General features: G+C 70.6%; 54 protein-coding genes and 5 pseudogenes (1 of these 59 cut by a window edge). 28 read left to right on the forward strand and 31 right to left on the reverse strand.

Translation table 11 applies throughout. The features are described 5' to 3' along the window. Positions 1–419: 419 nt before the first annotated feature. From F8279_RS05135 to F8279_RS05150, 4 genes and pseudogenes are all read left to right on the forward strand, one after another. Positions 420–1988 carry an ISL3 family transposase gene (locus F8279_RS05135; protein ID WP_151499244.1) on the forward strand — a complete coding sequence of 523 codons (1569 nt, stop codon included), beginning with the start codon at positions 420–422 and terminating at the stop codon, positions 1986–1988. A gap of 243 nt (positions 1989–2231) precedes the next feature. After that, positions 2232–2844: pseudogene (locus tag F8279_RS05140) on the forward strand (IS5 family transposase); the annotation flags it as partial. Between the two features lie 206 nt (positions 2845–3050). After that, complete coding sequence (locus tag F8279_RS05145) at positions 3051–4136, forward strand: IS110 family transposase (protein ID WP_151499297.1); 1086 nt, start codon at positions 3051–3053, stop codon at positions 4134–4136. 138 nt (positions 4137–4274) lie between these two features. Continuing rightward, positions 4275–4586, forward strand: coding sequence for a hypothetical protein (locus F8279_RS05150; RefSeq protein WP_151499245.1), 312 nt, complete (start codon positions 4275–4277; stop codon positions 4584–4586). Between the two features lie 714 nt (positions 4587–5300). On the opposite strand, the gene F8279_RS05155 is transcribed toward F8279_RS05150, so the two are convergent. Together F8279_RS05155 and F8279_RS30490 are read right to left on the reverse strand one after the other, a co-directional pair. Further along, complete coding sequence (locus F8279_RS05155; RefSeq protein WP_225853151.1) at positions 5301–6389, reverse strand: hypothetical protein; 1089 nt, start codon at positions 6387–6389, stop codon at positions 5301–5303. Between the two features lie 50 nt (positions 6390–6439). Continuing rightward, positions 6440–6529: pseudogene (locus F8279_RS30490) on the reverse strand (DNA methyltransferase); the annotation flags it as partial. 419 nt (positions 6530–6948) lie between these two features. Here F8279_RS30490 and F8279_RS30495 point away from each other — a divergent pair. Further along, positions 6949–7092, forward strand: a pseudogene (locus tag F8279_RS30495) (XRE family transcriptional regulator); the annotation flags it as partial. A gap of 101 nt (positions 7093–7193) precedes the next feature. On the opposite strand, the gene F8279_RS05170 reads toward F8279_RS30495, so the two are convergent. Both F8279_RS05170 and F8279_RS05175 read right to left on the reverse strand, forming a co-directional pair. Beyond that, the gene (locus F8279_RS05170; protein ID WP_151499247.1) at positions 7194–7862 is read right to left on the reverse strand and encodes a 2'-5' RNA ligase family protein; all 669 of its coding nucleotides are present in this window, start codon (positions 7860–7862) and stop codon (positions 7194–7196) included. Further along, complete coding sequence (locus tag F8279_RS05175; RefSeq protein WP_225853138.1) at positions 7859–8998, reverse strand: XRE family transcriptional regulator; 1140 nt, start codon at positions 8996–8998, stop codon at positions 7859–7861. The genes F8279_RS05170 and F8279_RS05175 overlap by 4 nt, the downstream gene beginning before the upstream one ends. A 25-nt stretch (positions 8999–9023) precedes the next feature. Here F8279_RS05175 and F8279_RS05180 point away from each other — a divergent pair. From F8279_RS05180 to F8279_RS05195, 4 genes and pseudogenes are all read left to right on the forward strand, one after another. Continuing rightward, positions 9024–9734, forward strand: a pseudogene (locus tag F8279_RS05180) (IS5 family transposase); the annotation flags it as partial. Between the two features lie 717 nt (positions 9735–10451). Further along, positions 10452–10613, forward strand: coding sequence for a CGNR zinc finger domain-containing protein (locus F8279_RS05185; RefSeq protein WP_225853148.1), 162 nt, complete (start codon positions 10452–10454; stop codon positions 10611–10613). Positions 10614–10795: 182 nt separating this feature from the next. Then, positions 10796–12424, forward strand: a complete 1629-nt coding sequence (locus F8279_RS05190; RefSeq protein ID WP_151499248.1) for a serine/threonine-protein kinase — start codon at positions 10796–10798, stop codon at positions 12422–12424. Continuing rightward, entirely contained in the window at positions 12421–13011 is a 591-nt protein-coding gene (locus F8279_RS05195; RefSeq protein ID WP_151499249.1) for a hypothetical protein, read from the forward strand. The genes F8279_RS05190 and F8279_RS05195 overlap by 4 nt, the downstream gene beginning before the upstream one ends. Here the strand turns inward: F8279_RS05195 and F8279_RS05200 are convergent. Next, positions 12980–13291: a hypothetical protein gene (locus tag F8279_RS05200; RefSeq protein ID WP_255474071.1), complete on the reverse strand. Its 312-nt coding sequence runs from the start codon at positions 13289–13291 to the stop codon at positions 12980–12982. The two genes, F8279_RS05195 and F8279_RS05200, sit on opposite strands and share 32 nt — an antisense overlap. A 220-nt stretch (positions 13292–13511) precedes the next feature. After that, positions 13512–14357: an SDR family oxidoreductase gene (locus tag F8279_RS05205; RefSeq protein WP_151499298.1), complete on the reverse strand. Its 846-nt coding sequence runs from the start codon at positions 14355–14357 to the stop codon at positions 13512–13514. 114 nt (positions 14358–14471) lie between these two features. On the opposite strand from F8279_RS05205, the gene soxR reads away from it, so the two are divergent. From soxR to F8279_RS05230, 4 genes are all read left to right on the forward strand, one after another. Beyond that, entirely contained in the window at positions 14472–14957 is a 486-nt protein-coding gene (soxR, locus tag F8279_RS05210; RefSeq protein ID WP_225853139.1) for a redox-sensitive transcriptional activator SoxR, read from the forward strand. A gap of 66 nt (positions 14958–15023) precedes the next feature. Beyond that, positions 15024–16235 carry a helix-turn-helix transcriptional regulator gene (locus F8279_RS05215; protein WP_151499251.1) on the forward strand — a complete coding sequence of 404 codons (1212 nt, stop codon included), beginning with the start codon at positions 15024–15026 and terminating at the stop codon, positions 16233–16235. A 336-nt stretch (positions 16236–16571) separates the two neighbouring features. Further along, a complete protein-coding gene (locus F8279_RS30500; RefSeq protein WP_151499252.1) occupies positions 16572–16751 on the forward strand; it encodes a hypothetical protein in 180 nt (59 codons plus the stop codon). Next, entirely contained in the window at positions 16748–17056 is a 309-nt protein-coding gene (locus F8279_RS05230) for a hypothetical protein (protein WP_151499253.1), read from the forward strand. The genes F8279_RS30500 and F8279_RS05230 overlap by 4 nt, the downstream gene beginning before the upstream one ends. A gap of 121 nt (positions 17057–17177) precedes the next feature. Here F8279_RS05230 and F8279_RS05235 read toward each other — a convergent pair whose 3' ends face one another. Further along, positions 17178–17771, reverse strand: a complete 594-nt coding sequence (locus tag F8279_RS05235) for a TetR/AcrR family transcriptional regulator (protein ID WP_151499254.1) — start codon at positions 17769–17771, stop codon at positions 17178–17180. Positions 17772–17865: 94 nt separating this feature from the next. On the opposite strand from F8279_RS05235, the gene F8279_RS05240 reads away from it, so the two are divergent. Beyond that, a complete protein-coding gene (locus F8279_RS05240) occupies positions 17866–18795 on the forward strand; it encodes an NmrA family NAD(P)-binding protein (protein WP_151499255.1) in 930 nt (309 codons plus the stop codon). 117 nt (positions 18796–18912) lie between these two features. Here F8279_RS05240 and F8279_RS05245 read toward each other — a convergent pair whose 3' ends face one another. The 3 genes from F8279_RS05245 to F8279_RS30205 form a co-directional block, all read right to left on the reverse strand. Next, positions 18913–20652 (reverse strand): PQQ-dependent sugar dehydrogenase, encoded by a 1740-nt coding sequence (locus F8279_RS05245; protein WP_151499256.1) that lies wholly within the window; start codon positions 20650–20652, stop codon positions 18913–18915. A 27-nt stretch (positions 20653–20679) separates the two neighbouring features. Beyond that, the gene (locus F8279_RS05250; protein WP_151499257.1) at positions 20680–21747 is read right to left on the reverse strand and encodes an SMP-30/gluconolactonase/LRE family protein; all 1068 of its coding nucleotides are present in this window, start codon (positions 21745–21747) and stop codon (positions 20680–20682) included. A 230-nt stretch (positions 21748–21977) separates the two neighbouring features. Then, positions 21978–22166 (reverse strand): hypothetical protein, encoded by a 189-nt coding sequence (locus F8279_RS30205; RefSeq protein ID WP_192580633.1) that lies wholly within the window; start codon positions 22164–22166, stop codon positions 21978–21980. 86 nt (positions 22167–22252) lie between these two features. Here F8279_RS30205 and F8279_RS30505 point away from each other — a divergent pair. Both F8279_RS30505 and F8279_RS05265 read left to right on the forward strand, forming a co-directional pair. Then, positions 22253–22506, forward strand: a pseudogene (locus F8279_RS30505) (IS5/IS1182 family transposase); the annotation flags it as partial. Between the two features lie 124 nt (positions 22507–22630). Then, on the forward strand, positions 22631–23170 hold the full coding sequence (locus F8279_RS05265) for a DinB family protein (protein ID WP_225853140.1): 540 nt from the start codon (positions 22631–22633) through the stop codon (positions 23168–23170). 128 nt (positions 23171–23298) lie between these two features. Here the strand turns inward: F8279_RS05265 and F8279_RS05270 are convergent, their stop codons facing one another. Further along, positions 23299–24387: an epoxide hydrolase family protein gene (locus F8279_RS05270; protein ID WP_151499259.1), complete on the reverse strand. Its 1089-nt coding sequence runs from the start codon at positions 24385–24387 to the stop codon at positions 23299–23301. A 261-nt stretch (positions 24388–24648) separates the two neighbouring features. On the opposite strand from F8279_RS05270, the gene ygiD reads away from it, so the two are divergent. Genes ygiD through F8279_RS05290 form a run of 4 tightly spaced genes read left to right on the forward strand, consistent with a single transcriptional unit; the run spans position 24649 to position 27513 of the window. Next, positions 24649–25494 carry a 4,5-DOPA dioxygenase extradiol gene (gene ygiD, locus F8279_RS05275; RefSeq protein WP_151499260.1) on the forward strand — a complete coding sequence of 282 codons (846 nt, stop codon included), beginning with the start codon at positions 24649–24651 and terminating at the stop codon, positions 25492–25494. 27 nt (positions 25495–25521) lie between these two features. Then, positions 25522–26328: an ABC transporter permease gene (locus F8279_RS05280; protein ID WP_192580634.1), complete on the forward strand. Its 807-nt coding sequence runs from the start codon at positions 25522–25524 to the stop codon at positions 26326–26328. Between the two features lie 11 nt (positions 26329–26339). Continuing rightward, the gene (locus tag F8279_RS05285) at positions 26340–27110 is read left to right on the forward strand and encodes an ArsR family transcriptional regulator (protein ID WP_151499261.1); all 771 of its coding nucleotides are present in this window, start codon (positions 26340–26342) and stop codon (positions 27108–27110) included. A 13-nt stretch (positions 27111–27123) separates the two neighbouring features. After that, on the forward strand, positions 27124–27513 hold the full coding sequence (locus F8279_RS05290) for a VOC family protein (RefSeq protein ID WP_151499262.1): 390 nt from the start codon (positions 27124–27126) through the stop codon (positions 27511–27513). Positions 27514–27520: 7 nt separating this feature from the next. On the opposite strand, the gene F8279_RS05295 is transcribed toward F8279_RS05290, so the two are convergent. The 5 genes from F8279_RS05295 to F8279_RS05315 all read right to left on the reverse strand — a co-directional run bounded on the left by F8279_RS05295 (position 27521) and on the right by F8279_RS05315 (position 35657). Beyond that, on the reverse strand, positions 27521–30325 hold the full coding sequence (locus F8279_RS05295; protein WP_151499263.1) for a hypothetical protein: 2805 nt from the start codon (positions 30323–30325) through the stop codon (positions 27521–27523). A 32-nt stretch (positions 30326–30357) separates the two neighbouring features. Further along, positions 30358–31929, reverse strand: coding sequence for a hypothetical protein (locus tag F8279_RS05300; protein WP_151499264.1), 1572 nt, complete (start codon positions 31927–31929; stop codon positions 30358–30360). Next, on the reverse strand, positions 31926–33596 hold the full coding sequence (locus tag F8279_RS05305; protein WP_151499265.1) for a hypothetical protein: 1671 nt from the start codon (positions 33594–33596) through the stop codon (positions 31926–31928). Before F8279_RS05305 ends, F8279_RS05300 begins: the two co-directional genes overlap by 4 nt. A 205-nt stretch (positions 33597–33801) precedes the next feature. Then, positions 33802–34440 carry a response regulator transcription factor gene (locus F8279_RS05310; RefSeq protein ID WP_151499266.1) on the reverse strand — a complete coding sequence of 213 codons (639 nt, stop codon included), beginning with the start codon at positions 34438–34440 and terminating at the stop codon, positions 33802–33804. Beyond that, on the reverse strand, positions 34437–35657 hold the full coding sequence (locus F8279_RS05315) for a sensor histidine kinase (RefSeq protein ID WP_151499267.1): 1221 nt from the start codon (positions 35655–35657) through the stop codon (positions 34437–34439). The genes F8279_RS05310 and F8279_RS05315 overlap by 4 nt, the downstream gene beginning before the upstream one ends. Before the next feature lie 124 nt (positions 35658–35781). Here F8279_RS05315 and F8279_RS05320 point away from each other — a divergent pair, with 124 nt between their 5' ends. Together F8279_RS05320 and F8279_RS05325 are read left to right on the forward strand one after the other, a co-directional pair. Then, a complete protein-coding gene (locus F8279_RS05320; protein WP_225853141.1) occupies positions 35782–36921 on the forward strand; it encodes an ABC transporter permease in 1140 nt (379 codons plus the stop codon). Then, positions 36918–37607: an ABC transporter ATP-binding protein gene (locus F8279_RS05325; RefSeq protein WP_151499268.1), complete on the forward strand. Its 690-nt coding sequence runs from the start codon at positions 36918–36920 to the stop codon at positions 37605–37607. The genes F8279_RS05320 and F8279_RS05325 overlap by 4 nt, the downstream gene beginning before the upstream one ends. A gap of 59 nt (positions 37608–37666) precedes the next feature. Here F8279_RS05325 and F8279_RS05330 read toward each other — a convergent pair whose 3' ends face one another. From F8279_RS05330 to F8279_RS05340, 3 genes are all read right to left on the reverse strand, one after another. Beyond that, positions 37667–38428, reverse strand: coding sequence for an aminoglycoside adenylyltransferase domain-containing protein (locus F8279_RS05330; RefSeq protein ID WP_151499269.1), 762 nt, complete (start codon positions 38426–38428; stop codon positions 37667–37669). 88 nt (positions 38429–38516) lie between these two features. After that, positions 38517–39212, reverse strand: coding sequence for a TIGR04222 domain-containing membrane protein (locus tag F8279_RS05335; RefSeq protein ID WP_091427839.1), 696 nt, complete (start codon positions 39210–39212; stop codon positions 38517–38519). 45 nt (positions 39213–39257) lie between these two features. After that, entirely contained in the window at positions 39258–39467 is a 210-nt protein-coding gene (locus F8279_RS05340) for a hypothetical protein (RefSeq protein ID WP_091427840.1), read from the reverse strand. A 158-nt stretch (positions 39468–39625) separates the two neighbouring features. On the opposite strand from F8279_RS05340, the gene mraY reads away from it, so the two are divergent. After that, positions 39626–40729 (forward strand): phospho-N-acetylmuramoyl-pentapeptide-transferase, encoded by a 1104-nt coding sequence (mraY, locus tag F8279_RS05345; protein ID WP_151499270.1) that lies wholly within the window; start codon positions 39626–39628, stop codon positions 40727–40729. A 25-nt stretch (positions 40730–40754) separates the two neighbouring features. On the opposite strand, the gene F8279_RS05350 is transcribed toward mraY, so the two are convergent. Beyond that, positions 40755–41243 (reverse strand): MarR family transcriptional regulator, encoded by a 489-nt coding sequence (locus F8279_RS05350; protein ID WP_225853142.1) that lies wholly within the window; start codon positions 41241–41243, stop codon positions 40755–40757. An 8-nt stretch (positions 41244–41251) separates the two neighbouring features. Beyond that, the gene (locus F8279_RS05355; RefSeq protein ID WP_151499272.1) at positions 41252–42499 is read right to left on the reverse strand and encodes an NAD(P)/FAD-dependent oxidoreductase; all 1248 of its coding nucleotides are present in this window, start codon (positions 42497–42499) and stop codon (positions 41252–41254) included. A 99-nt stretch (positions 42500–42598) separates the two neighbouring features. Between F8279_RS05355 and F8279_RS05360 the strand changes: the two genes are divergently transcribed. From F8279_RS05360 to F8279_RS05375, 4 genes are all read left to right on the forward strand, one after another. Beyond that, on the forward strand, positions 42599–42982 hold the full coding sequence (locus tag F8279_RS05360; RefSeq protein ID WP_151499273.1) for a PadR family transcriptional regulator: 384 nt from the start codon (positions 42599–42601) through the stop codon (positions 42980–42982). After that, the gene (locus F8279_RS05365) at positions 42979–43875 is read left to right on the forward strand and encodes a hypothetical protein (protein ID WP_151499274.1); all 897 of its coding nucleotides are present in this window, start codon (positions 42979–42981) and stop codon (positions 43873–43875) included. Before F8279_RS05360 ends, F8279_RS05365 begins: the two co-directional genes overlap by 4 nt. 286 nt (positions 43876–44161) lie before the next feature. Next, positions 44162–45016, forward strand: a complete 855-nt coding sequence (locus F8279_RS05370) for an aldo/keto reductase (RefSeq protein WP_151499301.1) — start codon at positions 44162–44164, stop codon at positions 45014–45016. A 101-nt stretch (positions 45017–45117) separates the two neighbouring features. Further along, a complete protein-coding gene (locus F8279_RS05375; RefSeq protein ID WP_225853143.1) occupies positions 45118–46332 on the forward strand; it encodes an MFS transporter in 1215 nt (404 codons plus the stop codon). A gap of 83 nt (positions 46333–46415) precedes the next feature. Here the strand turns inward: F8279_RS05375 and F8279_RS05380 are convergent, their stop codons facing one another. The 8 genes from F8279_RS05380 to F8279_RS05415 form a co-directional block, all read right to left on the reverse strand. Then, positions 46416–46745 carry a cupin domain-containing protein gene (locus F8279_RS05380; RefSeq protein ID WP_091427849.1) on the reverse strand — a complete coding sequence of 110 codons (330 nt, stop codon included), beginning with the start codon at positions 46743–46745 and terminating at the stop codon, positions 46416–46418. Between the two features lie 142 nt (positions 46746–46887). After that, on the reverse strand, positions 46888–47598 hold the full coding sequence (locus F8279_RS05385) for a class I SAM-dependent methyltransferase (protein WP_208577760.1): 711 nt from the start codon (positions 47596–47598) through the stop codon (positions 46888–46890). A gap of 141 nt (positions 47599–47739) precedes the next feature. Continuing rightward, a complete protein-coding gene (locus F8279_RS05390; protein WP_151499276.1) occupies positions 47740–48729 on the reverse strand; it encodes an HIRAN domain-containing protein in 990 nt (329 codons plus the stop codon). A 196-nt stretch (positions 48730–48925) separates the two neighbouring features. Continuing rightward, the gene (locus tag F8279_RS05395) at positions 48926–49702 is read right to left on the reverse strand and encodes an ABC transporter ATP-binding protein (RefSeq protein ID WP_091427854.1); all 777 of its coding nucleotides are present in this window, start codon (positions 49700–49702) and stop codon (positions 48926–48928) included. After that, positions 49699–50718, reverse strand: a complete 1020-nt coding sequence (locus tag F8279_RS05400; protein ID WP_175438910.1) for an iron chelate uptake ABC transporter family permease subunit — start codon at positions 50716–50718, stop codon at positions 49699–49701. Before F8279_RS05400 ends, F8279_RS05395 begins: the two co-directional genes overlap by 4 nt. Then, positions 50715–51704, reverse strand: a complete 990-nt coding sequence (locus tag F8279_RS30510; protein ID WP_151499278.1) for an iron ABC transporter permease — start codon at positions 51702–51704, stop codon at positions 50715–50717. The genes F8279_RS05400 and F8279_RS30510 overlap by 4 nt, the downstream gene beginning before the upstream one ends. Further along, complete coding sequence (locus F8279_RS05410; RefSeq protein ID WP_151499279.1) at positions 51694–52506, reverse strand: siderophore-interacting protein; 813 nt, start codon at positions 52504–52506, stop codon at positions 51694–51696. The genes F8279_RS30510 and F8279_RS05410 overlap by 11 nt, the downstream gene beginning before the upstream one ends. Then, the gene (locus F8279_RS05415) at positions 52503–53504 is read right to left on the reverse strand and encodes an ABC transporter substrate-binding protein (protein WP_151499280.1); all 1002 of its coding nucleotides are present in this window, start codon (positions 53502–53504) and stop codon (positions 52503–52505) included. Before F8279_RS05415 ends, F8279_RS05410 begins: the two co-directional genes overlap by 4 nt. Positions 53505–53633: 129 nt before the next feature. Between F8279_RS05415 and F8279_RS05420 the strand changes: the two genes are divergently transcribed. Further along, the gene (locus F8279_RS05420) at positions 53634–54464 is read left to right on the forward strand and encodes an AraC family transcriptional regulator (protein ID WP_225853150.1); all 831 of its coding nucleotides are present in this window, start codon (positions 53634–53636) and stop codon (positions 54462–54464) included. 33 nt (positions 54465–54497) lie between these two features. On the opposite strand, the gene fmdA is transcribed toward F8279_RS05420, so the two are convergent. Both fmdA and F8279_RS05430 read right to left on the reverse strand, forming a co-directional pair. After that, positions 54498–55751, reverse strand: coding sequence for a formamidase (fmdA, locus tag F8279_RS05425; protein ID WP_151499282.1), 1254 nt, complete (start codon positions 55749–55751; stop codon positions 54498–54500). A gap of 21 nt (positions 55752–55772) precedes the next feature. Then, positions 55773–55807: the end of a zinc ribbon domain-containing protein gene (locus tag F8279_RS05430; protein WP_151499283.1), read on the reverse strand. 244 nt of this gene lie beyond the right edge of the window; only the last 35 of its 279 coding nucleotides appear in the window; its start codon lies off the right edge, out of view — the gene reads right to left on this strand; its stop codon occupies positions 55773–55775.

Genomic DNA, 55807 nt, shown 5'->3' on the forward strand with positions numbered 1-55807 from the left:
GCGCCCCACCAGGTTCCGGTAGCAACGGCGCGATCACCGCCCACGCCTCATCGGTCAACTCACCACGACGCACCACCGGCACATCGTCAACGATCAACCACTACATGATCGGCAGGACACGCCCTAGTTGCTGAAGCCTGTAAATGAGGTCGTCGTCGAGCCCTACCTGCACAATGCGGCCTCCGCAGCGAGTCAAGGGTCGCTACGTACGCCGCGCTTCCGGGGCGCTTCGTAGTGGTCATCTGATGGTCGCGGCCGCCATAGGCGCTCCGGCGATCAGGTGCGGGCCGAGGCGATGCTATGCGCACGCTGCAGCGCCAGGCGCGCCAGCGCTTCGGGGATGTCGGCTCCGCCTGAAAACTGGCTCTGGCACACATTTTGTGAGTCGCGCTCGTCGGTAGTTCGGGTTGGGTGCCGGGATGGAGATCATCCCGGCGTTGCTGCCGCACCTGACGGGCCTGCGGTTGGAAGCGGTGGTGGTCCGGGCCGTCGGGGTCAGGATCAACGCGGCGACCCAGACGGTGCGGGCACGTTGTAGCGCCTGCGGGACCTGGTCGACCACTGTGCATGGTCGCTATGTGCGGCGGCTGGCTGACGTCAGGTTGGGTGGGCGCGAGGTGCTGGTCGCGTTGACGGTCCGCCGATTCACCTGCGTGAACACCGAATGCGGGCGGCGGACGTTCGTCGAGCAGGTCCCCGGCCTGACTCGTCGCCATGCCCGTCACACGGTGGTGGCGGCCGGTGACCTGGAGGCCGTCGCGGTGGCGTTGGGCGGTCGACCGGGCAGCCGGCTGGCGCAGCGGTTGGCGGTGTCGGTGTCCCGCTCGACGTTGATCCGAGTGATCCGCCGGATGCCCGATCCGCCGCCGACGACGCCGACAGTGCTGGGCGTGGACGACTTCGCCTGCCGTCGGGGCCACCGCTACGCGACCGTGCTGCTCGACATGCACACGCGCCGGCCGATCGACGTTCTGCCCGACCGCACCGCCGACACTCTCGCCGCGTGGCTGCACGAGCATCCCGGTGTTCAGATCGTCTGTCGGGATCGAGGCGGCAGCTATGCCGACGGCGCCCGCAAGGGAGCACCCGACGCGATCCAGGTCGCCGACCGGTGGCACCTGCTGAAGAACCTCAGCGACACCGTCGAGAAAGTCATCCGCGGGCACCGCCGATGCCTACGCACCCACGCCGAACCAACATCTGCCCTGGTCACGCCGGCCGACGAGCCGGGCGAGGCGGGGCGTCGGGCGGCGAACACACGCCAACGCCACGCGGCCGTGCACGCCCTGCGAGCCGAAGGACTGTCGATCAAAGCAACCGCCCGCCGCCTCGATATGAACGTCAGAACCGCCCGCAAGTACGCCCACGCCTCCACCGCCGAGGCGTTGATAGGCCCGAACGCCAGCAGCCGCCCCAGCGTCCTCGCCCCGTTCCACTCCTACCTGCGGCAACGCCTCACCGACGGCGCCCACCAGACAGCCGTGCTACACGCCGAGATCATGGCCCGCGGCTATCAAGGCAGCCTGCGGGTGCTGCGGGACTGGCTCGCCATCAACCGCGCCCGGCCTGCCCCTGCGACCGCAGTCCGGGTGCCGTCGGCCCGGCGGATCACCGCCTGGATCATGCGACCCGGCCACAAACTCATCGACGACGACCACGCTGACCTAGCCGACGCCCGCCGCCGCTGTCCGGATCTCGACGCCGTCGCCGGCCTCGCCCGCAGGTTCGCCGCCCTGGTCCGCCACCACGGCACCGGGCAGCACCTCGACGCCTGGGTCGAACACGCCCGCCACGCCGGCTACCCCGAAATCCGCGGCTTCGCCGCCGGCCTCATCAGCGATCGCGACGCCGTCGTCGCCGGCCTCACCCAGCCCTGGAGCTCAGGCCCGGTCGAGGGCCAGGTCAACCGCATCAAGACGATCAAGCGACAGATGTATGGCCGGGCGAACCTCGACCTCCTCCGCAAACGCGTCCTCGCCACCCCGTAAACCACCGCCAAGATCAATCACAAAATGTGCGCCAGAGCCAAAGTTCAGCCGGCGTTGACAGGGGACGGCGAGCACGAAGGGCAGTAGGCCGCCGAGAAGTACCGACCAGATCGCCGTCTGCGCGCCACACGGACTCGATGACCTGGCTCGACGGCGAATGGCGGCGCATCCCGACCACGGCCAGCCCGGACACCTCCCGGCAAAGTCCCGTCCGCTACCGCCCCACCGAAGGTCCTCACCGCGTTGCAGGCCAGAGCGGACGCTGCTGGCTTGATCTGCTGGGAGGTCAACGTCGACTCGACGATCCGCCGGGCTCATCAGCATGCCGCCGGCGCCCGACACGACGGCGACGCGCAGCGGGAGCCGCCCGGTGGGGTGGCGCCTGAGCCGCCAGATCACGGACTCGGTCGTTCCCGGGGTGGCCTGACCACGAAGATCCACCTGGCGTGTGAGCAGGGCCAGAAGCCGCTGTCGATCCTGGTCACCGCCGGGCAGCGCGGGGACTCGCCGCAGTTCGTGCCGGTGCTGCAGGGCATCCGGGTGCCCCGGCTGGGACCAGGCCGACCACGGCAGCGACCGGATCGAGTGCGCGGGGACAAGGCATATCCGTCGCGGGCCAACCGGGCCTACCTGCGCCGCCGCAGCATCAAGGCCACCATCGCCGAGCCCGCCGACCAAGCCCAAAACCGCAAAGAAGCGCGGCCCACCCGGCGGCAGACCACCGCTGTTTGACGCCGAGGACTACCAGGCCCGTCACGCCGTGGAGTGCGGCATCAACCGGCTCAAACGCCACCGGGCGGTGGCCACCCGCTACGACTGTGAGGATGATCGGGTGCCGCCCGGTACTCGGGTCTGACCCGCGTTACGACCGGCCTTCGGTGCCTTGAGTTTGATCTGCCGGCTCGGGTCCCGGGTGGTGCTTGCTGCCGCCGGACCGGCGGGACGTGTCCCGATAGGGGCCTTGCCGCTAACAAGGCGCCGTCACAGTCCTGACCGCCCCTTGCCGGCCCGGCGACGGCCATCCGTTCCCGAGCCGTCAGGAGCCGAACAACCGTGTCCAGCATGTCCCACCCGCCATTGGCCGACCAGCATGACACCGCCGATGAGGTGATCCTTGGCGTCGACACGCACAAGGACGTCCACGTCGCGGCGGCCGTCAGCATCAACGGTGCTCTGCTCGACAGCCGTGGTTTCCCCACCACCGCCGAGGGCTACCAGGCGATGGTGAACTGGGCCCTTGCGCTCGGCCCGATTCGACGAGCCGGGGTGGAGGGCACGCATTCCTACGGCGCGGCGCTGACTCGCCACCTACTAGCCGCAGGAATCAGCGTCATCGAGGTCAACCAGCCGGACAAGGCCCACCGGCGCCGCCGCGGCAAGACCGACGCCATCGACGCCGAAGCAGCAGCTCGAGCAGTCCTGTCGGGCACAGCTACCGCCCTCGCCAAGGCAGGCGACGGCCATGTCGAGCGGATACGGCTGTTCAAGCTGGCCAAAGCCTCGGCCACCAAGTCGCGAGCGCAGGCGATCAACCAGCTCAAAGCCATCCTCGTCGGCGCCGACCCGGCGCTGCGCGACTCGATGACCGGGCTCAGTAACCCCAAGCTCATCCGCCGATGCGCCGACCTGGACCCGGGTCAGCCGGACACACCGGCGGCAGCCGCCGCCTACACCCTGCGCCTGCTGGCTCGGCGGATCATCGAACGCGCCGGCGAAGTCGAGGACCTAAACCAGCGGATCACCGAGGCCATCAACGCCCACACGCCCCAGCTGCTGCAGCGTTACGGCGTCGGCCCCGACACCGCAGCAGCTCTGCTCCTGGCCGCCGGCGACAACCCGCAACGGCTCACCAGCGAAGCGTCCTTCGCGGCCCTCTGCGGAGTCAGCCCCATCGAAATGTCCTCTGGCAAGACCCAACGACGCCGGCTCAACCGCGGCGGCGACCGCCAAGCCAACTCAGCCCTCTACATGATCGTCATCGCGCGACTCCGCTGGGACCTGCGCACCCGCGCCTACATCGACCGCCGCGTCAGCGAAGGCAAAACCAGACGCGAAGCGATCCGCTGCCTGAAACGCTACGTCGCACGCGAGCTCTACGAACTCATCGCCCGGACACCGCAGCAGACGAGCCTGCCATCGACCGCTTGACATCCATAGGGGCATCAAACTCGCCGTCCGCTTTGAAGCCGCCGTGCTCGTCGCCGCGATCAACGAGTGGCTCTGACCAGCTGGGCACCACCTCATGCGAAGCTGGGCCGGCTGACCAGCAGAGCAGGGAGAAACCGGATGGCCGCCGACTACTACTACGCCGACGCCGAGAACGGCGACCACGTCGACGACCCCTCCGAAGACGCCCTTTTGATGCTGATCGACGAGTTGAACCACGACGACAACACCTTCGTCACGATCAACCCCGCCGACGACGACCCGGCCTGGTACGCCTCGATCTCGCTGCTCGACGACGGCGCCTACGAAGTCGAACGCCGCGACGCCGACCAGCGCATCCACGACTTCACTACTGAGACCGACCGCGGCGACATCGCCAAGAACCTCACCATCTGGCTGGCCGGCCGCCACTACCCCAACCGACCGGGCTGAACCTCAGCCCCGCACTTCTGAAACAGGCTCTAAGCCGGATCTCGCGGCTCGCTGCGCAGGCCACCCTCGCTGGCGCCGCAATGGGCGCCCCGACGACCCGCACCGGGCCGGTCGAGGCGATCCGCGCCCTGAGGGTCGCTCGTTGAGGAGGAGTCAAGGCCCGAACCGCCCGCCTTGAAGGAGGTGCGCGGCCTGGTCGCCGCAGCCCCGGAACCCCTGCGAGCCCACCTACCAAGCTCAGCCGCCTTGCTGGTCAGCCAGTGCTCAGCGCTGACCTGCGTCTCGACCACACTCCACGAGCCGGAACACGCCGTGCCGGACTCGCCCGCCGGGTCACCGCCCTCACCGATGAGATCACCGCCCTCGGCTGGCAGGTGATACCCATCGTTCAAAAGCGGCGCCCCGCACCACGGCCTTGTTCGGCGTCGGCCCCGAGGTCGTTGCCCAGCTGCTCACCACCCCCCGGCGACAACCCCGAGCGGCTGCGCGCTCCGAAGCCGCACTCGCCCACCTCTGCGGCGCAGTAGCCATCCCGCTAGCTGCTCAGGACGGGTCCGCCGCCACCGCCTGCACCGAGGAGACGACGGCGCCAACCACGCCCTCCACGTCATCACCCTTTGCCGCATGCGCTATGACCAGCGCACCCGCGCCTACGTCCACCGTCGCATCAACGAAGGCCTCCGCCTTGACCTCCGTAGGAGCATCGGGATGGGATCAAGACATGAGGGCGGGGAACGGGTCGACCGTCAGCATCTCGCGGAGATTACTTAGCGTGAAGACACGGCCCTCACACGCTTGCACAACAGGACCGAGTCCGTCTGCCGTGCGCGTCCACCCGAGTCCGCCAAGCACGGCAATTACGGGAACCCCACCGTGCGACTTGGCAGCCTCGCGGAGGCTTGCAAATCGGGTCGCTTTGTCGCGCGCAGTTCCACCGTTATTGATAGTCTTGCATTCTAGTAGCGCACGTACTGTTTCGTTATTGTCGTATACGACGAAGTCTGGTGCTGGTTGAATGGTTAAATGGAAACGACCCGCAATCTCGGATTGATTGTATGAGCCGGTTCGGATGGCCTTTATCTTGGCATCTTGAAAGACTTCATCTACTGCGTCCTCCAGGATGTTCCCTCGCAGTTCGCTCGTTGCATTGAGGAGTTGTGAAAAATAGCCACCGTAGTGCCGCTGGTGAAGGAACATCTCGTACGGGACACCCTTTTTTGCGAGCAGTCGAACCGTTGCCCACCCGTCTTCGAGGTCTGGCCGCTCTTGCTTGCTGCGCAGGTCAGGTGCTGCAGGAGGAAAGAGATCGCCGTTCATGGCAAGATGGACAGTCTCGGCTAAGACGTGTAGGAAATCATCCTGCTGGCCCCTGCCCTGCTCGAGGCCCTTGATTCGATCCACTGACACAGCCTTGAGTTGCAGACGTGCAGCCACGGTCTTAGTCGAAGCTGCCATCTCTGGTGCCGTGAAACCAAGAATTAGCCGGAAGCATCGCATTGCCCTCGGGAACTCCCGCAAGGTGCGCGTCAGATCGCTTGCCGCGACCTGAGTAAAGCCGGCTGTGCCCTTTTTTGCCTCTGCCACTGCCCTGGCGACAGCTGGCAGCTCGTAGTCCTCGTCCGCATGGACGTACGCGAAATTTGGCGCCAAGTTGGGTACGTAGGCGCGCTGGGCGATGGCCGAATAGACCTCACGCCAGCGCGATCGGCCGTAGTCTTCGGGTACTCGACGGATGAGCGCAACGCGCGCGTTCCAGGAGTCGGCTTGTGCGATGGCGTCGGCGAGAGAGTCGGGGTGAGCCACGCTGGCATCCTACCGACCTTCCTGGGGCAATCCTCTAGCGCCGCTGTGTACTTGTCATCCCGCTCCGTCACCAGCCACTGTCGACCGAGCTGCTCTGCGGCTACGCCCGTCGTCCCTGTCCCACCGAATGGGTCGAGCACAACCTAACCCGGCTGCGTCATCGGCTGGATGAAGAAGCTGGGCAGGGCTATGGGGAAGCGTGCAGGGCGCTTCGTCGGGTTAGGTAGCAATTCGGGCTCGAAGCAGAGAAGGTTGGAACGCCGCACCATAGTGACCCTTATCGGTGCACCTCCCTGTAGACATAATTGTCATTCTGTGCGCCCACGCCTGCCTCACCGTCACCGCCGCCCAGGCCAAAAAAAGGGGGCACCGAATCCGATGACGGCCTTATTCCCCTCACCCTCGGCGAGGTCCGACGTCTCCTGGCACACTTGATCACCGCCGCTCGACCTTTCGACCACATCCACTAATGGTCACGATGGCGACGCCGACACTAGTACCGCGCCAGAGGACCCACTACCAGCGAAGACTCCGACTCCATCAGGTACGGCTGGAGTACTTAGCCCTGTCCGACCGGCCCTCGCTCGGCCGCGTCCGAGCCCTCATGGCTGGGCGCGCACGTCGCGGCGACCAAGCCGGCGCGATCGCGTTTGACACCGAAGCGCGGCAAGTCTTCGATCACGTCGCGTCGCCGGACGGCGAGGCTCAGAAGGGAGGCCGACCGGACACGGCCGGCAGGGGCTCGTCAGGGGTAGACCGGCGGATAGTAGGCCGAGGGCGATAGTCACGACGTGGTCAGTCAGGTCACTGTCCGGTGAGGGGCGCGGCAGCCACGGTTGCCCACTGGTAGGTGCGGTGTTCTCGGCGCAGCGCGATCAGCGTTGCCTGTCGGATGGTAACCCGGGCGGGTTGCTGGTGGCGGAGGTCGTTGAGGCGGTCGCGGATCGGTTCGGCCGGTGCTTGTGAGCCGCTGTAGGCGATCGTGACGTGGGGGCGGAAACTTTCGGCGACCTCCGGCACGGTCTGCCATACCGCGCCGATGGCCTCCCGGATGGTGGTGCGGAGTTGTTCGACGCGGTGCCAGGGACGCACGAGCAAGCCGACTCCTTCCGCGTCGGGGTCGACCGGGCCAAGTGACAGCTCCAGAGGCGGCAGTTTGGTGCAGCGTCGCTGGGTTTCGGCGACGATCGCCTCGATGTCGCTGTTGTTGACCTCGTCGGTGAAGCCGAGCCCTTGCATGGTCAGGTGCAGCCCGTCGAGCGGCACCAGGTCTAGTCCGGGCAAAGTGAGTTGGCGTTGCAGGTCGGTGACGAGGCGATGGAGTTCAGGCTGACGTTCGAAGGTGAGGTGCCATGTGTAGAACTGGCGGCCGGCTCGCCAGCCCGGGCGCCAGTACCAGTGGTTGGTGAGTTCGGGCAGGTTCTGGTAGGCGGTCCAACGCTCGTGCAGGTTGGCCAGCTCCCGGCTGTTCATGGCAGCGATGGTAGAGCGGGCCGGGCGGCGGTACCGACCTGTGTGCGGTCGACGAGCATGTCGGCGACGTGCCGTAACGCCGGGTGATGGGCGAACGGCTGGGCGGTTGTGAGGAACTGGCGGGTACGTTGATGGACCGACTCGAAGCGCTGGTCCGCGGTGAGGGCGAGCGCTTCCTCTGCCAGCACGGCGGCCTGCTCCGGATCGGGGTCGCTGGCGTGCAGGTGTGCAGTGGCCAGGTCTAGGCGGCTTAGTGCTTGCGGGCCGGCGAGCTCTGCGGTGTCGAATGCCGTGATGGCGATGGCGAGGTGACTGGTGACCCCTGCGGTGCGGCCGAGCGCCAGGTAGGCGGTCGCCGCATTGGCCGCAGTCCTTGCCTGGCAGTACGGCCCGAGGGCAAGACTAGCGCTGACCTCCGAGCTGGCCGGGCGGTCGGACAGCATGGTGAATGCGCGGTCCACGGCGCGGTCGACGCCGTACCGGTCACCGAGGCGGGCGAGTGCCCGGGCCTGCCCGTTGATCGTTAGTCGGATGCGGTGTTCGCCGGTGCCGCTGCGCTGCAGACCGTCCTGGGCGTAGGCCAGCGCATCGTGATAGTCGCCGGTGTAGAAAGCGATCAGGCTTTGCGTGGCCCGCGTCCAGGCTTGCACCTCGGGCTGCTGGGCGGCCTCCGCGAGGTCGAACGCTTCGGCGGCGTAGGCGTGCGCCAAGCCGAACACGCCGAGGTCCAAGGCGAGCGCGCCGAGAAGTCCGGACAGGTGGGCGGCGACAGTGTAGAGCCGAGCACGTTGCGGTGGATGTTGCCTGCCTGCCATGAGTTGGTCGACGTAGACGCGTAGCGGTCGCATGCGTGCCATGAGTGCTGTCGGGGTGAGGCGTTCGTTGTCGGCGATCGCCTGCCGAACCTCCGATTCGACGTACGCCAGGCGGGCGTCATCGTCCGTGGAGGACTTCAGCGCCAGTCGACGGGCGTCAACACTGTCCTCGTATTCCCACAGAACAACGTCGTCATCCGCCTCCAGGCCATCGCGACTGGAACTAAGGCGTGTTTCGTAAGTCGGGCTGGCGGTGTCGAGGTCACGGTGTGGCGGTGATCGATAACTGAAGAGGTCTCCGGTATCTGGTTCTGCGACCAAGCAAGAACTTCATACCGGAGACCTCGTGGCCAGCGTAGCGGTGACGAGGCGGCATGACCTGACCGACAGGCAGTGGGCTGTTCTGGCTCCGCTGTTGCCTGCACCGTCGGCTACGGGTCGTCCGCCGAAGTGGGAGAAACGGCAGCTCATCGACGGGATCCGGTGGCGGATCCGGATCGGTGCCCCGTGGCGGGACGTCCCGGCCGATAACGCGCCCTGGCCCACCGTCTACGGCCTGTTCCGCCGGTGGCAGCGCGACGGGACCTGGGACAAGATCCTGTCGGCGTTGCAAGCCGCCGGCGACGCCGACGGCCGGATCGGTTGGACGGTGAGCGTGGACTCGATGACCAGTCGTGCCCACCAGCACGCCGCCGGCGCCCGCACCGACGGGCACCTGCAGAAGGAACCACCCGGCGGCGTGCACGACGAGCCGGCCGATCACGCGCTGGGCCGATCACGCGGTGGGCTGACCACCAAGACTCACCTTGCCTGCGAGCAGGGAAAAAAGGTCCTGTCGATGACCGTGACCGCCGGGCACCGTGGGGACAGCCAGCAGTTCATCCCCGTCCTGCGCCGCATCCGGATCACCCGCCTCGGCGTCGGCCGACCCCGCACCTGCCCCGACCTGGTCCTGGCCGACAAGGCCTATACCAGCCGCGGCAACCGCACCTAACTGCGCGAGCGAGGGATCAAGGCGTGCATCCCGCGAAAGAAGGACCAGGACGCCCACCGCAAGGGGCGTCGGCGCCAGCCAGGTTGTTCGGGAAGTGGCCAGGATTTTCCTGCCGGACGTTCCGTCTCAACCTGGCCGCAGCGGCCCGGTCACGGGCCCGGGATCGGGGGAGCAGGTTGGGAGCAACCGGGTGCACTGAACGGCCCTCAACCGCACCGAACGGCACCCGACCGCACGCAACTGCACCCACCCCTACCTGCATCTTCTCGTTTCCGCAGGTTAGAGTCGGTGCGGCGTCCTGTTTCACACGGAGTGCTCCGCGGTTCTGTGCAGCGGTCGACAGCACTCGATGTCCCCTGGCAGGGGAGTGTGCGCAGGTCACGGCGGTAAGGAGCTGCTGAATCACCTGGCCTTGCAAGTGGGAGCAGATTGGGTGCAGGTCGGCGAATTGGTCACGGCGCCCGAAGCGCTCACCGACACCGGGCAGAGTCGAGGGCTCTGACCTGCTGTGACGTGGACGAGTGGTCCGGCGTGACCTCCCAGAGAACACCGAAGTGGTCAGCGCTGGCTGCTCCCTTCCTGCCCTACTGCCGGCTCGTCGCCCTGGGCCCGCTGACGCCAGTCGCCGGACCATCTTGCATCGACGTGCCGCTCTAGATCTGCCACGGAGGAGCTGGTAGTGATTCCAGCAACTGAGACTCGAATCTCACCGGCAGTTACCTGACCAGCGCTTCCTAGGCGGTAGCCACTTCGGCGTGCCCGAAGTGTCTGCGGCTCGGTATACGGGGGGCCGACGGGCGGGAACGGCTACGCGCCTGCCCGGCGCCGCGCTGCGTGCGGTACTTCCTCCAGGAACACGCCCGCCAGCAGTGGTGCAAGCCGTCCTGCGGCAACCGCGCCCGCGTCGCCCGCCACTACCAGCGGCACCAGGCCGAACGGTAGCGGCGAACGACCGGTCGCCCCTCACCGGCCCGGGTCCCGGAAGAGGCGCGCCGGCTGGCCGTGCAAGGGCTGGCCCGGTCACGCGAAATCAGTGGCTTTCGGCTACCGACGCAAGTTCCCTTGTGGAGTGTGGCCGCCCGGCGGGTGCGGGCGACCAGTGGTGTCGATGTAAGGTCCTGCGCGTGACTGATCCACTCCTGCCGGGTGATCCAGTGGACCTGGGGGGCTACCGGTTACTCGGACGGCTCGGCCAGGGCGGTATGGGCGCGGTCTATCTCGGGCAGGATGCCAACGGCCGGCTGGTCGCGGTCAAGATGATCCGGCCCGAGTACGCCGACGACACCGAGTTCCGCGGCCGGTTCCGCAGTGAGGTCAACCGGGCCCGGCAGGTTCCGCCGTTCTGCACGGCCGAGGTGCTCGACGCCGACCCCGACCATCCCACGCCCTACCTGGTGGTCGAGTACGTGGACGGCCCCAGCCTGGCCGAGGTGATCACCCGCAACGGCCCGCTCAGCGGGGGCAGCCTGCACAGCGTCGCGGTCGGGATGGCGACAGCGCTGGCCGCCATCCACGGCGCCGGGGTGATCCACCGGGACCTCAAGCCGGCCAACGTGCTGTTCGCGCTGGGCACCCCCAAGGTCATCGACTTCGGCATCGCCCGGGCCTTCGAGGTGACCAGTCAGCACACCCGTACCGATCAGATGGTCGGAACGGTCGCCTACATGGCGCCGGAGCGCTTCGACACTGAACACCGTGGCGGGGTCGGCCCGGCCGCGGACGTGTTCGCCTGGGGCGCGGTCGTCACGTACGCCGGCACCGGGCGTACCCCGTTCCGGGCCGATTCGCCCGCGGCGACCGCGGCCTGCATCCTGACCCAGCCGCCGGAGCTGTCCGGGTTGCCGGACCGGCTGCGCGAGGTGGTGGCCCGTACCCTGGCCAAGGAACCCACGGAGCGGCCCACCGCGCACGAACTGCTCGACCTGCTGCTGGACCTGGACACCGACGCGAAGACCAAACTGATCCGCCCGGAGCTGCTCCAAGCAGCCACGGCGGCCCGGCGTACCAGCCGGTTCGGCTTCGCCCGCCGGCGGCCGGGCCGGGTGCGGCGGATGGTCCTGGCCGGTGTGGCAGTGCTGGCGCTGGGCGTGACCGGGGCCCTCACCGCTCAGCTGCTGCCCCGGCTGGGGGTGGCCAGCGATGGGCAGAGCGGCGCTCCGACCGCGACGGGTGGCGCGGGCGCACCCGGGCCGACGTCGTCGTCGAGCCGGGTCGCCGGACGTCCGGCGATCATCGACCGGCTGGACCGGCCTGGTCAGTGGACGGACAGCCGCGACGAGGACGAGGGCCGGTGCGTCTTCGGCGACGGGCGGCTCGAGGCCCGGACCGGGATGTCGGCGGCGTACCGCTGCCGCGGTCCGCAGGACTCCTTCAAGGATCAGACGGTCAGGGTCGACGCGACGGTCCTCACCCCGGGAGCGTGTGCGGCGATCTGGTTCCGGGTGGCCGGTGCGAACGCCTACCTGGTGTCGCTCTGCGAGACCGAGGTCCGACTGGGCGTGGACACCGACGACCGCGTCACCCAGGAGACGCGGGCCGCAGTTGCCGGGGCCGTCCTGGGACGTGCACGCCGGGTGGGAGTCGTCGTGCAGGGCGACAAGGCGACTGTCGAGGTCGACGATGCGCCACTGATCACCACCACGCTCGGGCCGCCGTCCCTGACGTCCGGCCGGATGACACTCGGTGTCATCGATGACGTCATCAGCGGCGACGCCCGCGCCGCGTTCGCCCGTGTGGAGGTCACGAAGCTGTGAGACGCAAGCTGCTAGCCTCGCTGCTGTTGGTCGTGGTGGTCGGCGGATGCGGCACCGGCTCACCGGACGCCTCCTCCACACCCACCGCGTCAGCGTCGGCCGTCTCGGGTGTCGGGGGGCCCGCGAGCGACCCGCCGGGCACCCCCACAGGTACGCCGTCAAGCAGCGCGACCGTACAGCCCCGCTTCGCCGACCTCACCCAGGGCAGCACCACGTCGGTGGTGACGCTGCACTCGTACGACCCGGCGAACGCATCCGCCGTCGTGGAACCGATCATCTTCATGACCGCCGACGCGTACTGCCGGGCTTTCAAGATCGAACGATCGGACGGGCGGTGCACGCAGCGGGCGTACATGACGGAGGAGAGCCACACCAAGGTCACCGTTCCGCTCGCCGACGAGGTCGACTACTTCACATGGGAGAACGCCGAGGGGGACGTGTGCATGGACGCCCCGGAGAAGGGGGGCACGTGTCCCATGACGGGCAAGCAGTTCGCCGCGTGGTTCGCGCTCAACAAGCGGCCCATGGTCGCGGTCGCCACCGAGCTCGGCGTCATCACCCGCATGGCGATCGTCTACACGCCCTGACTGTTTCCCCGATTCCGGCCAGCTCTTCTGGCCCTGGGAAGGCCGCATGGCCCACGATCAGGCGACGTTGCTCGACCGCGGACGCCGCCGCGCAGATCGCCCCGCAAGATGCCGGCGGTACCGACGTGCCACAGTTGCAGGACGATCCGGCCCCGGCGGGATGCACCGCGTCGACAACGCGGGCCCAGTCGGCCAGTGGCGCGGCGCCGAAGATGCGAGGGGCCGCTCGACTGTTCGCCGAGGCAGGGTGATCCACGACGGTGCCTTCGGTGATGATCAATCCTGCCCCGTGTTCGGCGCGGCGGGCGTAGTACGCGGCGACGTCCGGTCCTGGTACGCCATCTAGGAGTGGGACCGGGTCATGGGCGCCATCGCGATCCGGTTCGGGACGGTGAGCCGGCCTACGGTGAACGGGCGAAATAGTGCCGCGACGGGCTCCGCGTTCGATGTCGGCATGCTGAATCCTCGAATCAGGTCGGTTGGCCGGAGGCTAGTGGGCCCTAGCGGAAGTCCGCTGCGTGGTCGAGGGCCCACTGCCGGAATGTGCGGGCAGGAACCCCGGTGACGTCCTCCACGGTCGTGGTGACCGGCTCCGGCGTGTCGCTCATGGCAGCCCACCCGTCAAGCGCCATGTCCACGAACGCCGGATCGCCCCACGCGGCCAGCAGAGACTCGCGCGCCTTGGCGCGAGGCTGCTCCTCCCACCGAAGGTCGCGGTCGATCGCCGTCCCGATGAGCCGTACCTGCTCCTGTTGGCTGACGGCCTCGGGCCCGGTGAGGGTGTACGCCGCCCCGACGTGGCGGTCTTCGGTCAGCGCCAGGGCGGCCACCGCGGCCAGGTCCTTCTCGTGTATCAGCGATCGACGGGCGTGCCCGTACGGCCACCGCACGACCCCTCGGGTGCGGATCTGTTCGGCCCAGCCCAGCGTGTTGGTCGCGAATCCGCTCGCCCGGAGGAAGGTCGACTCCAGCCCGGTCCGCTCGATCAGATCCTCCATTTCGCCCCAGAATCCGACCGGGCGTTCGCCATCTCGCCCGCCCATCGCGGACAGATAGACGACCCGGCGGGCGGGCTCGGCAAGCCTTTCCACGGTTGCCGGTGCGGCCGCGGTCGACAGGCCGGGCCACACGAGGAAGACCGAGTCGACCCCGGCCAGGGCGGCGTCGAGTGTGTCCGGTCTGGTCAGGTCACCGCCGGCGACGGCAACACCGGAGGGCAGCCTCGATGTGCTCGGTTCGCGGACCAGAGCTCGGACGTCTGCGCCCAGCTCCAGCAGCCTGGTCACCACGTGCCCACCGACGTTGCCGGTGGCACCGGTGACCAGGACCGTTCTGTGTGTACTCATTGGCCGCTCCCGGAGTTCGTGACGTGACGCGCGCCGATTCCGGCGGACCCGGCAACGGCGTCTGGCACAACTCTCGAACTTGAACAAATGTTTAGGTCAAGTACTGTGGCGGCTGTGGCATCGCTCGTGCCCGACGCCGACGAACTCACGATCGGTGAACTGGCCGACCGCAGCGGCGTGGCCGCCTCGGCGCTGCGTTTCTACGAACGCCAGGGCCTCATCCGCAGCCGGCGCACCGTCGGCAACCAGCGCCGCTACAGCCGTTCCACCCTTCGCCAGGTGGCGTTCATCCGGGCCTCGCAGAACCTCGGAATCCCGCTGGCGGCAATCGGCAGCGTCCTCGCCCTGCTGCCCGAGGGGCAGAGCCCGACGCGCGAGTTCTGGATCCGCGCGTCCGAATGCTGGAGCGCCGAAGTCAACGCGCGGATCCGGCAACTGGAACGCATGCGCGACCTGTTCACCGAATGCCGCGGCTGCGGCTGCCTGTCCCTCGACCAGTGCGAATTGATCAATCCGGACGACAAGTTGGGTGCCCTCGGGCCAGGCCCGCACCGACTGGTCAAACACCCGCAGCCGTCGGGTTATGCGGGCCGCAGGTAGGTCGGTAGCGTTGGCTTGCGGCCGCCTGAGGCCGGTGGCGCATCCCGCGCTATGAGGAGGTTCGGGATGGATCCCTTGCCGGAACTGACCTTCGGGCAGCGATTGAAGGTCTACCGGGAGCGGTCCGGGAAGACCCGCGCCGTGCTCGGTGGGTTGGTTGGTCGGAGCGCCGAGTGGGTCAAGGCGGTGGAGACCGATCGCATCCTGCCTCCGCGCATCCACATGCTGGACCGCATCGCGCGTGCACTGAAGGTCGACGTGTCTGCCCTGGCCGGCGAGCTGAGCGACCGGTCCGCTGTGGTGAACGGGCCTGAGCATCCGGCGCTGGCGTCGGTGCGGGACGCCGTGAACCGCGTCGTGCTCGCCGACGACGCGGAGCCGGAATCGTTAGCCGGTTTGCGTGAGCGGCTTGCGGTGGCGTGGCGGGCGCGTCATCAGGCGTCCGACCACCGGACGGTGCTGGGTGGGCTGCTGCCGAGACTTCTGCACGAAGTGCAGCGCGCCGCGCTGGTGTACGAGGGCGTCGAGCGTCGGCGGGCGCAGTCGCTGTTGGCGGAGACGTTCGGTTTGACGCAGATGTTCCTTGCGTACCAGCCGGCTGCCGAGTTGCTGTGGCGGGTCGCGGACCGGGCGATGGTGGCGGCGCAGGATTCGGGTGACCCGGAGGCGGTGGCCCTCGCGGCATGGTTCCTGTGTCAGGTGCATCGGGACGCCGGGGACTGGGACACCGCCATGGCGGTAACGCACGACGTCCTGTCGGCTCTGGAGCCGAGGGCGGCTGACGCGGGCACGAATCTGCTGGCGTTGTGGGGTGCGCTCAACTTCGAGGCCGCCTACACCGCCGCGCGTGCCGGCGAGGAAGGCCGGGCCTGGCGGTACTGGGATCGGGCGGACCGGGTGGCGCAGCGTCTGCCGGAGGGCTTCTATCAGCCGCAGACGTCGTTCTCCCGCGTCATCATGGGCGCCCACGCGGTGACGGTGGCGGTGGAGTTGCAGAAGTCCGGTGAGGCGGTACGGCAGGCGCGCCGCCACGACTCGGCGGCCATCCCGTCGAGGCCGCGCCGGGCACGCCATCTCATCGAGGTGGCGCGGGCGCACTACGGCAAGGACGACAAGGAAGCGGCCGTGACGACGCTGCGGAAGGCGTACGAGTCGGCCCCCGAGACGATCCGCTTCAACGGGTATGCCCGCCAGATCACCTTGGAGCTGCTCGACGGCCCGCGCTCCACCCGTGACGACGCCCGTGACCTCGCGGTCAAGGTCGGGCTGCTCTCCTGATCCAGGGGTAGGAACCTTACCCATTCCGCTGCGCGACCGACCGTAGCCTCCTGCTCACGGGATGCGGCGGGCGGTGCGGGTATCGCCTGGTCGCCGCGTCCCCCTCAGCTTCGGGGGTAGGAGGCCGCCCTCGTTCGTGCGCGAGGGAGGGTCCGTGCGGCGCGTCTCGTATGACGAATACCTTTCTGCCACCGCGCTGACTCTTGCTCGCAGGCACCGGCCGGTGTGGTCGTGGCGGCTCTGGCGGCGCATCTGCCGCTGTGGATCCGACCTGCCATGCCGCGCCCGGCACCGGATACCGATCAATCGTGGCCACTGGCCGTCGGAGGGTGAGCAGTGACCAGCGGGCAGGAACAGGCGATCGTCGCGGTTCATGTACGAGGGCTCGACGGCATGTGTGCCGGGTGCCGAGTGTGGTGGGCGCGGCTGACTCCGTACCCCTGTTGGCAGGTGGAATGGGCGACCAGCCGGCAGGCGCGGGCGATCACCGCGCGGTTCCTGGAGGGCGCGCGGTGACCACCCACGGCCCGGTCATGCCGGTCTGGAGCTGCGGCGGCTGCGACCTGCCCTGGCCCTGCCCCACGCGCAAGCGGGAGTTGCGCGCGGAGTTCATGGATGCGCCGGTATCACTGGCCCTCTACCTCGGCGCCTACCTCGTCCAGGCCACCGAGGACATGCCCTGGACGCCGGCCGGCGTGCTGCACCGCCGATTCCTCGGCTGGACCAGGGAAGCCGGACACCTCATGCCGGTGGTACAGCAGCGAGGTGCAGCATCCGTGCCGGCCGAACCCGGTCGAGACGAGTCCCACAAGGTCCTCTGACCTCGCATCGAGCCTGATCCGACCGCCTCGCCGAGATTCGCACCGAAGAGGCGGCGCAACCGGTCGACCACGAGAAGCGCGAGCTGGTCCGCGAGCCGCGCGGACGCGAGTTCTCCGGGAGTCAATGTCCAACCGGCCGTTCATGAAGGCGGGCGGGCGTCCGTTCAGGTTCCTGCGGTGTCACCGTGAACCCCGTCATGGCCAGCGAGAGCAGGCGGGTCGCGGTGGTGCCGGGGTCGGCGTCGTTCTCGGTTGCCAGGGCGATCCCGGTGACCAGCGTCGACAGGTCGGCGAAGGTGATGTCGGGCGCCAGCACTCCGGCCTCGGCGGCCCGGCGTACCAGTGGCTCACCCGCCTCGGACAGTTGGTCGGACGCGCAGTAGACGCTTTCGGTGCGGCCGCGGTTCAGCGCCTCGGCCAGGCCCCGGATCGTCGCGGCGGCGCGCGTGATCTCGATCAGGAACTCGACGAGCGCGGCCCGGGGATCCGCTTCGCCCGCTAGCTCGCCGGCGCGGGCGCAGAGGGCGTCGATGCGCTCCCGGAAGACGGCTTCGAGCAGCGCGTGCCGGGTCGGGAAGTGGCGGCGGACGGTGCCGGAGCCCACCCCGGCGGTCCGGGCAATCTGTTCCAGCGACGCGTCGGCCCCGTGCTCGGCCACCGCCTCTGCTGCCACCGCGAGCAGAAGTTCGTAGTTGCGGCGGGCGTCTGCTCGCATGTCTCACCTCGGCGTTGCTAAGCGGCGGGGTCCGCCGTATGTTAGCAACCGTAAACGGCGGACCCCGCCGCTTCTTGGGTCGAGGAGTGTGTCCATGTCAGATCGAGCACCAGTCCTGGTCACCGGCGCCACCGGCCGGCAGGGCGGGGCAACCGCCCGCGCCCTGCTCGCCGCCGGCGTCCCGGTGCGCGCCCTGGTCCGTAACCCTGCTGCCGCCAAGGCCGCCGCGGTCGCCGCCCTCGGTGCCGAGCTGGTCACAGGCGATCTCCGCGACCCCGCATCGCTGGTCCCGGCGGCCCGGGGCGCCCGCGCCGTCTTCTCCGTGCAGATGCCGGAGCTGCGCGGCGAGACCTGGGACTTCGAGAGCGAACTCACCCAGGGCGTCAACCTGATCGAGGCCGCACTGGCCGCGGAGGTCCCGCAGTTCGTGCACACCTCGGTCTCCGGTGCCGGGCAGCACGAGCACGCCCCCGGCTGGACCGAGGGGCGCTGGGCCGCGATGGAGCGTGTCTTCCTGCCCAAGGCCGGGATGCAGGAACGCGTCCGGGCCGCCGGCTTCGACCGGTGGACGCTGATCAAGCCGGGCTTCTTCATGGAGAACTTCCTGCCCGACCTGGCCTACCTGCTGCCGCGGGGCATCGCGGGCGGGCTCGCGACGGTCCTTCGGCCGCAGACCCACCTGTCGCTGATCGCCGTCGACGACATCGGCCGAGCGGCCGCAGCGGCCGTCGCCGACCCCGACCGCTTCCACCGCGTCGAACTCGAACTGGCCGGCGACCACCTGCCGATGACGGAAATCGCGAAGATCATCGGTGAGTCGCTCGGCATCGACGGCACCGCTCCCGACATGACCGAGGCGGAAGCGATTGCCGCCGGCATGCCGCCATGGGCCACCACCTCCCACGAGTTCCTGAACGTCGCCGGGCAGCCGGCCCGGCCGGAGTTCGCGCGCGCCCTCGGCATCCCCCTGACTTCGTTCGCCGAGTGGGCCGACCGCCACCTGCGCCCCCTCCGTCAGGGCTGACGCCAAGGCGCTACCGCTGCGCCGGTCTGCTGCGGTGCCAGCCCGGACCGCTCGGAGGGTGCCCGCGCGACGCGAGCACCCTCGAGGGGCTGGCGGTGCCGGATCCCCGGCTCGTCCTCACCTCGTGGGGCCGGACGCCGCCCCACCGAGTGTCACCTTGAGGATCTTCTCGTTGCTGTTGTTCGGGGTGCTGTCCTTGTCCCCGCCGGTGCTCGTGGTCAGCCACAGGTTGCCGTCGAGGGTCGGTTCGACGGTGCGCAGCCGGAAGTACGTCCCGACGAAGTACTGCTGGACGTTGGTGAGCGTGTTGCCGCTGATCTCCGCACGGTACATCCGGTTGCCGCGCAGGCAGGCGATGTAGAGCACGTCCCGGACGATCGCGATGCCGCTGCACGAGGCCTCGGCCACCGGGTACGTCCGGACCGGGGCCCTGAAGTTCGGGTTGGCGCAGTCGCCGGAGGTGCCCTCGCAGGCGGGCCAGCCGTAGTTGCCGCCCTTGACGATGATGTTGGTCTCGTCCACGACGTTGTTGCCGAACTCCTGCTCGAAGAGCCGGCCTTGAGAGTCGAAGGCGAGTCCCTGCGGGTTGCGGTGGCCGTAGCTCCACACGTAGTTGCCGAAGGGGTTGTCCGCCGGGACGGTGCCGTCGGGGTTGAGCCGCAGCACCTTGCCGCCCAGGTTGCCGGTGTCCTGGGCCACGTCCGGGTTCTGTCCGTCGCCGGCGGCGGCGTAGAGCTTGCCGTCGGGGCCGAAACGCAGCCGGCCGCCGTTGTGGTACTTGTTGCGCGGGATTCCCGTGACGAGCACCTGCTCGGTATTGGTCTGCAGCGTGCCGTCGTAGCGGATGCGCACGATCCGGTTGTCGGTCGTGGTGGTGTGGTAGATGTACAGCCAGCGGTCGGTGGTGAAGTCGGCCGAGACGGCCAGCCCGAGCACGCCGCCCTCGCCGCTGGTGCCGGCCACGTTCGGCACGGTGCCGATGCTGCGCTTGTCGGTGCCGTCCGGGTTCATGGCGACGATGTCGAACAGGTCGCGCCGGCCGTAGAGGACCGTACCGTCCGGCAGTTGCACCAGGCCCCAGGGCAGGTCCTTCTCGGTGGTGATCGCCGTGGCCCCGCAGACCGGGCTCGTGCAGCCCGAGCCGGTGTGCGCGGTGACCGCGGCGCTCGCACCCGAGACATTGCCCTGGGCGTCCCGGGCGGTCACCGTGTACCGGTAGTCGGTGTCGGGCGTCAGCCCGGTGTCGGTGAACGTGGTCGCCGGCGGATTGCCGGCGGTGCCGGTGGTGGAGCCGACCGCCGTACCGTTGCGCAGGATGGTGTAGCCGGTGACCGCGACGTTGTCGGTGGAGGCCGACCAGGTGAGGGTCACGGCCGTGCCGTTGACCGTCGCGGCCAGGTTGGTCGGCGTGCTGGGCGGAGTCGTGTCCTGCTGGCAGAACGGCGGGGTGACCGAGAGCGTGGAGCTGGCCTGCGAGACGTTGCCGGCGGCGTCGCGGGCGTTGACGTACCAGCCCCAGGTGACACCCTGCACGACGCTGAGCGTGGCGGTCAGCGTCCGTCCCGAGACCGAGGTGACGAGCTGGCCGTCGTGGTAGATGTCGTAGAAGGCGACGCCGACGTTGTCCCGGGAGGCGTACCAGGCGAGCGTGACGGACTGGCAGGTCAGCCGAGTGCGGCGCAGACCGGTCGGCCGGGTGGGCGGGCTGGTGTCGGCGGCGAGCTGGGCCGCCTGCCGGCTCCCGGTCGCCGGTGCGGCCGCCGCGGCGTTGGCGGGTACGCCGGTCACGATGGTGCCGGCGCAGATCAGCAGGGCGAGCGGGACGCGGTGTCGGAACTGGTGAGGATTGATCCGCACGGGTGCTTTCCTTCCCGGGTTTCTTGGTCAGTACGGGTAGCCGGGGACGTTGAGCCGCACGCTGTACAGGCCCGAGTCGTTCGTTCGGCCGGAGGTGATGTAGAGGGTCTGCCGGTCGGGTCCGCCGAACGCCACATTGGTGGTGCCGGTGCCGCCGGAGCGGATCGTGCCGAGCTGCGCGCCGGCGGGCGAGTAGACGTGGATCAGGCCGTCCGAGCCGGAGGCCCAGTACACGTTGCCGGCGCAGTCGATGGTGACCCCGTCGGGACCGCCGAGGTAGTTCACGAAGACGCTGCGGGCGCCGGTGCTGCCGTCGGGCTGGACGACGTACTTGTAGATCTTGTTCTCGGAGTAGGCGCCCACGTAGAGCGTGCTGCCGTCCGGGGAGAGCGCGATGCCGTTGGGTTGCCGCAGCCGGTCGTCCACCAGCGACACCTGGCCGCCGGAGACGCGGAAGACACTGGTACGTCCGCTCATCTGGTCGGGCCGGTTGCCGCGCTGGAAGTTGGGGTCGGTGAAGTAGACGACGCCGTCGGAACGGACCGTGACGTCGTTGGGCGAGTTGAACGCCCGGCCCTGGTATTCGGCGGCGACGGTGGTGCGGGCCTGGTCGCTCAGCCGGTACGCGGAGACGTTCCGCTGGTCGTGGGTGGCGGCGATGATCTGCTGGGCGTCGGGGCTGAGCGCCAGGCCGTTGCTGCCGGCGTCGGCGATGAAGGTGTCGAAGGTTGCCGGCGGGGTGAACCGGCGGATCGTGGAGGGCTGCACGTTGTTCGGCCCGGTGCCCGCGGCCATGTCGGACACCAGCAGGTAGCCGCCGTCGGCGATCCAGACCGGTCCTTCGAGGAACGAGAACCCGCTCCGGATCTTCGTCGCGGACACCGAGCCGGCCGGCAGGGGTGGGCCGTACCCGGTGCCGCCCGGGCAGACCCCGGGAGGCGCGCCGGGCGGGCCGGCGAGCCGGTGGGTGTGAACGTTCACATCAGAGGCGTCCCGAGGTGCCGGGGGCGCGGGTGCGGCACCGGCGGGGCCTGGTGCGGTGGTGAGCGCCAGGCACAGGCCGGTGAGTGCGGCGATGGTTGGACGCCAGGTCATCGGGTACTCCAATCGGAGTCGGTGAATGCGAGGCCCGTGGTTGCCTGACCGGCCCCGGCCGCCGACACCTACTATTGATCAGTATCGATGTATATGTGACGCAGCTTAGGCGAGGAAGCGGCGCTCCGCATCAGTTCCCCACGATCACCTTCGGCGCATGCCACGAAGGCACGCGATGACCTGGCCGGGACGGTGGCGCCCGGCCCTCACCGACCCGGGACACGAGTCGTTCAGTCCGTCGTGCCGTTCGCTGAGCTTCCAGACCTGGTCACCCGGTACGTCACGGTGGCGCCGCCGAAGAAGTGGAAGGACACCGGCGTGACCGGGTACGACGTGCGCCGGGTCGACGCCGCCGGCACCGAGAAGGTGGGCAGCGCCACCGGCACCTCGTGCCCGGTGGCCGGGTTGAGCGCTGACACTCCGTACACCCTCGTGGTGACCGCCCTCGACGCGGCGGGCGACGGGTCCGCGGCCTCACCCGGCGTTCGACTTACCGACCTCCGGCCAGGCCTGCCTGCGCAAGCGTGGCATCAAGGCGTGCATCCCCGGCAAGAAGGACCAGGACGTCCACGGCAAAGCCAAGGGGCAGCCGTGGCGGACGCCCGCCGACCTTCGACCCGGATCTCTACCGGATGCGACACCCGTTGAGAATGGCATCAGCAGGCTCAAGGGCCACAGCGGCGTGGCCACCGCTACGACAGGTTGGCCGTCAGGTTCCCGGCCGTCCTGACCGTCACCATCATCTGCGAATGGCTCTGACCGGGCTCATGAAACACGCCTTAGTCGATGAGCGAGCGGCGATCAAATTCCTCCCGCCGGCCGTCGAAATTGTGGCACCGCAACTCACTTGACTGGTGCGGTGCGCCCGCGATTGGGTGGCGCCGTGAGCAAACTGTGGACCACCCCCGAGGACGACGCCAGGATCTTCGGTCAGCCCGTCGGCGAAAAGGCGACCTATCGGGAGTACCTCGGCAACTACCGTCTGACCATAGAGATGAAGTGCGACGGACTGGACGCCGAGCAGCTTGGCCGACGCTCGGTGCCGCCCAGCACCCTGAGCTTGCTCGGCCTGGTCCGCCATCTGGCTCAGATGGAGAACCACTGGTTCCAGCGTGTGCTGCAAGGGCGGACCGACGCGCCGTGCCTTTACAAGCACGAGGACGACCCAGATTGGGACTTCGGGGGCGCGGTCCCCGACCCAGCGGTGGTGAAGGAAGCCTTTGCAACCTGGAAGGCCGAGATCGCCAAGGCGGACGAATGGCTCGACGCCCTCGATGAGGCCGACCTGGGCCGCGAGGTGCCGGTCGACGGCGGCAGCCACGCCACACGCGACGTGCTTGTCCACGTGATCGAGGAGTATGCGCGGCACGCTGGCCACGCCGACCTCCTGCGCGAGTGCATCGACGGGCGAACCGGCCTGTGACCCACCGGGCGGTGGGTCAGCATTCAATCCGGCAGCCGCGACCGGGTACGAACCGCCGTCCTGGCGATCCAGGCCGGCCTTGCACCCTGACCAGAACCGGCAGCGGCTCCGCCGGTTGAGCTTCTGGATTACCGCAGCGCATTGAAGAAGGCGCGCAGGTCGGCGGCGAGCAGATCGGGCTCTTCCTGGGCGAGGAAGTGGCCGCCGACCGTGGGCTCGCGCCAGTGGGTGAGGTTGGCGTAGGTGCGTTCGGCGAACGACCGGGGCAGGCCGGCGTCCTCCACGCTGACCGTGATGCCGGCGGGCACGTCGACCATCGGCAGATGCGGGGCCAGGTGGTCGTCGCGGTAGGGCCGGAAGGACGTGCCGATGCAGTTGGTGACCCAGTACAGCATCACGGTGGTCAGCAGCTCGTCGAAGTCGAACCGGCGGGAGACGTCGCCGCCGCAGTCGCTCCAGCGCTGGTACTTCTCGACGATCCATGCGGCCAGTCCGGACGGCGAGTCGCTCAGCGCGGCCGCAAGGGTGTCGGGTCGGGTTTCCTGGAGGATTCCGTAGCCCCAGTCGTCTTGGGCCTTCGCGTCGAGCATGGCGACGAACGCCTCCTCGGCCGGGCTGAGGTCGTCCCTGCGGTCCGCCGGCGGGAACTTGATGTGCTGCGAGAAGACGCCGATGACCCGATCTGCGTGGCGGGCGCCGAGCCACGTCGTCACGCCGGACCCGATATCGCCGCCGTAGGCGCCGAAGCGGTCGTAGCCCAGACGGGTCATCAGCTCAGCCCAGACGTCCGCGACAGCCGCCTCGGTCGTCGGGCCCTCGGCGAGTGGTCCGGAGAAGGCGAAGCCGGGCAGGCTCGGTATGACGAGGTCGAAGTCTGCGAGGCGGGACACCAGGGGCAACATCTCCGTGTACGTGCCGGGCCAGCCGTGGGTCAGGATCAGCGCCGTGGCGTCGGGCGATGCCGAGCGGACATGGACGAAGTGGACCGGCGTGCCCCGGACCGTGGTGACGAACTGGGGGTACCGGTTGAGGGCCCGCTCGACCGCGCGCCAGTCGAATCCGTCGAGCCAGTACCGCACCAGATCTGCCAGGTACCCAGGGTCGGTGCCGGCGGCCCACGGCTCTCCTGGTGCGGCCGGCGCGAGCCTTGTCCGCGAAAGCCGAGCCCGCAGGTCGTCCAGGACGGCTTCGGGAACATCGATGCGGAAGGGCGTCATCCGATCATGATCCCATCGCCAGGAGTCACTCGGCAGCCGCCCGAACGGGCAGGCTGCCGGCGCGGTGTGGCCGCACTCGATCGGCAGCCACGATCCGGGGGACTCGATCTCCGATCCGTCGGGGAGCGTGATTCAGGCCGGAACCGCTGTGAGGTGGCACTATCGTGACATTCAGGTCCGGCGGGCCGCGCCGCGCGAACCGGTCCTCCAGGGAGGGAAGTTCACGTGCCTTCAGACGTACATCCGGGCTCGGAGGTCTTGATGCCCGCGGCGTTCCTGGGTCACGGCAACCCCATGAACGCCCTTGAGGTCAACCGGTACACCTCCGCGTGGAGAGCCTTCGGCGCCGCGGTGCCGCGTCCCCGCGCGATCCTGGTGGTCAGCGCCCACTGGTACATCAACGCCACGGCCGTCACCGCGATGCCCCGGCCGAGGACCATTCACGACTTCTACGGGTTTCCCCAGGAGCTGTTCGAGGTGCAGTACCCGGCGCCGGGGCTGCCCGAACTGGCCGAGGAGGTCAGTGACGTCGTCCATCCGACCTGGGTCGGGGCGGACGTCGACAGCTGGGGCATCGACCACGGCACCTGGTCGGTGCTGATGCACGCTTTTCCGGACGCGTCGATTCCCGTCGTCCAGCTCAGCATCAACGCCGACAAGCCGATGGACTACCACCTTCAACTCGGCGCCCGGCTCGCTCCACTGCGCCGGCGCGGTGTGCTGATCGTGGCGAGCGGCAACGTCGTGCACAACCTGCGCGGCATGGACTGGGCGCTGGCCGACGACGGCTTCGACTGGGCGCGGCGCTTCGACGAGGACGCCAAGGCCCGGATGTTGACCGACCCGGGCGAGTACGCGACCCTCGACGCTCACGGGGACTTCCGCCGTGCGGTACCGACGCCGGATCACTTCATCCCCGCGTTGTATCTCGCCGGGCTGGCCGCCAGCATGGACACCCCCGACACCGAGGTTCTCGTCGACGGCTACGCCTACGGCTCGTTGTCCATGACGGCCTACACCCTGGGCATGTCCTGTCCACCGGCTGCCGGCCGGGGCGGGTCGCCGCAGCCACCGCCCGGTCTGCCGCCGGACGGCTCCAACATCTGAGGGAGCGCCGGCTGGTCGAATGCTCCCATGGATCAAGGTGCAGTCGCGGTGGGCCCGGCGCTCGCCGCCGTACTCGTCGTTCTGGTGCTCGTCGCCGTGGCGACGGTGCGGGCCGGCCGGCTCGGCCACGCCCGTGGCATCGCCACGGCGGCGCTGCGCGCGGTGGTGCAGCTGTGCGCCGTGGCGCTGCTCATCACTGCCGTCCTGCGGTCGTGGTGGGCCAGCGCCGGGTTCGTCACGCTGATGATCCTGGTCGCGGCGGCGACCTCCGCGCGCCGGGTCAGCTCGCTTCGCCTCGGCTGGCCGGTGCTGGTGCCGATCGCGGTCGGCGCGCTCCCGGCCTGCGCCCTCGTCGTGGCCTCCGGCACGGTGCCGCTGACCGAGGTCGCGGTCGTTCCGATCGCCGGGATCCTCATCGGCGGGGCGATGACGGCTACCTCGCTGGCGGGCCGCCGCGCACTGGACGAGCTTCGCGACCGCCATGGCGAGTACGAGGCGGCCCTGGCGTTGGGCCTCGTGCCGCGGGATGCGGCGCTGGAGATCTGCCGGCCCAGCGCGGGGCAGGCGCTGGTGCCCGCGCTGGACCAGACACGCACGGTCGGCCTGGTCACGCTCCCCGGTGCCTTCGTCGGCGTGCTGCTCGGCGGCGGCACACCCGTCCAGGCCGGGGCGGCCCAACTACTGGTTCTGGTCGCGCTCCTGGCCGTCGAGGCGATCGCCGTCGCGGTGACCGTCGAGCTGGTCGCCAACGGACTGCTTCGCCGACCGAGCCCGGCCGTCCAGGTTCCGCTTCGATGCCTGACCGCCGCGCCAGAACATATTCCATCAATTTGAGTTGATGTATTATGCGGATCGTGGCGTCGAGTCGACTCGTCCCGGCATTCCTGCGATTGGCGGCCCATCCGCTGAGATGGCGACTGCTGTCCGAACTCGTCGTCAGCGACTACCGGGTCCGGGAGCTGGTGGCGCGGACGGGCGAGCCGCAGAGCCTCGTCTCCTACCACCTGCGGCTGCTGCGCGACGGTGGGCTGGTCACCGCCACGCGCAGCAGCTTCGACGGCCGCGACACCTACTACCACCTGGACCTGGACCGCTGCGCGGTCGCGTGGGCCGACGCCGGCGCCGCACTGCACCCGGAGCTGCGTCGCGAACCCCCGCCGCCCTCGGCCGGCCTGCGGCGATCGCCCCGCGTCCGCGTGCTGTTCGTGTGTACGGGCAACAGCGCTCGCTCGCCGGTCGCCGAGGCGCTGCTGCGGCATCGCGCCGGTGGCCGAGCCGAGGTGATCAGCGCCGGCAGCCGTCCCAAGGACCGCCTTCACCCCGACGCCGTCCGGGTCCTGCACGACGAGTTCGGCATCGACGTCGCCGGGCAGCGCCCTCGACACCTCGACACCGTCGCCGGTCGCCGCTTCGACCTCGTGATCAGCCTGTGTGACAAGGCCCGCGAGGTCCTTCCGGAATTCCCGGAGCGTCCCCGGCGCGCGCACTGGAGCATTCCCGACCCCGCAGCCGGCGACACCGACCGGGACGGCTACCTCGCCTTCCAGCATTTCGCAGCCGACATCGACACCCGCGTCCGGCGCCTGCTGCCGGTCCTCGACGTCATCCGTCCATGAGAGAGGTCCCGCCGTGACAGCCTCCGAGCAGTACGCCAGCGTCCGTTACCTCGTCGACGACGTCCAAGCCGCCGTCGACTTCTACACCGCCCATCTCGGCTTCACGCTGAACACCAGCGCCGCGCCCGCCTTCGCCGACGTGATCCGCGGTCCGCTGCGACTGCTGCTGTCCGGGCCGGCCAGCTCCGGCGCCCGAGCCACCCCCGCCGACGCCACCACCGCCGGCCGCAACCGGATTCACCTGACCGTCGACGACCTCGACGCCGAGATCGACCGACTGCGCACTGCCGGCCTGCCGTTCCGCAGCACCCTGGTGAGCGGCCCCGGTGGACGCCAGATCCTGCTCGCCGACCCCGCCGGCAACCTCATCGAGCTGTTCCAACCCGCCCGCCGGCCGTCGTGAGGCGGCCTCACACGTACGCGACGGGCTCCGGCCCACCAGCCGGCGGGTTGAGGTCGGGGCCGGTCTGCAACTGGACGAGCGAGGTGGGTGTGACGACCTCCCACGGATCACCGACGGCCACCTCCTCACCCGGCCGGTCGAGGGCGTCGGCGATCAGCTCCTCGATCGGAGGGTACGGATTGCCGCCGTCCCGCCACGGCCGTGGCGACAGGGTGGGCACCTGGGAGGAGGCGAGATACCCGCCGACGGCGTACTCGTAGCCGGGGCGTACCGGCACGATGACCCGGGCCGCGCCGGCCTGCAGGAACGCCTGGTGCAACGCGTCGCTGCTGGTGCGGCTGCGTACGGTGACCCAGCGGTCCCGGCCGGCCCACTGGTAGGGGTAGCACAGGTAGGTCAGGTTCTCCCACTCGAAGACCTCCTCGAAGAACTGGATGTGGTCGGCCTCGGCGACGATCTGCATCCGGTCGATGCGCGGAGCCTCGTCGTCGGGAGTGTCCAGGGCGCCGTACAGGTCGAACTCCTGCCCGGTGAGCACGGTCTGGCAGGCCCGCTTGAGTTCCAGCATCTCCAGCTGCCGGAGGCCGGCCGCCGACCCGCTCGCCTGGTAGACGGTGCGTGCCTGCCGGCGTGCCTGGTCGTTGTCGTAGGCGGAGCGCTGGGCCAGGTATCCGGCTCGGATCGTCTCCCAGGCCCGCAGCCGCCACGCCTCGAACGCGCCGTCGGTCCGGGTGCACCGGACCCGCACCACGACGGTGAGCCCGCCCCGCTGGTCGGTGCTGATGCCGATCGGGACCGGACCGGGGACCGGTGAGTCGAAGTCGATCTTCGCATTGCCGCCGCTGTCGTTGAGCGTCACCCGGTGCTCCCCGACCGCGACCTGCGCGGCCTGCGGCGGACTGCCGACGTCGGTGGGGTACTCACCCTCGGACAGGCCCCAGGTGGTCCAGACGTACGCCGTGCTCGCCACGTATCCGGCCGGTACCGCGACCTCGCCGGTGTAGGAGGCGTACCCCCACTCGGGCTGGGACTTGTCGGTGGAGTTCTTCGGATAGTCGAACGGCCGGGCGGCCGGGTCGACGAAGGTGGCGGTGGCGAAGACCTCCGGGTCCGGGGGCGGCTCCACGCCGAAGATGTCCCAGCGGGCGGCCTTGGCGGCCCAGTTGTCGTCGTCCAGGTCGTCGACGTCGAGGAACCAGGCAGGCGGCTTGGGGACGGCGCCCGCGCTGGTGTCCTCGGACGTCCGGGTGTTCAGCCAGACCAGCGTGGCGGCGGGCTCGGGGACGATGAACTCCAGCATGAGCCGCTCGCCGTAGTTGTAGACCTGCGCCTGGTCGACCTTGTCCAGCCAGCGGTAGACACCACTGATGTTCGCGGTGCCGGCGGCGTTGTCGAAGGAGTGAGTGTTGGTCTCGGTGACTCGCACGGTGCTCGTGGTGGTGCGGCGTTGACCGGTCTCGGTACGCAGGAGCTGCGTGGCGCTCTCGGTGAGCGTCTTGGCGTACGACACGGCGGAACTGCTGCTCGTCTCGGTCGAGGTGGACTGGTCGGCGTTGACCTCGATACCGGCCCGGACCGGCCCGAGCCCGCCGGACACGCTGACGCCCAGCGAGGTGGAGTTCTGCTGCGACGCCGCCGTCGCCAGCGCCCGGTCCAGGCTGTTCTGCTCGGTGGACGCGAGTTCCTCGGTGGACGCGTCGATCGTCTTGCTGATCGTGGTCACGGTCTCGCTGGTGCTGGTGTCGGCCACGTGGGAACGGCCGCGGGTCTCGCTGGCCAGCACGTTCTCGACGTACGAGATCTCGCCGGGCTGGTAGCGCAGCAGCGCGGTACGGATGATCATGAGGTCGCCCCGGCCGGCGATGCGGGTGTACGCGTCCAGCACCGGCACCTTCGGCTGCCCCGGATAGGGCAGCGGCTCGGCCGGGCCGGGGTGCGACGGGATCGGTTCGGCGTCGCCCGGGTCCAGTTTCGCGGTCGCCCGGCGCCGGGCGTCGTCCTGTTCGGCGGAGAACACCCGGGCGAGGCGGCTCAGCGTCGTGGTGTCCGGGACACCGAGGTCGGCCGCGGCCTGCGTGGTGGCCGCGATGGCCGGACCGAGATCGGGAAACCCGCTGTTCCGCAGGTCCTGCACGCTGGCGTCGGTCAGCCCGACGGCGTCGGCCCGGGAACGCAGTCGCCGCAGCGTCTGGCCGAGGTCGGCGAACCGGTCGGCCCGATCGGCGTCCGGGTTGGTCCGCGGGGGCGCCGGCGGGTCGGGCAGCAGCACGTCGCGCCCGCCGAGCAGGGCCCGGACCAGGCACGCCGCGTCGGCGTCGGACCGGGCGAGGCGCAGCAGCGTCATCCCGCGCAGCACGCGGACCAGCACGACGGCTGCCGGTGACCGGGGGATCCGCAGGAACCGGCCCAGCACCAGCACGTCCACCACCCAGCCGGTCAGCTCCGCCGCGGCCGTGGTGAGCTGCCCGCCGTCCAGGTCGTGCTCGGTGGCCCACCCGGCGACGCCGTCGCGCAGCTCACCGACGGTCAGCCGGGCATCGACGGCGACCCGGAGCAACAGCCACAGCGTCTGCCTGCCGAGCTCGTCGAGGCGGTCGTCCCTCGCCGCCAGCCGTTTGGCCAGCAGTCGCCGCGCCCGGTCGTCGTCCCCCTCGGTGACGACCTCCCGGACCGGATCCGACCAGGCGTCCCGGAAGTCGACGACCGCGTCGATCAGTTTCGGGCCGGTGGTGCAGGTGTCCGGGGCGGCGTCGCCCTCCCGGCGCAACTGGACGAACCGTAGGCCCACGTGGGTGGTGACAGGGGTTGTCATGGTTCCCCTCCGGTCTCCCGACTCGCTTGTGGTCAGATCTTCGGCAGGTGCAGGGCCGCGGGCATGCCGTACGCGGCGAGGTGTGTGTTGAGCCGGTCCACGAGCTGGTTCCACTCGGCCTGCATCGCGGCGCGCTGGCCGGCCGTCGTCCGCAGGGCCTTCTGCCACTCGTCCTCGTGCAGTGCGCCGACCAGTTCCGCGAGGGTGAACTGGTCGAACGCCACGATCGGTTCGTCGGCGCGCGGCGTGTCGGTGAGCGGGAACGCGCGCAGCGTCCCGCCGCGCGTCAGCGGGGAGTCGGCCGCCCGGGCGGCGTCGTCGTACGCCGCCACATCGCGGAGGGTGGGTACGGCCCGGTTGCCGTACCTGTCGACGCGCGTGACGCCGTCGAACATCCGCCCGGCGTGCAGGTCGACCCGGGCGTGCTCCCAGGGCGAGAGGAGCTGGAGGTTGGCCGGTTCGGCGGCGCCGGTGAGCATCGACAACCGGCTGGCCCAGACGGTCTCGTCCAGGTGGTTGCTCAGCCGATGCGCCCAGTCGTTCATGCGAGTGGTGAACCGCTGGACCAGGCCGTGCTCCCACTCGCGGGAGCGGGTCCGCACGTTCCAGGCGCCCGGCAGGCGGAGGGCCATCTCGAACAGCTCGTCCCGGGACCTCCGGTAGTACGGATCCCGGGCGTACCGTGTCTCGAGGTCCGTGGGGTCTCCGGTTCTACCGGCGGTGTCGCTGCCGTAGTGGCTCCACAGCCGTTGCAGCGTGGCGTCGTCGGCCTCGATGAAGGCCTCGTCCCCCAGCCGGGCCGCCAACTCCCACCGCGCCTGCTCGGCGGTCCGGTCGTTGACCTTCTCCCGCACGAGCTTGAAGTGGTACACCGGCGAGGCGCCGGTCGTGATCATGTGGGCGATCTGCGGTTCGGACAGCAGCAGATCGGGGTCGTAGTCCCAGGCGTGCAGCACGTCCTCGCTCTTGAGCCCCAACGTCCGGAACAGGGTGACACCGCGGGCGTCCAGCGGGATGTCGCGCCCCCACGCCCGCGATGCCATCACCATCCCGATGGTGCGGTTGCCGCGGGCGGTGACGAGCTTTCCGTAGGGCGGATAATGCAGGTCCGGGCCGGTCGGCGCGTTCATCGGCAGGACGTTGAGCTCGTCCGGCAACGCGACGTGGTGTCCGATCTGGTAGCGGTACCTGCTGTAGGCGATGCCGCCGTCGTACGGTGTCGGGCTGAACCGGAAGTCGTGGAACGCCTGGACGAGCGCCTGCCGGTACAGGTCGGGGTCGGTGGTGCGCAGCATGGTCGCGGCGGCGGGACCGAGCAGCGAGTCGACGATGCCGTGGAACAGCGAGTCGGTGGCGCCGCCGGCGAGGAACTCGCCGGTCGTCAGCCGTGGGTTGTCCCGCCGGGCCGCCTGGTAGGAACTCTGCAGGTACGCGGATTCCAGCGCGACACCGGAACGGTCGACGAGTTGCGCCGGATCGCGCAGGAACGCGGTCGGGACCGGCGTCACCGCCTTGGTCGCCGCCGTCTTCGCGGCCTGCGCGGTCAGCTTCTGCTGGGCCATCAGCAACCCCTGCTGCTGCACCAGTCCCACCGGCCGGGTCATGGCGACACCCGCGGCAGTTCGTCGAGCAGGGTGGCGGCCAGGTCGGCGTCCACCGGGGCGGCTGCCGCCGCCGCCCGTGCCAGTCGGGGGAGCGGCACGTCACCACGGGTCAGCACCCGCCGGCCTGCGGCCAGCAGGGAACCACCGACCCGTTCCGCCACCGGCGGCACCAGTACGCCCCCCAGCGTCAGCGCCGCCGTCAGGCCGCTCATCGGCTGCCCGTCGAGGTCCCTGCCGGTCAACACATACGCGGCGACCGAACCGAGATCACGCAGGTCGTACATGGCTTGGACGGTGGGAACGGGGACGAACTGGCCCACCGTCGCCACCACGTGGGCGATCTCCTCCAGAGTGGCCGGCCGGTCCGGCAGATCCCGCACCGGCACCACTTCGTCGGTGATCTCCAGGGGTACGTCGTCGAAGTGTGTGGCCACCCGTTCGCGATAGCGGACGATGCCCTTGATGGTGCTCACCCCGGCGGCGCCGACCGAGTCATCGAGGAACACCCGCACCCCGGCGGTACGGATCACGGTCAGCTGCCACACCGGTCCGTCGGGCGTCGTGGTGGCCGGGCCGGCGACCGGCTCGCCGTCGGAGTCCAGCAGATCCAGCCGGTAGGCGAAGCGGTCCTCGGCGCCGGCCGGGTCGACCCGGATGTGGATCGGCAGCGGCACGCTGTCGGGCACCCCGCCCAGCCAGTCGATGTAGGTGTCGTACACGTCCCTTGCCAGCGTGAACGCGACGTCGTCGAGGACCGAGGCGGCGGCGACGAACCAGTCGGGCTGCCACGACCAGGGCTGACCGCGAGGCGGGCGGCCCTGCTCGGGGCGGATCAGCACCAGGTCGAGTCCGTCGGCCCGGACCTGCTGGACGGCCGTCGGCAGCAGCTCGCCGCCGATCCCCTCGACCGCCGCGTCCAGCGCGACGGTCCCGGCCACCAGGTCGGGCTCGGTGAGCGGGGCCGCCCGCAGCGGACCGCCGAGCGGTGGCAGCGTGTCCGGGTGCCGGTGGCGCTGGACCTCGAAGGCCAGGCTCTGGTCGCAGCGGGTGGGTCCGTCCCCGGGCAGGTATGCGGCTCGCAGCGCCCGCAGCCCGTCCGCTCCGAGCAGTGGCCGCGCCGAGAACGACACGCCCGGCGCCATGGCCAGCACCACCCGCATCGCGCTCCAGTGCACCAGCGGGGTGGCCTTCGGGTCCGCCTCCTCGATCTCGAAGGCGCGCGCGGGCGTGAACGCGTACCCCATCGGTAGCGGCGCGTACGCGATCGACTCTCCGCCGACCACGACGCTCCGCTCGGCACCGGCGATCCGGTGCTCGACCCTCAGGTCGAAGACCAGCGGCTGGGCGGCGTCGACGTCGGTCACCACGACGGCGGACGCCTCCGGCCGCCGGTTGGCGTGCGCCGCGGTGGCGGCCTCGTAGCACCAGCCGGGCAGATAGCTGACGGTCAGCGAATCGGCATCGTCGAAGCGGACGTGCAGGACGTTGCTCATCGCGTCGAGGCACACGAACACCGGATCTGCCGGTACACCTCCGTAGAGTTCCAACCAGCGGCCCTCGCCCTCGACCGCGGTGTCGAGGGTCAGCCAGACGTCCTCCAGCACGGCTCGCAGCGGCCCGGCCGCCTCGTCGGCAGCCTCCAGAAGGGTCGGTGAACCCGGGGCCATGGTGGCAGCGTATACACGGCGTGTGACACTGCAGTCACCTGTCGGTCACTCCTGCGCTGGAAAGCGGACACCGAGGAAACCTGACAGGCCACTCGACCAGCGTCGGCGCGGCGACACCACAAGAGACCGAGGAACCGGGGCCACCGGCCGTCGGAGGGTGAGCAGTGACCAGCGGGCGGGGAACAGGCGATCGTCGGAGAGCCGGTCAGCGGCGGATGAGGCCGAGGTCGGTGGCGGTGGCGACGGCGGCCGTGCGTGAGTCGACGCCGAGTTTGGCGTAGATGCGGGCCAGGTGGGACTTGACGGTGCCCTCGGTCAGGTGGAGGCGGGCGCCGATGGCCTGGTTGGACAGGCCGTCGGCGACCAGGGCGACGACCTCGGTCTCCCGTCGGGTCAGGGCGGTGCCCGGCGTGCGCAGCCGGTTCATCAGCCGGTCCGCGACTGTGGGCGCCAGCGTGGTGCGTCCGGCGGCGGCGGTGCGGACGGCGGCGGCCAGGTCCTCGGGTGGGGCGTCCTTGAGGAGGTAGCCGGTGGCGCCGGCCTCGATGGCGGGCAGGGTGTCGGCGTCGGAGTCGTAGGTGGTGACGATCAGCACGCGAGGTGCCCCCGGGTGGGCGGTGATCCGGGCGGTGGCTTCGGCGCCGCCCATGCCCTTCCCGAACTGGAGGTCCATCAGCACGACGTCGATGTCGCCTTCGGCGGCGCGGGTGACGGCGTCCTCGGCGGTCGCGGCTTCGGCCACGACGACGAGGCCGGGTTCGGTTTCCAGCACGGCGCGCAGCCCGGCTCGTACGACGGGGTGGTCGTCGGCCAGGAGGAGGCGGATGGGGGCGTCGTCGGTCACGGGCGGCCCTCGCGCTCGGTCTCGGTGGGCGGGGTGAGGGGAAGCCGGGCGGTCAGGGCGGTGCCGTGGCCGGGCGCGGACTCGACGGCCAGCGTGCCGCCGAGGGTGTCCATGCGGGCACGCATGGCTGCCAGGCCGAAGCCGCCGCTGTCGACGCCCGGGGCGGGCGTCTGCTCGGGGTCGAAGCCGTGCCCGTCGTCGACGACGTGCAGGGCGACGTGGTCGCCGAGATTGCTGAGGGTGACCTCGGCGGTGGTGGCCCGGGCGTGGCGGACCGTGTTCGCGAGGGCGGACTGGGCGACACGCAGCAGAGCCACCTCCTGGGCGGTCGACAGCGACACGGGGTCGCCGGCGAGGTGGAATCGGGCGGTGAGGCGGTGGCGGGCGCTGGTCGTGGTGCACAGGCGCTCCAGGGCGTCGGCCAGGGTGGTGCCCTCCAGGGCGGGCGGGGTGAGTGCGGCGACGAAGCGTCGGGCCTCGGCGAGGTTGTCCACGGCGACCTGGCGGGCCGCGTCGACGTGGCCGGCGGCGGCGTCGGTCCGGCCGGGCAGGGCGCGCTCGGCAGCGCGCAGCAGCAGCTGGATGCTGGACAGGCCCTGGGCGAGGGTGTCGTGGATCTCCCGGGCCAGACGCTCGCGTTCGGCGAGCACGCCGGCGGTGTGCTGGGCCCGGGCCAGGTCGGCCCGGGTGGCGGTGAGTTCCTCGATCAACTGCCTGCGCTGCTCGCTCTCCCGGTACAGCGCCTGGTATCCCCACACCACCCCGACGGCGACGGCGGCGCCGAGCGTGGGACCGATCGCCACCGCCGGGGTGAAGGAACCGGTGTGGGCGGCGAACCCGGCGACGGCAGCCGCGGCGGTGACGACCACGGCGGTCAGGCCGGCGCGGCGCGGCAGCAGGTGGAGCTGGAGGAAGTACAGCGGAAAGGCCACCCAGATCGCGTCGGGGGACAGGCCCAGCAGCAACAGCCACACGGCGCCCACGGCGGCCAGCCACCACGCGGCGGCCCGCCGCGAGCGGCGGATGCGGGGAAGGAACGGCCCGGCGGCGTACGTCAGGCCGAACGCCGCCGCAGCAGCGACGATCAGTCCGGCGTGGGGCCGGTCGACGGCCACCGCCCGGCCGGCGGCCAGGACGAGCAGGCCGGCGATCAGCAGGTGCAGGCACCAGGCCAGGGCCCGGATGGTCGGCGTCAGGACGGGGGCAGCGGTGCTCACAGTGCGTCCCACGTTACCGAGGCAGGCGGCCCGGGGGCCTCTATCGAAAGTTAGAACCCGGGTGCCGTCTTCCGGCCCGCGAAGTGCCGTCCTACGCCAGACGCGCACACGGGCGTCGGCCGCGATGGTGGATCCATACCGCTTCCACCGCTGGAAAGGACAGGCCGAGGCCGTGTTCGTCGCCTGGAGAGATCTGAAGTTCGCCAAGGGCCGTTTTGCCCTGATGGGGACCGTCATCGTGTTGATCACCCTGCTGGTCGGGCTGCTGTCCGGGTTGACGGCCGGACTGGGCCAGCAGAACGTCTCGGCCATCACCGGCCTGCCCGCCGACAGGATCGCCTTCCAGGCCCCCGGCGACGGCCAGAGTGTGTCGTACTCCAACTCCACGGTCACCGAGAAGCAGTGGCAGCAGTGGGCCGAGGCCCCCGGAGTCACCGGCGCCGAACCGCTGGGCATCACCACCACCAAGGCCACCGCCGGGGACAGAAGCGCCGGGGTCTCCGCCTTCGGCGTCCGGCCCGGCTCCCGCCTGGCCCCCGACAGCGGCCGGATCGACGGGCGCTCGGCAGTGCTGTCCACCAAGGCCGCCGCCGACCTCGGCGTGCAGGCCGGTGACTCGATCACGCTGGCCGCGCAGCAACTCACAGTGGTTGCCGTACGGGGCGACGCCTCCTTCAGCCACACCCCTGTGGTGTGGACCAGCTTGGACGCGTGGCAGCGGATCGCGCCTCCCACCGGCACCGGTGGCGGCGGCCCGACGGCCACCGTCGTCGCCCTGACCACCACCTCGGGGGCCGATCTGGCGGCCATCGACCGGCAGGCGGGCACCGTGACGGTCTCCGTCGACGACTCGCTGTCCGCGATCGGCTCCTACACCTCCGAGAACGGCTCCCTACAGCTGATGCGCGGCTTCCTGTTCGCCATCTCCGCCCTGGTCATCGGCGCCTTCTTCACCGTCTGGACCATCCAGCGCAGCGGCGACGTCGCCGTGCTCAAGGCACTCGGCGCCTCCACCGCCAACCTCCTCAAGGACGCCCTGGGACAGGCCGTCGTCCTGCTCACCGGCGGCACCCTGCTCGGCACCGGCATCGCCGCCGCCCTCGGCGCCCTGGTCGCCGGATCCGCGGTGCCGTTCCTCCTCACTCCGGCAACCGTCCTCCTCCCCGCGGCCGTGATCGTCATCCTCGGCGCCCTCGGAGCCGCTCTGTCCATCCGCCGCATCACCTCCGTCGACCCGCTGACCGCCCTGGGGAGCGCCCGATGAGCCTGAACCTGACCGACATCACCCTCACCTACCCCGACGGCGAGGGCCGCCTGACCGCCCTCGACCGCGTCACCCTGGACGTGCCCAAGGGCAGCCTGACCGCCGTGATCGGCCCTTCCGGCTCCGGCAAGTCCAGCCTCCTCGCGGTCGCCGCGACCCTCATCACCCCCGACTCCGGCACCGTCACCGTCGACGGCACCCCCACCACCGGAATGATCCGGAGCGAACTCGCCGACCTGCGCCGCCGCAGGATCGGCATCGTGTTCCAGCAGCCCAACCTGCTGCCCTCCCTCACCGCCGCCGAGCAACTTCAGGTCATGGCCCACATCGACGGCCACCCGCCGGCCGCAGCCCGCACCCGCGCCATGGAACTTCTCGACGCGGTCGGCCTCGCCGGCCAGGCCGACCGCCGGCCCCACCAGCTCTCCGGCGGTCAGCGCCAGCGCGTCAACATCGCCCGCGCCCTGATGAACGACCCCACCGTGCTGCTCGTCGACGAACCCACCAGCGCCCTCGACCACGAACGCGGCGCCGCCGTCATCGACCTGATCACCCGCCTGACCCATCAGCAGGCCACCGCCACCGTCCTGGTCACCCACGACCGCGCCCACCTCACCGCCGCCGACCAGGTCGCCGAGGTCCACGACGGCCGTCTCCACCTCCCGGCGCCGGCCCGCTCGGCCTGACCGTGCGCTTCGGCGAACTGTTCTCAACCGTCGACCGGCAGTCACCGGGCGCGCTCGGTCTACGCCTGACGCTCCGCTGCGAGGATGGCGGCGCTGACCTCGTGCACGAATGCCTGGACCTCGTCGAGCCTGCCAGGATCGGTGTCCTGGCCGGAGTCGTACCACCAGTCGCGCGCCCAGACGATCAGGTCCGCCCAACGTGGGAAGGCGGCGATCATCTGCCCGGCGGCCTGCCGCTTGGACAGTTGCCGGCCGTTGCGCAGACGCTGGAAGGCCCGGCAGAGCGTGAGCACCGCGTACGACTGGGCTCCGGGTGGGGTCATCTCGAGCACCCAGGCCGGCCAGTCGCGGACGTGGTCCCGCAGGGCCGCGCGGACGAGGCCGGGTTCGACGGCGGGCAACAGCGCGCCGGCCGGCGGTCCCAGCAGCGTACGGCCGTAGTCGTGCACGGCGGCCCAGGTCACGACGCGGTGGGTGGTGGCGGGCAGCAGGTGCAACGACTCCCCGGGGCTGATCCGGGCGATCACGTGGTTTCGGCCGGGAACGGCGCGCACCGCGTCCAGTGACACGTATTCCACCTCGATCCGGCCGGCCCACCGTGGGTGCCGCCGGTCGAGGTCCGCGTGCAGTTCGGCGAGTACGTCGAGGAGCTTCTCGTCCGGGTCACCGGCGAGCACCGCGAGCAGGTCGAGGTCGCTGCGGTTCACGTCGAAGTCGCCTGCCACGAGGGACCCGTGCAGGTACAGGCCCAGCAGCCTGCCGGCCAGCGCACGGCGCCACGCCTCGCGGAGGTCGGAGAGAACTGTGTCCGGTGAAACCATCAGGTGATCCTGCGCGGTGGATCGCCGCGGGGCCACCGATAAGACCGGCCCACGCCGCGGGTCCGGCGGTGAGGACGACGGCGGCCGGTCAGTTCCAGAAGCTGCTGGTGTTCGCGCCCCACGGCGACGAATCGAGGCGGCTGTCGACCTGGTGTGAGTTCCGGCCGCCGTCGAGCAGGCCGGCGTCCCGGGTGAACCGCGGCATCAGCGCCTGCGCCGCGGGGGTGCCGAAGAGCGCCACCGCGAGGCCTACTTCAGCCGGTTCCAGATCGGGTCGTTCGAGGAGGTCGCCGTGTCGCTCGCGGGCGGCAGCCAGGGCCCGCGTTCCGGCGACGGTACGGAGGGGGAGCGACCACACGGCGATTCCCACGAGAACCACGACGGCCACCAGTCCCTCGGTCACACCGACCACTCCCGCTGCCACCAGCTTCACGAGCAACGCCGGAGGCAGCACCACCAGCAGAATCGGCAGCAGCGTCCGTCGGCCGGGCGTCCGCGCGAGACCTCGCCGGGCCAGGCTCCGCCGCCCGTCGCGGAGCGCTCGCTGTACGCGCTTCTGCCGGCCGAGTTCCCCGGGGCCGACGGATCCGTAGAGGGCGGCGTACAGCGCCCGCTCCAGCGGTTCGCACTCCGGTGGAAGCGACCCTGTCCGGCGGACCCGGCCGGCCCCTGCCGCCAGGACCCCGCGCGCGTTCAACATGGCCAGAGCAGCGACTATCGCTGCCCGGTCACCGCCCTGCAGCAAGCCGATCTCGGTGGCCGCAAGCACGTCCGCGTCACCCATGAGCTCAGGATCAGGGGTACGCGCAACCGCGTCCGCCGGTCGGGCCTATGTGCTCGGCGGGTTGCGGTGCCGATCCGCGAGGCCCGACGCGGCCTGACGCTGCGCATCGTGCCTGTGCTGGTCGGCGCCGGCCTGGCGGACCGCACCCGGGTCCTCGTCCGACGGGCGCCTCGTCCGGTCCCGCCGGGCGACGAAGACGACGAGCGCGAGCACCACCACCGCGGCCACCGCGAGCGACACCACCATCGTTCTCATGCCGTCGACGCTACGGCGTACGCGCCAGCCTCGGCGTGGTGACGGTCAGGGGGCTGCTCCGTCCGCCGCCGGATGGCAAGCTCACGTGTCGTGATCGACGACTTCGCGAAGAGCGGTGGGGACGCGGTACCAAATCCGGACCTCGTGGAGGTCCACCGGTGAGGGCGGTCATCGTCGCGGCCGCTGTCGCGTTCGTCATCTCACTGTTCGGCACGCCGGTGGCGGTTCGCGTCTTCACCGCGCTGAAGGCCGGTCAGCCGATCCGGTCCATCGGGCTCGCCAGCAACGAGAACAAGGTGGGCACGCCCACGATGGGCGGCGTCGTCTTCATCGTGGCGACGGTCCTCGCGTACGTCGCCGGGCACCTCGCCCTGACCACCCTGCCCGAACGGCAGATCGCGCAGGAGGGGCCCACCATGACGGCCCTGGTGCTGCTCGGGTTGTTCGTCTTCTGCGGTGCGGTCGGCTTCTTCGACGACATCCTCAAGGTGCGCCGGCGCAACTCCGACGGGCTGTCGGCCAAGGGCAAGCTGCTCGGCCAGGCGCTGGTCGGTGGCGGGTTCGGCGTGGCCGCGCTGTACGTGCCCAGCACCAACGGCCAGACCGTGGCCAGCGAGCACATCTCGCTCATCCGCGACATCAGCTGGCTGGACGTCGGCAAGGTCGGCGCGGTCATGGTCTTCATCTTCGTGATCACGGCGATGTCGAACGGTGTGAACCTCACCGACGGCCTCGACGGCCTAGCCACCGGCGCGTCGATCCTGGTGCTCGGCGCGTACTCGCTGATCGGTTTCTGGCAGTACCGGCACTGGTGCGCCGACGACGGGTACGCGCGCGTGAACGAGTACTGCTACCAGGTCCGCGATCCCCTGGAGATCGCCATGATCGCGGCAGCCGCGGCCGGCGCCTGCGTGGGTTTCCTGTGGTGGAACACGTCCCCGGCGCGGATCTTCATGGGTGACGTGGGCGCGCTCGGGCTGGGCGGCCTGATCGGCGGGCTCGCGGTGGTGACCCGTACGACGCTGCTCTCGATCCTGATCGGCGGGCTCTTCGTCATCATCACCACGACCTGGGTGATCCAGATCGTCTCGTACCGGACCACCGGACGACGGGTCTTCCGGATGGTGCCGTTGCACCACCACTTCGAGCTGGCCGGGTGGAGCGAGTCCACAATCGTGGTCCGGTTCTGGATCGTGGCCGGCGTCTGCGTCGCGGCCGGCCTGGGCCTGTTCTACTCGGACTTCCTCGCGGCCGTGGGATGACGGCGGAGCGACAGGAGACGCCGGCTCAGGCGGGCCGCTGCCCGGTGCCGTCGCCGCGGAGGTGGTCCAGCTCGGCGAGGTACATCGCCTGCAGGCGGTCGTGGTGCCGGACCAGCAGCCCGATTTCCTCGGCGCTGTAGCCCTCGACGAGCCGTTCCGCCCGTTCGGCGAAACGCTCGTACGGTCGCTCCAGGTCGGCGATCCGCTCCGGTCGCATGGTGACGACGACCCGCCGCCGGTCCGCCGGGTCGCGTTCGGCCGTCACGTAACCCGCCTGCTGCAGCCGGCGGAGCATGCTGGTGACCGCACCGGTGGTGAGGTTGGTCCGCTCGGCGATCTGTCCCGCCGTGGCGGATCCGGCGTCCGCCAGGAAGTCCAGGCATTCCAGGTCGCTCACGGCGAGGCCGAGCCGTTCCGCGATGGCGTACCGCAGCACCGTGGACAGCCGCGACGTCTCCCGCCCGGCGCGCATGAGGTCGGCGATCGCGGAGGCACGGGCCGGATCGTGGGACATGCGGGCAATCATGCCTCCGGCACGGTGACCCGGTGCAGCCGAGGTAGCACGCGGGTCAGCACCCAGTGCGGTGCCGCGGCGCCTCCGGTGAGGCGGCGCATCAGCCTGGCGGCGTCGTCGACGGCGTGGAAGGCGTACGGCACCATCTCGTCCTGGTAGCCGGCGATCGCCTCCTCCACCGGTGTGCCGCTCGCCCGGGCCCCGACCAGCTTGTGGCCGAGCAGGGCGGCGTCGCGCAGCGCGGTGTTGCCGCCGTGGGCGCCGAACGGCGGCATGACGTGTACGGCGTCGCCCATCATCGTCGCCCGGGGCACCGCCCACCGGTGCGGCCGCCGGCCGGTGGCGAACAGGTTGAGCACGGTGGCGTCCAGTTCGGCCGTGTCGACCAGCCGCCGGACGAGCGGGTGGAAGTCGATGCTCATCCGGGCTGCCATGTGCCACAGCGCCCGCAGGTCACCGCGGACGGCGGTGGGCAGTTCGTCCCTCCGGAGCAGCAGCGCCCACATGACGTAGTCGTCGCCGGTGGGGGCGTAGCTGCCGGGTGCCAGGCGCGTGAACGCCTGCCGTGGGCTCTCGCCGAACCGCATGGAGGTGAAGAAGAAGGCACTGCCCGGCCGGTCGGCGATGGACAGGACTCCGCTGGTGCGCAGCGCGTCCGGGATGACGCTCGCGCCGTCGCGCCACAGCGGCGACCGGCCGTAGATGCCCGCCATCGGGGTGTCCGCCGGGTCGGCGTCCGGCATGAGCTGCGCGCGTAGCGCCGAACCCACGCCGTCGGCGCCCACCACGACTGTGGCCGCGGCGGCGCTGCCGTCGGAGAACCGCAGCCGCAGCCCGGCCGGGCCGCCGCTGTCCACGGCGACGGCGGCCTTGCCGTAGTGGATGCGGCCGTCCAGCCCGGACTGGAGGATCGACCGCAGCGTCAGCCGGTCCACCTGGCGGGTCTCGTGCGGATCGTCCTTGAACGTGATCGTGAAGGCGTCCCGCAGCCGCCGGTCGGTGAAGCGCAGGTGCCCGCCGGGCTCGTCGCCGGTGGCCAGCGCCAGCCGGTACAGCGGGCGCGGCAGGCTCTCGCGCAGCGCCGCCAGCCCGTACCGGTCGAGGATGATCCGGTAGCCCTGCCGCCGGACGAAGGGGCCGGGGTCCCGCTCGTAGACGTGCACGTCGATGCCGGCGCGCGTCAGGTACTGAGCCAGGCAGAGGCCGGAGAGTCCGGCGCCGGCGATCGCCACGGAGAAGTCGGTCGATGTACTCATCCAATTACCTTAACCATTAAGATAATTTGGGCAAGGGCGCGCGGAGCACTGTGCACAGTCACTCTGGTTAGATACTCAAGTTGGTTGTATATTCAGCTCATGGGATCTGCTTCGCGTCCCGCGCTACGGGAACCGTCGTACTTCGTCCTCGCCGCCCTGCTCGGTGGGCCGCTCCACGGTTACGCCGTGATCAAGCGGGTGACCGAGCTGTCCGACGGGCGGGTGACCCTCGCCGCCGGATCGCTGTACTCGGTGATCGACCGGCTGCTCGGCGAGGGACTCGTCACCGCCGACGGGGAGGAGATCGTCAACGGGCGTGCCCGTCGCTACTACCGGCTCACCGACGAGGGCTGTCGCGTACTCACCGAAGAGGCCGACCGGCTCGCCCAGGCCGCGCGGGTGGTCATGGACCGCCTGCCACGCCGGCTCACGTCGCAGGCAAGTGCCCGTCAACCTTCTACCGCGAGGATCAGACCAGCATGAGTTCCGATGTTCTGGAGAAGCGCTACCGGATGTTGCTGCGGGCCTACCCGGCCGGCTACCGCCGCGAACGCGCCGACGAGCTGATCGACACGTTGATCGGCGACGAACCGACCAACCGTCGCTGGCCCAGCCTCCGGGAGGCGGCCTCGCTCATCCGGGGCGCCCTGCGGGTACACGGTGGCGGCGCCGCGCCCCGGCCCGTCGCCGTGCTGTTCTGGCAGGGCATCCACCTCGGCGCCCTGGCGGCGCTGGCGCTGGGTGTGCTCATCGGCCTGGACGACATCGTCGAGGCGTTCCAGTACGGCGGACTCTCGGACCCCCTGACCGTCCTGCGCAATCAGGGCGTCCACGAGATCGTGCTGAGCGCGGCGCTGGTAGCGCTCGTCGCGGGCCGTACCCGCACCGCCGCCGTCCTGGCGGTGGCAGCGGCGGTGGTGCCGACCGTGATCTCCCCGTACCTGTTCCTCAACGGCCTGCCGCAGTGGTGGGCGCCGGTCGTCGCCGCGCCCTTGATCGTGCTGGGCCTGCGGCGTCCGGCGGACGTGCCGCCGGCACCCCGGGCGAACGCCGTTCTGGTCACCGCAGGCATCCTCGCCCTGCATCTGATCCCCGCGGGCGGCCTCCGCATGGTCGACGCGGGCCCGCGGATCGTCGCCGCCGTCATGGTGCTCGCCGGGGTGGCCGCCTTCCTGTGGGTGGCGACGGCCGACCAGCGACTGCTGATCGCAGTCGTCCCCACCCTCCTGCTGGGCACGCTGCACCAACTGGACAACGCCGGGTTGACGGAAGAACTGCTGCGCCGGCCCGACGCCCTGCCGTCCCTGGTCGTGGCGGTCCTCATGGCGGTCGTCGCGGTCGTCTCGACCCGGCTGCGGCAGCGCACCCGCGCCTGACCAGTAGGCGCGATCGCCGTACCTCCGATGAAGGTGGAACGAGCGAGTAGCCGGCAGTTCTGGGCGGTCACCGTGCGGCTCCTGGCGGGTGCACGGTGACCGCCCACGGCCGTCAGCCGCAACTGGTCGCCTGCGGTCCGCACTACGGCAAGGTCGAGGCCGTTGCCCATGGGAAACCACCGTCGTTCACTGTAAACAAGTTAACAGTGATCCCCGCGGATCGGTATCGGGCGGATGACCGGCTGTGCAGGTCAGCGGGGATGGCTAGGTTCGCCCAGTGCCCAACATGATTACTGCGGCGTCCGCAGGTACCTGGACGCTCGGCGACCTGACTGTCAACCGGATCGGATTCGGCGCGATGCGCCTGACCGGCAACAATGGTGCGGCGAGCGACCGCGAACGCGTCATCGGCGTGCTGCGCCGGGCGGTCGAACTCGGGGTCAACCACATCGACACGGCGGCGTTCTACTTCTCGCCGCTGCGTTCGGCCAACGAGATCATCAACGCGGCGCTCTCGCCGTACGCCGACGAACTGGTCATCACCACGAAGGTCGGGCCGGGCCGCGACCCCTCCGGAGAGTGGCTGCCGCTGGCCCGGCCCGACCAGCTGCGCGGACAGGTCGAGGAGAACCTGCGCCAGCTCGGCCGTGACCACCTGGACGTCGTCAACCTGCGCCAGAACGGGCTGGAGTCGGTCGCGGAGCACTTCGGCGCGCTGGCCGACCTGCGGGACGCCGGCCTCATCCGGCATCTCGGCCTGTCGAACATCCGCCCGCAGCACCTCGCGCAGGCACAGGCGATCGCCCCGGTGGTCTGCGTGCAGAACCCGTACGGCGTCGACACCCGGCGCGTGCACGACCAGCTCGTGCGCACCTGCGGGGAGCAGGGTGTCGCCTTCGTGCCGTTCTTCGCGATCGCCGGCGACGGACGGGAGGCCGGTGGCGTGGCCACCAACGAGGCGGTGGCGGCCATCGCCCGCGCCCACGGGGCGACGCCCGCGCAGGTGCGGATCGCGTGGACCCTCAGCCGCGGGCCGCACATGCTGGCCATCCCCGGCACGGGCAACCCCGACCATCTGGTCGAGAACCTGGCCGCCGGAGCGCTGCGCCTGTCCCCCGAGGAACTGGCCGGCCTCGACTAGCGGCGCCCTGCCACGAGTCCACGACGCTCGACGGAAGGCCTCACCCCTTGCGGGCAGCGACCAGGTCCCTCTCCGCTCCTCCACCGCGCAGCTCGTGGCTCGTGGCCAGAGGACTCGTCCCCGAACGCGGCCCTCGCCGCGTCCTGGCCGTCGCGACCTTCGTCAACATGGTCGGGATCGGCGTCTTCATGACCAGTGCCGTGCTCTTCTTCACCCGCTCGGTCGGGCTTCCCCTCGCGCAGGTGGCCCTGGGCATGGGCGCCGCGGCACTCGTCGGGATGCTCGCCGGGATCCCGACGGGGCATCTCGCCGATCGACGGGGCCCGCGCGAGATCTACCTGCTGACCCTGGTCGTCCGAGCGACCACCACGGCCGCCCTCGTCTTCGTCCACACGTTCTGGCCGTTCGTCGTCCTGGTCTGCCTCAACCAGCTCGCCCAATCAGCAGGCGGGGCGTCACGCGGCCCGCTGGTGCGCGGCTTCGGCGGCACGAACCTGGCCGGGTTCCGCGCCTACCTCCGTTCGGTCGCCAACCTCGCCGGAGCCTGCGGGGCCCTCGTGGCCGGCGCCGCTGTGCAACTGGACACCCGCGCCGCCTACCTGACCCTGATCGTCGGCAACGCCGTCAGCTTCGTGGCGTGCGCCGCCGTCATCACCCGGCTGCCCTCACTGCCGCCCGTTGCGGTACCCCACATGACCGGACGCTGGGTCGCACTGAGGGACAAGCCGTACCTGGCGTTCACCGTGCTCGACGCCGTGATGGGCATTCAGGGCCAGGTACTGGTCTTCGCGCTGCCGGTGTGGATCATCTCGCGTACCGACGCGCCGCGCTGGTTCGTCGGGGCGGCCGTACTCGTCAACACCGCCCTCGTGGCGGCGCTCCAGGTCAGGGCGAGCCGGGGGATCGACACCGGCCCGGCCGCCGGCCGGGCCATGCGTCGCTCCGGGTCGGCGTTCCTGGTCGGGATGGCCCTGATCGCCGCCACGTCGACGATGCCCGGATGGCTCGCCGTGACGGTGATGACGCTGGGAGTCGCCGCACACACGGTGGGCGAGCTGTGGCACACGGCCGGCTCGCTCGAGGTGCAGTTCCGGCTCGCACCCTCGCACGCGCAAGGCCAGTACACGGGAGTCGCCGGGCTCGGCACAGGGCTGGCCAACGTCGCCGCCCCTTCCGTCCTGGGCCTGCTCTGCATCGTGTGGGGCGCCCCCGGCTGGCTGCTGATGGGTGCCGTCTTCGTCGCGGTCGGCCTGGTCGCCCCGGCTGTCGTCCGATGGGGCGAACGGACTCGTCCGGACCTGGCGGAAGCCGTCTAGCTCGGCGGCCTCGTCGCATCGTCACGGTCCGTCCCGCGCCACCGACCGCCGCCGGTCCGCAGCGGGCCGGGGGTACGGGGCGGTCAGCGCTTGGCGACGGTGAGCAGCACAGCGGAGTCTTCGAGCGCCTCCAGCGTGTGCCGACGGTCGGGCACGATCAGCAGATCGCCGGGCGCGCCGTCCCAGGAGGTCTCGCCGGCGCCGAGCCGGACCCGGCCGTGCAGGACGTGGACCGTGGCCTCACCCGGGTTCTCGTGCTCGCCGAGCATCTGGCCGGCGGTCAGCGCGATCACCGTCTGTCGGAGTCTGTGCTCGTGACCGCCGTAGACGGTGGAGCTGCTGCGGCCGTTGGAGGAGGCGTGCGCGAGCTTCAGCTGCTCGCGGGCCAGTGCGGTCAGGGATGACTTCTGCATGGGGTGTCCCGTCCTCTCGTCGTACCGGTTCTCCCGAGCCGCCCGGCCCGCTCGGATCGACTTTGGCATACCGGAGCGGCCCACCGGTCTACACGGTCGGGCCGGACCGTGCCACGGCGAGTAGGCCATGAACCGGACAGCGCTACGCGACGACGGCTGATGCCAGCAATGCGGCGGTGGGAAGTGCGAGGAGTCCGTCGTCGCCTCGATAAGCTGCTGTCAGCTTGTCGTACGTCTCCCGAATGCGAACGATCATCTCCGGCGGCTGGCTCTCCATCAGCATCCCCAGGGCTCCGATGCCGTTGGCCGGACCGCTCCACCAGTCCTCGGGATCGGTGCGATGCACCCAGGTGATGGTGTCGCATTGCACGCCGCCGAGTCCCACATCGGCCAGCAGGGTCGTCAGGCCCTCCGCGGTCCGCGGGAAGTCCCTAGCCGGGTCGACCTTGTGCATCACGACCGGACGTCTACCGCCCGCGGCATCGAAGATCTGTCCCCAGAGCTGCTGAAGTGGTGGCAGCGGGTAGGGCCAGATCGTCACGGCGATGCGGCTACCCGGCCGCACTACCCGTCGAAGCTCTCGGAGCGCGGCGGCCGGGTGTCCGACGTGGTTCATCACGAAGTTCGCCACCGCCGCGTCGAAGCACCGATCCGGGAACGGCAGGTCGGGCAGGGCTCCCTGGTGCACCGCCCCGGCCTCAGCAAGCCGTCGGCGCGCAAGGTCCACCATGCTGGGCTCGGCATCAACCGCTGTGACAAGTGCATCGCGGCCGCACGCCAGCGCCGCGACAGTTCCCGGTCCGGTTCCGACATCGAGCACCCTGCTGCCGGCTTCGACGCCGGCGGCGTCCAAGAGAGCGCCTGCGGTGAAGGCGCAGAGCGGGGCGAAGCTCCGTTCGTACGCCGCTGATCGTCCTGCCCACCGGGACCGCTCGTGGTCATCGAAAGTCGTCGCCGTCGCCAACGTCCCCCCTGAAGATTGCAGCGTCTGGAGCTAGCCGTGCCGGACCCAGAATTGCCATCCCTCGGGTGCTGGGGGCCAAGACGGGTCCGGACGCCAGCCCTGCGGTGGCACCCAACCGGGCGGGGGCGAAGGCCACGTTGGTGGCGTGACGAACCGCCACTGCGGAGCAGGTGTGGCCGGTTGTGCGGGTGTCGTCACGGTTTCGGCTGCCGCCTTCACTCCGTTGGCCGTCGGAGGCGATTCCAGCCAGGCGTTCGAGAGTTCGCTTGCCTTGCACATGTTGACAGCGACGTCGGCCTTGACCCTGTTCCCTTTCAGCACTGCTCGGGCGGCGACTATCAGCCCCATGCCTCGAAGGTGCGTAAGCACCGGCAGCGTCTCGGTCGACATGACGGGGCTGAGGGTCCCCGCCACCTCGCCGTTGATCCTGACCTCGACGAGGGTTCGGGTGGAGCGGGCTCGCTGGACTTCGACCTCGTGGAGGGTGACGTAGACCCATGACTCACCCGCCGGGCTCACCAGCGAGGCGAGGTGAGCCATGTGCTTCTCCTCGCCGGTGACCTGGACGAACCGGCCGGTGGGGAGAACCGTGTGCAGCTCCAGCGGAGGCATGTTCGTCGGCACGATCATGTGGGGCTCGGCGAGATCGATTCTGACCGAGCAGACGAACCTGCTGCGGCGAGGGTTGTCCCAGTCCGGCCGCTCCATGCCCCACACGTCGGCTTGGACCTGAGGTGTCCAACCCTGATCGATCAGCTGCGTGAGGACCGGTGCGTACCGGGCTGCATCCCCCTTCGGGAGGTAGCCGACGCAGTTGCCGGAGCAGACGACCTTGACGGCGTTGGGGTCGTACTTGTTGGTCGGCTCGGGCATGAGGTGGGCCCGGGTGGTGATCTCGGTGCCGTCCGGGTCGAAGGATCGCCCGAAGAGCGCCCGGATCTCCTTGCTGTAGTTGGATTCTCCTGCCACCTCTTGACCGCGCCACCCACGCTGGCCCCACAAGTCAAACGGTCTGATCACCGTGGCACGCTATCGCGGATGCTCTCCGCAACCGTCATCCGTTTGGCTCAGCTCTTTGTCGGCTGGCTGACGCGCTGCCGGGCCTGTAGCGGCTGTCTGATCGGAGCTGTCTGGCGACGGTCCCGAGGACGAGGGCGGAACCTGCAAGTGAGGTGCCCTGAATCGAGAGCAGGCGGGCACAACTGTTCCCGTACCACTACACGGTCGGCACCACCATCGGGGTGCCGGTGACCGGGTTCGGCATCACCACGCTGGGCAGACCGAAGACCTCCCGCATGAGGTCGGCGTCCACCACGTCGGCCGGCGGCCCCTGCGCGACGACCCGGCCGGCCTTCATCGCCACGATGTGATCGGCGAACCGGCACGCCTGGTTGATGTCGTGCAGCACCGCGACGACCGTGCGTCCCTCGTCGCGCAGCCGCGCGAACAGTGCCAGCAGCTCGTACTGGTGCGTGATGTCCAGGAAAGTGGTGGGCTCGTCCAGCAGCAGGTACGGCGTCTCCTGCGCCAGCACCATGGCGATCCAGACGCGTTGCCGCTGGCCGCCGGAGAGTTCCTCGACGGGCCGCTCGGCCAGGTCGGTGACGCCGGCAACCGCCATGGCCGACCGGACGGCCTCCTCGTCGGCGGCGGTGCCGGTGCCGAGCAGGGACTGGTGCGGGTAGCGGCCCCGGGCGACGAGCCGCCGGACGACGATGTTCTCCGGCGCGACGAGGCCCTGCGGCAGGAAGCCGACCTGGCGGGCGAACGGCTTCGGCCGGTGCTCGGCGACGTCCCGGCCGTCCAGGCGTACCGCGCCCGACGCCGGCGTGAGCAGCCGGACCATGGCCTTCAGCAGCGTCGACTTCCCGCATGCGTTGGGTCCGACGATCGCCGTGAACGCGCCGTCCGGCACGGCCAGGCTGACTCCCGTCGACACCACCCGCTCGCCGTAGCCGAGCGTGACGTCCTCCGCGATCAGACGACTGGTCACCGCCGTTTCACCTCCATGCCGAGCAGCCAGATCAGATAGCAACCGCCGATCGCCGTGGTGACCACCCCGACCGGCAGGGCGACCGGCGCGAGCAGCATCTGCGCGACGAGGTCGGCGGCCAGCAGCAGCACCGCGCCGGTCAGCGCCGCCGGCACCAGTGGGACACCCGCGGCCCGCGCGAGCCGCCGGCCGATCTGGGGCGCGGCGAGCGCGATGAACACGACCGGCCCGGCCACCGCTGTCACCGTCGCGGTGCAGCCCACCCCGGCCAGGACCAGCAGCAGGCGGAGCCGGCCCAGGCGTACGCCTGTGGTGCGCGCGATCTCGTCGCCCAGCGCCGCCTGGTGCATGGCGTGCGAGACCACGACGAGCAGCAGGACGAACAGGCCGATGACGACGAACGGGAGCCGCACCTCGGCCCAGTCGACGCCGTTGAGCGAGCCGGCGTTCCACCCGGTCGCGGCGAGCGCCACGTCGATCTCGGCCCGCAGCACGATCCAGGAGTTCAGCGCGGTCAGCATCGCGTTGACGGCGATGCCGATGACCACCAGCCGGACGCCGCTGAGCCCGGAGTCCAGCGACAGCAGGTAGATGAGGGCGGCGGCGAGCAGCCCGCCCGCCACCGACCCGGCCGCGAGCTGCCCGGCGGTGCCGTTCAGCAGTGTGATCGCCACCAGCGCCCCGGTGTACGCGCCCGCGTCGAGCCCGATCACGTCGGGGCTGCCCAGCGCGTTGCGGGTCAGGTTCTGGAAGACCGCCCCGGCCAGTCCGAGCGAGGCCCCGAAGATCAGCGCCGCGACCACCCGGGGGAGCCGCCACTCCCGGATCACGAATCCCGCGTCGCCTCCCCGGAACAGGGCGTCGAACACCTCGGCCGGTGTCGCCCACTGCGGCCCGTGGCTCAGGGCCAGCAGGGCGAGCGCCGCCGCTGCCGTGACGAGCCCGGCCGAGACGACAGCCGTGCGCCGTTCGATCTGGACCAGGAACCGTCCCGTCCGCAGCGTCACAGTGCTCACAGCGCCGCCGCCCCGTAGCGGCGGACGGCCCAGATCAGCACCGGAGCGCCCAGGAACGCCGTGACGATCGACACCGGGACCTCGCCCGTGGGCAGCAGGATCCGCGAGCCGACATCCGCGAGGAGCAGCAGGATCGGGCCGAGCAGCACCGAGTACGCCATGATCCATGGAATCGAGTCGACTGCGAGCCGCCGCGCCAGGTGCGGCACCATCAGCCCGACGAACGCGATCGGGCCGGCCACCGCGGTGGCGACACCGGTGAGCACCGTGACGAGCACCAGGACGGTGATCCGAGTCCGGGTCACGTGAGCGCCGATCGCGTGGGCCACGTCCTCGCCGAGGGCGAGCGCGTTCAACGGCCGGGTCGCGGCCATCGCGGCGACCAGGGCGACCACAGTCACCAGCACGGGCAGCACCAGCGGCGTCCGCTCGGCGCCGGCCAGCGCCCCGACCGACCAGAACCGGTACCTGTCGAAGACGTCGGGGAAGCCCAGTCGCAGGCCGAGTGAGACGCCCATCAGCACCCAGCTCAGCGCGACACCGGCCAGGACCAGCCGCAGCGGCGAGGTCCGTCCGACCGCGTAGACGGCGACAGCGGCGAGCGCGGATCCGGCCACCGCGAGCACGAGCTGGCCCGCTTGCGACCCGGCGACGCCAACCAGCACGCCCAGGTTGATCGCGAAGCCGGCCCCGGCGGTCACGCCGAGGATGCCGGGCTCCGCCAGCGGGTTGCGGGTCAGCGTCTGGATCAACACCCCGGCCGCGCCGAGGGCGGCGCCGACGCAGACGCCGAGGATCGTCCGGGGCAGCCGGATGTCGCGTACGACGAGGTGGTCGGTCGTGGCCGCGAAGTCGGTGAGCGCCCGCCACACCTCGACCGGCGCGACCGGCCGCGCGCCCACGGCCATGCTCGCGCCCGCCGCGACGACCAGCAGCGCGACGGACACGAGCAGGAACGCCACCCGCCGGGACAGGTCAGTCTTCAAGCCCGGCGACTCCGCGCTTCCAGTACCCGGTGATCAGCGAGTCGAGGCGGCCGGCGCTCCAGGCACGCAGCGGCTTGATGTCGCCGGCCTCGCCGGCGGCGAAGAGGAACGTCCGCCCGGCCGGCAGCCGCAGCGACGTCACCTGCCGCGCGAGCGTGGACCCGGTGGCCCCGCGTACCAGCCACGCCACCGTCACCCCGTCGCGCGCGGCCAGCGGATAGTCCCGCTCGGCCGGGTCGTCGACCTCGGCGACCACGTGCGCCGACACGTCGGCCGGCGACTCCTCCAGCCAGCGTGCCACGGCCGGCAGGGCGGTGGCGTCGACGGCGAAGACGTAGTGGTCGTAGCTGTGCGGGAACGCCTTCGCCCCGGGCGGGCCGGCGATCGTCACCTCGTCGCCCACCGCCGCCGCCTCCGCCCACGCCGACGCGACGCCGCCTTCGTGCAGCACGAAGTCCAGGTCGATCTCGCCGGCGGCGGGATCGTGGCGGCGCACCGTGTACTTGCGGGTGGTCGGCAGCGGGCGCGGCCAGTCGAGCATGCCCCGCCCGTCCGGGACGGGGTCGCGGCGGGTGCCGTCCGGGTCGGGGAAGACGAGCTTGACGTGGTCGTCCGCCTGGTAGGTGTGGAAGCCGGCGAGGGCCGGGCCGCCGAGGGTCAGCCGCAGCATGCGCGGGGTCAGCCGCCGCCGGGCGACGACCCGGACCCGGCGTACCCCGATCGGGTAGCCGATCCGGACCGTGCCACTGCCTGCGCGGTGGTGGGCGGCGACCCGGCCCGCCGGGTCGTGGCGATCGATCATCGGTTCAGCAGCGGCGCGAATGCCTTGTCGATCGAGTCGAGCGTCCTGAGGGCCGACTCGTACGTGGCCGCCTCCGTGTACTGCAGCCCGAACACCCGGCCCGCCTGGACCGCCGGCAGGTTCTTCCACAGCGCGGAGTCGAGCACCTGCTGCACCGCCTCGGCGGGCGTGCCGTCGGGCTGGAGCGTGTACGTGATCGCGTCGGCCTCGCCGAGGCTCTTCGGCAGCTCCTCGATCGCCGGGTACTCGGTGACGTCGAGCCCGCCGCCGCCCTTCTCCTTGACCTCGCCGTAGTAGGTCACGCCCGCGTCCTGGGCGATGTTGGTGCCCCACGACCCGGCGAACTCGCGGTGGAAGGTGCCCTTGGCGATCTCGCCGTAGCTGCCCACGTGCCCGAACCTCAGGCCCGCGAGGGCGGTGCCGTACTTGTCCTTCAGCTCCGCGGCCTTCTTGTCGTACGCCTGCTTGGCCGCCTCGAAGTTCGCCCCGCGACCGGCGGCGTCGGACTGCCGGCGGGACAGCTCGCGCCACGCGGCGGGCGTGGTGGGGCCGATCGCGACGACCGGCGCGATGCTCTCCAGCCGCTTCATGTCGAGGCTGCCGAGGGCCGGCTTCGGCACCCCGATCACGATGAGGTCCGGCTTCGCCGCGGCGACGGCCTCGTAGTTGGTCTCGGCGGCGGCCTCGCCGGCGACCTTCGGCAGCCGCTCGTAGGTGGCCCGGTCCTCCTCGGTCATCAGCGCAAGGCCGCGCTTCCAACTGGAGATCCCCACCAGGGCGGCGTCCGCCTCGATCAGGACCGGCACCGCGTAGCCGGTGGCGACGACGCGCTTGGGGTCGGCCGGGATCGTGATCTCACCGTTGTCGGCGGCGAAGACGCGGGTCGCGGCGTCGCCGGACTCGGCGGCGGCGTCGCCGCCGTCGGAGCCGCAACCGGTGACCACGGCGAGCGTCACCGCGGCGGCGGCGATCACGCGCCAGTGCTGTCGTACGGACATGTGCCAGTTCCTTCGGGGTCTCAACACAGAGGTGCAGCCCCGCTGGGCTGCAGAGCTTAGGCTAGCCTTACTCGCGCGGGCGGAATGTCGCCCAGAGGTCAACCGATGTCGGGGAGAGGTCATAGCGTGATGGTCACCGGCCCGATCACGGCGGATCCGGTCAGCTGCGAGGAGTTCGGCTACGGTCTCGGCCGCCCGGACGGCATCCTCGTCCTGCGCTACCGGTCGGTGACCCGGCTGGCGTTCGCCGAGAACCGCGAGGACTTCCTGCACCAGTTCTACTGGTCCCCCGACGGTCTGCTCTCCGCCCGCCACGGTCCGCACACGACCTTCCTCGGACCGGACGAGGTCTTCTGGGTGCACCGGGGCGTCATCCACGAGGTGCACGCGGCGGACCGGCAGACGGTGTACCGCATCTGCCTGCGCGAGGTGCCCGCCGCCCTCGACGGGCTGCGGGCCGGCGTCGCCGCCATCGACGCCGAGGCCGCTGGGCTCGTCCTGGCACTGACCACCCCGGGGTACGACGAACGCGACGCCCCCGCCGCCCGCAGCCGCGTCATGGCCGGGCTCGCTCCCCGATCCGGCCCCGACGACCGGCAGCCCGGCGGTACGGGCGTCGCGGTGGCGGTCGCCACGGCACTGGCCCGCGACCCGGGTGACACCACAGGGCTCGCCGAGTGGGCGGACCGCCTGCACGTCAGCGTCAAGACGCTGCAACGCGACTTCGACCGCGAGTTCGGCATGTCGTACTCGCAGTGGCGCACGAAGCTGCGCCTGCGCGCGTCGCTGGCGCTGCTGGAGACCCGGCCGGTCGGTGAGGTCGCCCGCCGGATCGGGTACGCCAGCCCGTCCGCGTTCATCTCCGCCTTCGCCCGGGAGTACGGCTACACGCCCGGTCGCGCCGCCGCGATGCGGCGTACCGCCGACATCCCCGCGCCCCGCGCGGCGCGAACCTCCTGATCAGCCCGCCGGAACGGTGGCGCTGTCACGTGCTCACCTCATGGTGGCCTTCGGGGCGCCGTTGCCCGGGTCGATCCGGGCCGGACCGGCGGCCGAGGGGCGGATGTCGAAGTCGAAGATCTCGGTGGGCAGGTAGACGGTCGCGCAGGAGTTGGGGATGTCCACCACGCCGGAGAGCCGGCCCTCGATCGGTGCGGCGCCGAGCAGCAGGTACGCCTGCTCCGGCTGGTAGCCGAACCGGGTCAGGTAGTCGATGGCGTGCAGGCAGGCGCGCTGGTACGCGAGCTGCGAGTCGAGGTACCGCTGTTCGCCGTCGAGGGTGACGGAGATGCCGGAGAAGGCCAGCCACTGGCTGAACTGCGGCGGGGTGTCACCCGGAATGAAGATCGCGTTCTCGGCGACGCCGTACGTCTGCATGCCGTTCTTGATCAGGTCTACGTGCAGGTCGACGAAGCCGCTCATCTCGATGGCGCCGCAGAAGGTGATCTCCCCGTCGCCCTGGGAGAAGTGCAGGTCGCCGACGGACAGGTTGGCTCCCGGCAGGTACACCGGGTAGAAGACCCGGCTGCCGACGGTGAAGTTCTTGATGTCCTGGTTCCCGCCGTTCTCCCGCGGCGGAGCGGTACGCGCCGCCTCCGCGGCCACCCGGTCGAAGTCGGCGCCGGCGAGGCCGCCGAGGATCGCGTCCTGCGGCTCGGGGGGCAGGGCCAGGGGCGGCACCCGGTCGGGCGCGGTGGCGATCAGCGCACCCTCCCGCCGGTTCCAGGTGGCCAGCAGCGACGCGGACGGGGCGGTGCCCATCAGCCCCGGGTGGGAGATCCCGGTGAACGAGACCCCGGGGATGTGCCGGGAGGTGGCTTTGCGGCCGGTGAAGTCCCAGACCGCCTTGTAGGCGTCGGGGAACTGCTCGGTCAGGAAGCCGCCGCCGTTGCCGGTCGGGAAGATGCCTGTGTAGCCCCAGCCCTGGCCGGCCAGCGGACCGGACTCCTGCGGGATCGGGCCCATGTCGAGGATGTCGACCATGAGCAGGTCGCCCGGCTCTGCGCCCTCGACTGCGAACGGGCCGCTGAGGGCGTGGACCCGGGTCAGCGGAGCGTCCCGGATGTCTTCGGCGGAGTCGTCGTTGTGAATCGCGCCGTCGAACCACTCGCGGCAGTGCACGCGGAAGGACTGTCCGGGCCGTACCGTCGCGACGGGCGGGATGTCGGGATGCCAGCGGTTGTGCCCGACCTTCTCCTGGTCGGTGAACCTCTTGGCGGAGTCGAGGGGGAACAGCAGTTCAGGCACGGCGTTGAGCCCTTCTCGTGGTCACCATCGCGGCAGGCGGGCATGGGCCGGGTTCG

Origin of the sequence: Micromonospora sp. AMSO1212t (assembly GCF_008868145.1) — a bacterium.
Classification (GTDB): domain Bacteria; phylum Actinomycetota; class Actinomycetes; order Mycobacteriales; family Micromonosporaceae; genus Micromonospora; species Micromonospora tulbaghiae.

Bases quoted from the DNA above. Each gene is read 5' to 3' on its own strand.
- F8279_RS05135 (WP_151499244.1), top strand. From the start codon at position 420: ATGGAGATCATCCCGGCGTTGCTGCCGCACCTGACGGGCCTGCGGTTG.
- F8279_RS05145 (WP_151499297.1), top strand. From the start codon at position 3,051: ATGTCCCACCCGCCATTGGCCGACCAGCATGACACCGCCGATGAGGTG.
- F8279_RS05150 (WP_151499245.1), top strand. From the start codon at position 4,275: ATGGCCGCCGACTACTACTACGCCGACGCCGAGAACGGCGACCACGTC.
- F8279_RS05170 (WP_151499247.1), bottom strand. From the start codon at position 7,862: ATGAACAGCCGGGAGCTGGCCAACCTGCACGAGCGTTGGACCGCCTAC.
- F8279_RS05205 (WP_151499298.1), bottom strand. From the start codon at position 14,357: ATGAGTACACACAGAACGGTCCTGGTCACCGGTGCCACCGGCAACGTC.
- F8279_RS05215 (WP_151499251.1), top strand. From the start codon at position 15,024: ATGGATCCCTTGCCGGAACTGACCTTCGGGCAGCGATTGAAGGTCTAC.
- F8279_RS05235 (WP_151499254.1), bottom strand. From the start codon at position 17,771: ATGCGAGCAGACGCCCGCCGCAACTACGAACTTCTGCTCGCGGTGGCA.
- F8279_RS05240 (WP_151499255.1), top strand. From the start codon at position 17,866: ATGTCAGATCGAGCACCAGTCCTGGTCACCGGCGCCACCGGCCGGCAG.
- F8279_RS05250 (WP_151499257.1), bottom strand. From the start codon at position 21,747: ATGACCTGGCGTCCAACCATCGCCGCACTCACCGGCCTGTGCCTGGCG.
- F8279_RS05270 (WP_151499259.1), bottom strand. From the start codon at position 24,387: ATGACGCCCTTCCGCATCGATGTTCCCGAAGCCGTCCTGGACGACCTG.
- ygiD (WP_151499260.1), top strand. From the start codon at position 24,649: ATGCCCGCGGCGTTCCTGGGTCACGGCAACCCCATGAACGCCCTTGAG.
- F8279_RS05280 (WP_192580634.1), top strand. From the start codon at position 25,522: ATGGATCAAGGTGCAGTCGCGGTGGGCCCGGCGCTCGCCGCCGTACTC.
- F8279_RS05285 (WP_151499261.1), top strand. From the start codon at position 26,340: ATGCGGATCGTGGCGTCGAGTCGACTCGTCCCGGCATTCCTGCGATTG.
- F8279_RS05295 (WP_151499263.1), bottom strand. From the start codon at position 30,325: ATGACAACCCCTGTCACCACCCACGTGGGCCTACGGTTCGTCCAGTTG.
- F8279_RS05300 (WP_151499264.1), bottom strand. From the start codon at position 31,929: ATGACCCGGCCGGTGGGACTGGTGCAGCAGCAGGGGTTGCTGATGGCC.
- F8279_RS05305 (WP_151499265.1), bottom strand. From the start codon at position 33,596: ATGGCCCCGGGTTCACCGACCCTTCTGGAGGCTGCCGACGAGGCGGCC.
- F8279_RS05320 (WP_225853141.1), top strand. From the start codon at position 35,782: ATGGTGGATCCATACCGCTTCCACCGCTGGAAAGGACAGGCCGAGGCC.
- F8279_RS05325 (WP_151499268.1), top strand. From the start codon at position 36,918: ATGAGCCTGAACCTGACCGACATCACCCTCACCTACCCCGACGGCGAG.
- F8279_RS05330 (WP_151499269.1), bottom strand. From the start codon at position 38,428: ATGGTTTCACCGGACACAGTTCTCTCCGACCTCCGCGAGGCGTGGCGC.
- F8279_RS05335 (WP_091427839.1), bottom strand. From the start codon at position 39,212: ATGGGTGACGCGGACGTGCTTGCGGCCACCGAGATCGGCTTGCTGCAG.
- F8279_RS05340 (WP_091427840.1), bottom strand. From the start codon at position 39,467: ATGAGAACGATGGTGGTGTCGCTCGCGGTGGCCGCGGTGGTGGTGCTC.
- F8279_RS05350 (WP_225853142.1), bottom strand. From the start codon at position 41,243: ATGTCCCACGATCCGGCCCGTGCCTCCGCGATCGCCGACCTCATGCGC.
- F8279_RS05355 (WP_151499272.1), bottom strand. From the start codon at position 42,499: ATGAGTACATCGACCGACTTCTCCGTGGCGATCGCCGGCGCCGGACTC.
- F8279_RS05360 (WP_151499273.1), top strand. From the start codon at position 42,599: ATGGGATCTGCTTCGCGTCCCGCGCTACGGGAACCGTCGTACTTCGTC.
- F8279_RS05365 (WP_151499274.1), top strand. From the start codon at position 42,979: ATGAGTTCCGATGTTCTGGAGAAGCGCTACCGGATGTTGCTGCGGGCC.
- F8279_RS05370 (WP_151499301.1), top strand. From the start codon at position 44,162: ATGATTACTGCGGCGTCCGCAGGTACCTGGACGCTCGGCGACCTGACT.
- F8279_RS05380 (WP_091427849.1), bottom strand. From the start codon at position 46,745: ATGCAGAAGTCATCCCTGACCGCACTGGCCCGCGAGCAGCTGAAGCTC.
- F8279_RS05410 (WP_151499279.1), bottom strand. From the start codon at position 52,506: ATGATCGATCGCCACGACCCGGCGGGCCGGGTCGCCGCCCACCACCGC.
- F8279_RS05415 (WP_151499280.1), bottom strand. From the start codon at position 53,504: ATGTCCGTACGACAGCACTGGCGCGTGATCGCCGCCGCCGCGGTGACG.
- F8279_RS05420 (WP_225853150.1), top strand. From the start codon at position 53,634: ATGGTCACCGGCCCGATCACGGCGGATCCGGTCAGCTGCGAGGAGTTC.